The sequence below is a fragment of the Pusillimonas sp. MFBS29 genome, assembly GCF_020687695.1.
Lineage (GTDB): Bacteria > Pseudomonadota > Gammaproteobacteria > Burkholderiales > Burkholderiaceae_B > Pusillimonas_C.
In genome coordinates this window covers 114,690-170,020 of record NZ_JAJEWL010000004.1, presented here as the reverse complement: position 1 = coordinate 170,020, position 55,331 = coordinate 114,690, and the positions used below count along the sequence as shown (strand labels likewise).

Below are 55,331 nucleotides of genomic sequence, written 5' to 3'. Positions count from 1 at the left end.
CCATGCAGGCGGCCACGACCAGCAGAATGGCCTGCACGACGGACAGGTCGCGACTGGCAACCGAGGTCACCAGCAGACGTCCTTCGCCTGGCCATGAAAATACGGTCTCGACTACCACGGCGCCGGCGATCAGGCCGCCCACCATCATGCCTATCAGGGTGACGGTGGGGATGGCGGCGTTGGGCAGGGCATGGCGGAATACCACCTGGCGCCAGCTCAATCCCTTGGCCAGCGCCGTTCTTATGTAGGGCTGACCCATTACCTCGACCATGGCCGAGCGGGTAAAGCGGGCCAGCACGGCAGCGCCACCCAGCGACAATGTCAGGATGGGCAGCAGCGCGTGCTGGATGCTGCCGTAGCCGCCGGTGGGCAGCCAGCCCAGACTCACGGAAAACATCATTACCAGCAGCAGCGCCAGCACAAAACTCGGGCAGGTATGGCCCGCAATCGAACAGCCCATCAGAAAGCGGTCTATGCGTGAATTGTGATGCAAGGCTGCGTAGACACCGGCGGGCACGCCTATGAGCAATTGCAGGATCAAGGCGGGAATCGTAATCGCCAGCGTGGCGGGAACGCGTTCCAGCACCGTTTGCATGGCGGGTGTGCCGTCTTTCATGGAGACGCCGAAATTGCCCTGGAGCAGATTGACGAAGTAGCCCACGTACTGCTGCCACAGCGGCGCGTCCAGGCCCCAAGCCTTGCGAAACGCTTCTATGGCTTCGGGGGGCGCGTCGGGAGACATGATGATGAGCGCGGGGTCGCCCGACAGGCGTAGGATCACGAAGGCGAAACTCAGTACCAGGAAAAGGGTAACGAGCAGCCTGAAGATGCGTTCAGACAAATAGTGCAGCATGATGGTTCAGGAATCAGGAAGTAATGTGCAGACAGGCCACTTTGCGGCCGCCCGCCACGGTCTGCAGGACCGGGATCATCTCGCGGCAGCTGGCGCTGGCCTGCGGACAGCGTGGGTGGAAGGCACAGCCCGACGGCATGTTGATGGGATTGGGCGGATCGCCTTCCAGCAGGATGCGTTGGTGGTGCTTATCGCGCGACAGGGTCGGAATGGCGGATACCAGGGCCCGGGTATAAGGGTGCGCCGGATTGGCAAACAGGTCTTGCGGCTTGCCTTGCTCGACGATGCGGCCCAGATACATGACGGCGACCTCATCGCAGATCTGGCGCACGACCTTCAGGTCGTGACTGATGAAGAGCATGCCCAGTTTGTGCTCCTGCTGCAGGTCCTGCAGCAGATTGATCACCTGTGCCTGTATGGATACGTCCAGGGCTGAAATGGGTTCGTCGCAGACCAGCAGCCGTGGACTCAGTATCAGCGCTCGCGCAAGCACCACACGCTGGCGCTGGCCGCCAGACAATTCATGCGGATAACGGTTCCAGAGCGACTGGGTCAGTCCCACTTCGCTCAGCATGTCCTGGGCGCGCAGTCGGCGTTCGGCCGCCTTGCTCACGGAAAAGATATCCAGTGGCTCTATCACCTGAGTCAGGACTGGCAGGCGCTTGTCGAGCACGCTCAAGGGATCCTGATACACCATTTGCATATGTCGGCGCATCTCGCGCCAGCGCGCGTTACGCCGTCCCGACACCAGTTCGCCATCAAAACGTACCTGGCCTGAAGTGGCCGTGGTCAAACCCAGGCTCAGCTTGGCTGTGGTGGATTTTCCGCAGCCCGATTCGCCGACCAGCCCCAGCGTTTTGCCGGCATGGACGGAGAAGGACACATCGCTGACGGCTTTCAGCGTAAGAGGGCGTCCGAGTAGGCTGCGCTGTGGGCGTACCCGGTAATGGCGCGCCAGTGCGCGCACGTCCAGCAGTGGTCGGGTCATGAGTATGGCTTCCAGCAAGCGGTAAAGTGATGGCCCTGCGCGGCCATCAGTACGGGCTGTTCATGCTGGCAGCGAGTCATGCGATGGCTGCAGCGCGGCGCGAAACTGCAGCCTGCCGGCATCTCGGTGGGCGCGGGTACAGTGCCTGGTATTGCTTCCAGGCGCCTGATGGGGCCTTCCAGGTCGGGCAGTGCGCCTATCAGTCCCTGCGTGTAAGGATGCCGGGCATGTTTGAACAGTTCGGCGGCGTTCGCTTTTTCAACCACGCGTCCTGCATACATCACCATGACACGATCACAGACCTGGGCAATCACACCCAGATCGTGTGAGATCACCACCAGGCCCATGCCGGTATCCCGCTGCAGCTCCTGCAGCAAGTCCAGGATCTGCGCCTGTATGGTGACGTCCAGGGCGGTCGTCGGTTCGTCGGCAACCAGCAGTTCGGGCTGGCCGGCCAGGGCCATGGCTATCATGACACGCTGGTTCATGCCGCCGGACAGCTCATGGGGCCACGAGCGCATGCGCTGGGCCGCACTCGGGATATGCACTCTGTCCAGCAGCCGTATGGCCTCGGCGCGCGCTGCATCGCCTTTCAGGCCGCGATGCAGCGTTACGGATTCCATCAGTTGCTTGCCCACGGTCTTGACCGGGTTCAGGCTGGATGACGGATCCTGGAAGATCATGGCGATGCGCCGGCCGCGTATGGCTGTCATGGCCTTCTGCGGCAAATTGGCGATGTTGCGACCATCCAGCGATATCTCGCCCTCTATCAGGGCACGCGAACCCAGCAGCTGCATGACCGCCATCCACGTTACGCTTTTACCGCAACCGGACTCGCCCACCACACCCAATGTCTCGCCGCGTGCCAGCTCCAGATCGACGCCATGCAGCACAGGCACCAGATGGGTGCCGGTGTCGAAGGAAACCTTCAAATCGCGTATGCGCAACAGAGGGGTTCCGTTGGACGGTTCGGCCGACGGCCGCGCCTGTGCGGGCTGTACCGCCGGCCCCGTGGGTTGCCGCCATGCGCCCTGGGCCATGAATGGCGTCAGAACCGCTGCCGTCACGCCGTCACCAGGGATGTGTTGCCCTTGCGGAAATCCATGTAGAAGGTCGGTGACCATTCCCACTTGATGTCCTTGCGCTTGGCATAGAAGGCCGCTGTCTGGTGTATGACCATGAAGGCGGGATCTTCATACTCGGCGATCTGCAGCATGCGCGCAAAGGTGCGCTTGCGTTCGGCAGGGTCGGTAGAGTTTTCCAGCACCGCCGACAGGCGGTTGAACTCTTCATTGCTCCATTCGCCTTTCTGTTGCTGCTGACCGTTGGGCCCATGCTGCTGCACCAGCGAGCTGACCGGGTCGTTGAAGCCGGCCGAGTTCGACCAGTCGCGGATGCCGCGCTGGGTGGACGGGTCATAGACCTGCGACCAGTTCTCGACCATCTGGATCTCCACATTCACACCCACGGCGCGCCACATCTCGACCATGATCTGCGCTTTCTGGACCTGGCCCGTGTAGTAGTTGTTCAGGACGCGGTAGGGAATGGTTTCGCCCTTGTAGCCGGCCTCCTTGAGCAGTTGCCGGGCTTTCTCGGGGTCGTAGGCCGGCGCATTGTGCTCGGTGACCAGCATGGGGCCGTAGAACTCGAACTGCAAGCCCTTGGGTACCACGGTGCGGCCATCCCACATCATGTCCACGATCATCTTGCGGTCGATGGCATGCGACATTGCCAGACGCACGCGCGGATCCTTGAGGACGGGATGTGCCTTGTCGAAGCATGTGATCTGGTGGTTGATGATGGGGCCGCCCACGAACTCCAGCTTGCCCGACTCTTCGACTGTCTTGATCTGATCGGTCGGGATGTCGGTGGCGAAATCGTACTCGCCTGCCAGCATGCCGTTGATGCGTGATGCAAGTTCCGGAATGTCGAAGAAATGAACTTCATCCAGTTCTGCCGGGCCGCCCCAATACTGCTCGTGCCGCTCAAGTATCAGGTACTGATCCTTCTTGTACTCCTTGATCTTGTACGGGCCGGTGCCTACGGGGGCGGCGGCCCAAACCTGCCAGTCATTCGCCTCTTCGTAGTGGCGCTTGCTGATGACATCGCAGCCCATGCGGGTCAGGCGTCCCTCCAGCGTGGGATCGGGAATGGCATTCACGAACTGCACGGTGTACTTGTCGACAACCTTGACCTCTTCGAGCGAGGGCCACAGACGTCGGCCCACAGCAGCCACTTCCGGAGGGCATTGTGTGCCGCGTGCCTTGCCGGCGTCCTTGCTGTCGGTGCGTATGGTCTTGGCGCCGTCGCCGCGATTGGGCTGAGTGTCGCCGAACATGACTTGAGGGCCAAAGCTGAAGGCCACATCCTCGGCTGTCATCTCATCACCGTTGTGGAAAATCACGCCCTTGCGCAGCTTCACTTCCAGCACGCGGTCGCTGATCCGTTTCCACGATTCGGCAAGGCCTGGCTGCAGGCTCAGGTCGCCCAGTACGTCGGTGGCAATGACGGGTTCCAGGAACGATGGCAGGATGCGGCGGCCAACGTTGCTTTGCTCGCGCAGGGTGGACAAGGTGCCATTGTTGCTGAGCGCGGAAGCGGCGATGCGCACGATGCGCTTGCCGTCGGCATTCTTGCCGGGCTGGGCCCAGACGGGTGCAATCATTGTGGACAACAGGCTGGCCGAGAAGCCCAGCATCTCGCGGCGACTAAGTTTCATGATGATATCTTTCCTGCGTTGCGCCGCAAGCGCGTCGTTACGGCGGTTGAAAGCAGGAAAGTGTAGGGAGCCTGAATGTCGTCAGGATGACATTCAAGTGAACGCTGTATGACAGCGCGAGCGGTGTTTCGCGGGTGGTATAGTCTTTGATAGTTTGCCGGCAGTAATGGCCTGGCGCTTGTCATAACTGCCGCCGCAGGAAACCCCATGACCAACGTAATATTCGCCTCTACCCACGACACGACGCCCCACGAGTGGATAGAGCCCCTGCAGCGCGAGCTGCCCGATGTACACATCAGTAATTGGGCAGACAATGCGCCGTCGGTCGATGCACGGTTTGCCGTTGTCTGGAAACCACCCCAGGAATTGTTCCAGCGCGAAACCAGGCTTGAAGCGGTCTTCAATCTGGGGGCGGGTGTCGATGCATTGTTCAAACTGCCCGGCCTGCCTGCCGATCTGCCCATTTATCGCCTGGAAGACGCCGGCATGAGCGTGCAAATGGCCGAATATGTCGTGCACGCCCTGTTGCGCGCATCACGTGACTTCGAGCAATATCAGGTGCAGCAAAGGCAGGGTGTTTGGCAGCCTTTGCCCGATATCGAGCGTGAGCAGTGGCCGGTAGGCATCATGGGCACAGGCCTGATGGGAACGCAGATGGCGCAGACGCTGGCGGCGCTGGAATACCCGGTCGCAACCTGGTCCCGACGCGGCAAACCTATGCCCGGCGTACAGGCTTATGCCTCTGCCGATGAATTACCGGCGTTTCTTGCACGTACCCGCGTGCTGGTGAATACCTTGCCTTTAACTCCGTCAACCCAAGGCATGCTGTGTCGAAATACATTTCAGCAGCTGCTGCCCGATGCCTACGTCATCAATGTCGCACGCGGCGAGCATCTGATTGAGCAGGATTTGCTCGACATGCTGGCGTCCGGTCACATCAAGGGTGCGACGCTGGATGTCTTCACCCAGGAGCCCCTGCCTTCAGGTCATCCATTCTGGAGTCATCCGGCCATTACCATTACCCCTCATGTGGCGGCAGCCTCGCTACGTGGCGCAAGCATCAGGCAAGTGGCGGCAAAAATACGCAGCCTGTTGAATGGCGTGATGCCAACGGGTCTGGTGAATCGTGAGCAGGGATATTAAGGTCGCTGCTTATGGCGTGCCGGCGTCAGCTTCAGACACCACCAAAGCCGGCAGTCATCTGCTGGCTGCCGTCGTCGAACATGACGCTGCGCTCGGGCCAGCGCAAGGCCGCGAGCCTGAAGTTTGTTGCCAGGGCCTGGCTGCTTTTGCGCTCCAGCCACTTGCCCCCGGCTGAGAAATCCACGCAAAAAACATTTTGGTGCTTGCCGTGCCAATGCAGAGGCGGTATGCCGTCGAACAGGTCGGGGCCATGTTTGCCGATGTCATCGGCAGCGGCCAGACCGAGCTGGCGCCAGTAGTGGCCGATAATCACCGGGATGCGGCTGTTGTAGTCGTCCCACCAGGGCACGCGTTCGGTAAAGCGCCATTTGCCGCCATTAAAGAATGGATCCGGGGTGACGCGTTCCACACCGGAAGTGAGCACCCTGACAGGGTTGCCCATTTGTTTGCCAACGTCGTACCTGGCCACCGCATGCATCAACGGGGGCTTTCGGGCGGGGTTGTCCAGCCCGCCCTTCCATGATTCGCGTTCGGCCACGATAAGCCCGGCCTGTCCGCTGTCTCTGGCCTGTTGCTTGATGGCATGTTCCCAGCGGTCGAACGACTGGCAAATGGTGCCGGGCAGCGGGCTTGATGTCCGCAAGATTTCTATGGCCGGGTCATGCCAGGCGGCGTGCACCACACGCAGGTCGGCCCGTTCCAGCACCAGTGGCAGCGAAGCGACCAGGCTCTTGATGTCCTGGCGCTCTGCTTCGGTGGGTGACTTGAATGGCGCGTATTTTTCGTGATCGCGTAAAGCACGCTCTTGAAAGAACCATCCGGAGCCGTCCTTGGGGTCTTTGCGCAGCAGATTCAGTTCGTGGTTGCCCATGACGGCCATGGCGCCGCCGGCATGCATCAGCTGGCGGGCCAGCATCATGACGGCAGGGCTGTCGGGGCCACGATCGCAGAAGTCGCCGACGAATACCAGCGTGCGCCCATCAGGGTGTCGGCCGTGATCGTCGTATCCGAGGTGGTGCAGCAGCTCGCATAAGGCTTCGTATTCTCCGTGGATGTCGCCTACGATATCCAGCGGACCGTCGGGCAAGGCCTGAATCAGGCGCATGGCGTGGGTCTCCAGTTTCCAGTTCGCCAGTTATTATGCCTGCATCCCTGCCCTGCGTTGCTTTTTGTGCCTATGCTGCTTCGGTATAGAATGCGACCCCCTCGAAAACATAGGTGCCTGCCAGCTCGACTTTCACGTTCTCCATTTCAGCGGCATTGGCCGTGTAGAAGTGGCTGTTGGTGGAAGAATTGTAGAAACGATAGACCTCGGTGGTTGCCTCGGTTTTGGCTGCATGGGCCTGGAAGGCGATGCCTTCGTAGGTCAGCTGGTTCGTCTCAATGATGTTCATGGCTTCGTCATTGCTGGTTGTGTAGAAATGCGTGCCGGTCACGTCGTTGTGAAAACCGTGTACCGCAACGCTTTCGGCATTGGGCATGACATCACGCATGAAGCCGATGCCCTCGTAGATCAGGCCTTCAAGGGCATTGATGTTGCTGGCTTCGTCGTTGTTGGCGGTAAAGAAATGCGTGCCATTGTTCGTGTTGAAGTAGCGGTGTATGCCTGGTGTCAGGTCGTTCAGGTTGCCGCCGAAGTTCTCGAAACCGGCCACTTCAATATTGATCAGCGTGTCAGTGCCGTCGGCGCCGGTGGTGTCGTGCACGGTGTATGTGCGCCCGTCCAGGTCATAGACCAGCGTATAGTTGGCGAATACGCCGGAGAAATAGGCGCTGTCGTGTCCGGCTCCGCCGTCAAGAATGTTGTTGGCCTGATTGCCGTAAAGCGTGTCGTTGCCTGCGCCCGTCGTGAGGTTCTCGATGAGGACGCCACGGGCAATTGCCAGGTTGTTCGTCATGCCGTTGGCCGACGAATAGTGCCCGGGACGCAGGTCGATGTCGCTGTCGGTGCCCCAACCGCTCAGGTTCAGGGTGTCGATGCCGCCGGCGTCGTAGAAGGTAAGAATCGGGTACACGTTCTGGGTGAAATCGTACACGACCGCCGTGTCGCCTTCCACCGTCGAGCCAAACCCGTACACGGTGTTGTCGGCGCGTGTGTTGGCGGCGCCGTATATGGCCTGGATGACCATGATGTCGTTCAGCATGGGTGTTTGAGACCCATGGATCACGCCATCCGGCGAGAACCAGTCGCCCCACATTACATCACCTTTGCCGCGCTGGTCTTCAGGCCCGTAGTAAGACATGATCGATAGCACCCCGCTGTCCTGGTAGGACGAAGGGCCATCATCATCGTCGCCGTTGTAGTCACCCATATGATCCAGCCCCAGCGCATGGCCGATTTCGTGAATGTAGGTGGTGAAGCCGCGATTGCCCAGTACAGGATGCTGCAGTTCGTTGTACATGTACGAGAACCATATGCTGCCCATGGGTGGGTAATAGGCATGCGCGTAGCCTGGTTCCTCGACCATGTAGGTATTGCCGAACTCCATGTTGGATGCGCCAATCGAGCCGGGCACGATATTGGGTGCAATCAGGTCATTCCAGGTGGCCAGGGCCAGCTTGGCGTATTCGCGTTGCTCCGCAGTCAAGGGGGTGAAGTTCACGCCCTCGCCTTGCTCGAAGTGTATTTGCTCACGACTATCTGGAAATGTGTAGGTAATGGTGGGGCCGGACCATTTTTCCCCACTGTTCAATTGATTGAAAACTTGTTCGTCCGTCCAGTGTGGCGTGGTCATGGGGGTTATTCCTTTTAGGCTGTGAGTAAGACCGAGACATGGGCGCCTCAGCAGCGTAGCGCATGCTAATGGTCATCCAGCATTGTGCTCGTATTATTGGAATAGTGACGTAGAGTGTCAAGGCATTACTGATGTCTACCTTTTGGGGTAATCGCAAGACTATCTTGTGATCCTTAATTCATGCTGATGCGCTCGTGCATGTTTAATCAGGCCTGTTCGGCCGACGAGGCCTGTGGTGATGTGTTAGGACATACCCTTAGACAATACTATGTTGCAGGTATCGTTCCCACTGTGCCCTATAGAGGCGTTGCCGTACGTCTCTTTTCATCATGTCAAAAATGTATGGCTAGCGCTCTTTTTCTCATTTGACGGTATTGAACGCGACCTACCACAATCGACTTACCCCAACATGTCAGTATGTTTCACGCGCTGCTTCGGCGGCTAAGGAGAAATCTATGCATTTTCGTACCAAACTCGCTGTAGCCGTTGTTGCTGCCTTGTGCTCCAGCACTGTTGTCTGGGCTGACCAGACGCTGTATGTAGCTGCCAATGGCGGCAGTACCGAAAAAGTGATGAAAGAAAAGTTGTTTCCCGTGTTTGAAAAAGAGCATCCTGGCGTGAAGGTGGTGCAGGTGACAGGTACGTCAACGCAAAGCCTGGCCAAGTTGCAGGCTCAGCGTAATAACCCCGAAATTGGCGTAGCCATTCTGGACGATGGTCCGATGTGGCAGGCGATGCAGTTGGGCTTCTGCAGCGATGTGAATTCCGATACCTATAAAAATTTGTATTCCATGGCCAATATCGGCGGCAAGGCCATGGGAGTAGGCTTGGTCGCGACTGGTTTGGCATACAACACTGAAGCTTTCAAGAAAATGGGGCTGCCCGCGCCAGACTCGTGGGAAGATCTGCTTAACCCCAAGCTCAAGCAAAAGGTCGTTATCCCATCCATCACCAATACTTATGGCTTGCATGCCCTTGTGGTTTTCGCTCGTTTGCGTGGCGGTGGTGAAAAAAATATAGAGCCTGGCTTCAAGGCCATGATCGAAGAGGCGCAGCCCAACGTATTGTCCTGGGAACCCGCTCCCGGGAAGCTGGCCGAACTGTTCCAGAATGGTAGTGTGTTGCTGGCTGCTCATGGCAGTGGACGCGTGCAGGCACTGAAAAATACTGGCTTTCCCGTAGAGATGGTGTATCCGAAGGAAGGGGCGGTTTCCTTGCAGATTGCCGCCTGTGCTATTGAAAAGAGCCCAGAGCCGGAATTGGCCCAGGCGTTCCTGGAGTTCCTGTCACGTCCTGAGACACAGACCATATTGGCTCAGAGCGAAGGCTGGGGCCCCACCAATAAAACGGTAGAGCTGTCACCTGAGCTTGCCAAGCAAGTGCCTTATGGTGCTGATGCCGTTGAGAATATGCTGGTGGTGGATTGGACAACCGTCAATCCCAAGCGCAATGAATGGACCACGCGCTGGAATCGCACTGTAGAACGTTAATAGATACACCAAAGGAAGAACTTGCCATGACTTATCTCGCTCTCGAGGGGCTCGCAAAGCGCTACGGAGAACTGACCGTGGTTGAAGACATCAGTCTGAATATTGAGCGTGGCGAGTTCATTTCCCTGTTGGGGCCCTCGGGTTGTGGCAAGACCACCACCCTACAAATGGTGGCTGGTTTTGCTGAGCCGACTCGGGGTCGGCTGCGATTGGAGGGCCGCGATATTACAGATGTCGCACCAGAAAAGCGCGGAATGGGTATCGTGTTTCAAAGCTATGCCTTGTTTCCGCACATGACGGTGGCTGGTAATGTGGGATTTGGCCTGGAAATGCAAGGGATGGGACGCAGCGCAAGAGCTGACCGAATCGCTGAAACCCTTGATCTGGTCCGCCTGTCCGGTTTGGGCGATCGTTATCCAAAACAACTTTCGGGCGGCCAGCGCCAGCGCGTGGCAATTGCCAGGGCACTGGCGATCAGGCCCAACGTATTGTTGTTGGATGAGCCCATGTCGAACCTGGACGCCAAGCTGCGCGAGGAAATGCACGTGGAGCTGCGTGCTATACAGAAGCAGTTGGGCATCACGACAATACTGGTCACGCATGACCAGATTGAGGCCATGACCATGAGTGATCGTATTGCCGTCATGCATGGGGGGCGCATTGTTCAGGTGTCCTCGCCTTTCGATGCCTATGAACGGCCAATGTCGCCGTTTGCCTCGAGCTTCCTGGGTAAAACAAATTGCATCGCCGCCCAGATTACCGCACGCCATGCCAGTTGTTGTCAGGTGCAACTGGCAGGGCTTGACGTGCGTATACCGCATGAAGAGCATCAATATCCGGATGACATCAACGTATACATCCGACCCGAGAAAATACGATTGGTATCTGCAGCCGAAAGCCGTGTAAGCGGTGTGGTGCGTAGCCGTATGTTCCTGGGAAGTCATTGGTCAGTAGAGGTTGACGGACCCTTGGGCAGACTGCGTGTGAATGTGCCCAACGTGGGTGATACGCCGGCCCGGGAAGGCGACACTATTTACCTGTCTTGGCAAGACGAAGACATGCGCATGTTGGCCGGAGGGACTGAAGCGTGAGCAATTCAGCTGTCATGACATCCCATGTTCAGAGCTCCTGGCGTCGGTGGCTGGGCAATCCCATGCCATGGCTGCTGTCCAGCCCCGCCTTGCTCTTGTTTATTGGCCTGCTCTTAGTGCCTTTGGCCCTGACTGGCTTGCTTTCCTTCGCAGTGTATGACGGTAGCCTGGGTACGGGCGAAGGCTACACTATTGCCAATTACCTTGATGTGATCCGTGACGAGTATTACCACGAGATATTCCTGCGTACGGGTGGTATGTCGTTGGCGGTGACTTTGCTCTGTGTGTTGCTGGGCGTACCGGAAGCCTTGATTCTTTCACGCATGCGCAGTCCCTGGCGTGCCATCTTCCTGGTGGTCATTCTTGGTCCCTTGCTGATTTCAGTGGTCGTGCGTACCTTGGGTTGGGCCATACTGATCGGTAACGAAGGCCTGATCAACATGACGCTGACGAATCTGGGTCTTATTGATAGTCCGATCAAGATGCTCTACACCATGACTGGTGTCACCATTGCGCTGACTCACGTCCTGATCCCGTTCATGATCATTTCTGTTTGGGCGTCCATCCAAAAGCTGGACCAGTCCGTCGAAAATGCAGGCCTGTCTTTGGGAGCGTCACCCTTCACAGTGTTGCGCCGTGTCATCTTGCCGCAGCTTATGCCGGGTGTGCTGTCAGGGGGCATTATTGTGTTTGCATTATCCGCCTCTGCCTTTGCCACTCCATCGATTCTGGGTGGGCGCCGTCTTAAGGTTGTGGCCACTGCCGCCTACGATGAATTCACTGCTACATTGAACTGGCCGTTGGGCGCTGCCATTGCCGTATTGCTCTTGATCGCTATGCTTGCTGTCATTCTGGGCAGCAACTACATGCTTGAGCGGCGCTACCGCCAGGTCTTCGAGAACTAGGAAAGCCTTATGCTCAAGAACAACTGGCTCAGCCTAACGTATCATTCTTTATTCATCTTGTTTATCAGCGCGCCCTTGCTGGTGGTGATAGCTGTGTCCTTTACCTCATTGGGCTATATCTCCTTGCCCACTGATGGCTTATCACTGCGTTGGTTCTACGCTATTTTGGATGAGCGACAGTTTATCGACGCCTTTTTGATGTCGGCATGGTTGGCACTGGTCAGTGCCACCGTAGCCATAGCGCTGGCGATCCCCGCTGCCTTGGCGCTGGCCAACTATCGCTTCCCGGGCCGTGGTGCGCTCTCGGCATTTTTCCTGTCGCCGCTCATGATCCCTCACGTGGTCCTGGGGATTGCCTTTTTGCGTTTCTTCAATCAGGCGGGTTTCAGTGGTTCATTCGGTTGGCTGTCCATGACTCACGTCATCGTGGTGTTCCCCTATGCCTTGCGGCTGACGCTGGCATCGGTCACGGGGTTAAGCCGTGATACGGAACTGGCCGCACGCTCTCTGGGCGCGCGACCGCATACGGTGTTTTTGCGCATTGTTTTGCCGCTGATCTTGCCGGGCGTGGCAGGCGGATGGATGTTGGCGTTTATACAAAGCTTCGATGAAGTCACTATGACGGTCTTCGTGGCAACGCCGGGTACTACCACTTTGCCAGTGGCGATGTACAGCTACATTTCCCAGAGTATTGATCCGCTGGTGGCATCACTATCCACCGTACTGATTGTGGCAACCATGCTGACGATGTTCATACTTGATCGCATCGTGGGTTTAGATCGTGTCCTTGTCGGGAAAAACTAAAGATGTCTTACGATAGCGATGTAATTGTGCTGGGAGCAGGCTTGGTGGGCAGTGCCATTGCGTACGGTTTGCTGCGCCAGGGCCTTACGGTAACGGTTATCGATGAAGGCGACATTGCATTTCGAGCATCACGTGGAAACTTTGGCCTGGTCTGGGTGCAAGGTAAAGGCTGGGGCTATAGCCAGTATGCGCACTGGACCATGAGTTCGGCCGAACTCTGGCCAGAGCTGGCGGCCGACCTCCGGGATGAAACGGGTGTTGACGTTGAGCTGCGGCAAGATGGTGGATTCCACTTCTGTCTGAACGAGCAGGAGCTTTCAGAAAGGGCGGACAGGCTGGCCTGGCTACAGCACGAGATAGGACCTAGCTACCAGTTTGAAATGCTGGACCAGGCTGCGCTCAAGGAGAAGCTGCCGGGAGTCGGCGCCCAAGTGACCGGTGCCAGCTATACACCCATGGACGGTCATGTCAATCCGCTCAAGCTTTTTCATGCCTTGCATCAGGCGTGCAATGACCGCGGTGCACGACGACACGTCAATTCGCATATTGATCAAGTGCACTATGCCGATGGACGCTACACCGTACGTAGTTCGCAAGGAGTCTGTACAGCCTCGCGCCTGATCCTGGCAGCGGGACTTGGCAACAAGGATCTTGCCCGTGAAGTGGGTTTGCATGCTCCGATAGTGCCCAACCAGGGACAAGTATTGATCGGTGAGCGTGTGGCACCCTTTCTGACTCATCCCACGATCTTTGTGCGTCAGACAGGCGAAGGATCCATCCAGATCGGCGACTCGATGGAAGAGTGTGGCCTGGACGATACTACCCGTACCGATGTACTGGCCGGGATCGCTCGCCGTGCCATCGTGTGTTTTCCTCAGCTAGCCGATCTGAACGTTGTACGCACTTGGGCTGCGCTAAGAATTATGTCTCCCGACGGTTTTCCCATTTATCAAGAGTCGCCCACCCATCCAGGCGCCTTTCTTGCAACTTGTCACAGCGGTGTCACGCTGGCGGCGGCGCATGCCTTCCGGCTCGCTCCATGGATCGCCGGCCAACCTATGCCCGAAGGGCTGGATGCTTTTTCAGGTGATCGCTTTCTGGACCCAAAACGCGAGTTTCATCATGGCCACTAATGCCTTTACAGTGCTTCCCGGCGTCACGGACGCCTCCACCATCACCATACTTTTCAACGGCCAGCCTCGTCAGGTTGCGGCAGGAGTCAGCGTGGCCGCAGCGCTGCTGGGATCAGGCATGCTTCGGATGCGGGCATCACCTGTCAGCGGTACTTCTCGCGCGCCCTACTGCATGATGGGTGTCTGCTTCGAGTGTTTGGTCGAAATCGATGGCGTGCCCAATCGACAAGGCTGCCTGGTTCCCGTGCAGGACGGTATGGAGATACGTTCGCAAGAAGGGCGGACACAATTGGAGTCACGCAATCATGCATAAGGAAGTCGATATCGTCGTGATCGGTGCAGGCCCATCCGGCATGGCCGCTGCCACACTGGCGGCACAGCAAGGTGCCAGCGTGGCCTTGCTGGACGAGCAGGATGGCGCAGGTGGCCAGATTTGGCGCAGTATTACCGTTGCGTCTGATGCCAGGCTGCATACGTTGGGGCCGGATTATGCTGCCGGTGTCGAGCATGCACGTGCATTTTCCGAGTCAGATGCCCAGCACCTGCGACGCACCACTGCTTGGCAGGTTACGCACGATGGCGTAGTCAACTATATACAAGATGGCACTTCCGCTTCAGTTCGCGGCAAGCGGGTCATACTGTGCAGTGGTGCCATGGAGCGTCCCTTTCCTATTCCAGGCTGGACCCTTCCGGGCGTAATGACCGCCGGTGCTGCGCAGATATTGCTGAAAAGCGCTGATACTGTGCCTACTGAGCCGGCTGTGCTGGCAGGCTGCGGGCCTTTGTTGTATTTGCTGGCTTGGCAGTATGTACGGGCTGGGGTGCCGATAGCGGCCATCATCGACACTACTCGTGCCGATGATTACAGGCGCGCGCTGCCATACCTTGCGCAGGCGTTGGGTGCATGGCCGTATATGAAGAAAGGTGTGGCGCTGTTGCGCGTACTGCGCCAGAAGCGGATTCCCTTCTTCAAGGGGGCGACGGAGCTGCGCGTGGATGGTGATGAGCGCGTTCGTGCAATCAGCTTCACCAGCGGTGGCAAAGTGCGACGCATTGAAACCGGCCTGGTACTGTTGCATCAAGGTGTGGTGCCCAATACTCAATTCACTTGGTCGCTGCGAGTGGAGCATACCTGGGATACCGCTCAGCTTTGTTGGCGCCCTAACGCCGATGAGCTGGGGCGCTTGGAAGGTGCTGAGCGTGTGTTGATCGCTGGAGATGGCCGAGGTATTGGCGGTGCTGGCGCCGCCACGATTCAGGGTCGGTTGGCTGCGCTGGCTGCTTTGCTGGATTTGGGTTTGATGACTGGCGCAAAAGCCTCGCCCCTCATCAGCGCGGCGCGTAGCGAGCTGCAGCCACACATGCGCATACGCCCATTCCTTGATGCTTTATATCGCCCTAAGGACGCCAATCGCATCCCAGCCGATGACGTTATCGTGTGCCGCTGCGAAGAAGTCACGGCGGGTGCCATACGTGGATTTGTCGAGATGGGTTGCACAGGGCCCAACCAGACTAAGTCTTTCGGACGCTGTGGCATGGGTCCCTGTCAAGGCCGGTTGTGCGGTTTGACAGTGACCGAAATCATTGCAGCGGCACGCCATACTACGCCTGATGAAGTCGGTTATTACCGTATTCGTCCGCCTATTAAACCTATTACCTTGGCTGAGCTGTCGACAGCGCACGATGGCCCGGCTTCTTAACCCCTTGATGGAGAGTTGTATGACCAACATTACCCGCCTTGAAACCAACGAGCGCATGAGCCGAGTGGTTATTCACAACGGCACTGTGCTGATTGGTGGTTTGACCGCCAGCGATGCCACGCAAGATATAACGGGGCAGACCCGGCAAGTACTTGAGAAAATAGAAAGCTATCTGGCTAAGGCAGGCACCGATAACACGAAGATGTTATCCGCTCAAATTTGGCTTAAAGACATAGAACGCGATTTTGCCGGTATGAACGCAGTCTGGGACAAGTGGCTACCTGAAGGTGTTGCCCCTGTGCGTGCCACAGGTGAGTCCAAACTGGCGCGGGGCGACCTGTTGGTGGAAATCATCGTCACGGCGGCCGTCTGATACGTCATACAATGGCAGTATGAATCCTAAAAACATCGAGGCCTTCCGGGCGGTCATGCTGTCCGGCTCGATGACCATTGCGGCTCGTGATATTCATACTACGCAGCCCAATGTCAGTCGAATGATTGCGCATCTCGAGCACGAGCTCCAGATGTCGCTATTCGAGCGTGTCGGGAACAAACTTCATCCCACCGACGAAGCCATTGCGTTCTTCAAAGAGGTCGAACGCTACTATCTGGGTCTGAAAACCCTTAGGGAAACGGCCCATAACATCAAACGTTTTGGTTCAGGCAGGCTGCGCATTGCTACTGCGCCAGCATTGGGTATGGGTTTTATCTCCGGCGTGGTGCGACGGTTTTCCGATGCTAGCCCTGGTGTCACCGTGTCTGTGCGCACGAACAATTCAGCCACTATCGAGCAGCTCATTTCCTCCCAGCTATGTGACTTGGCCTTTGCTGTTTACGCGGGTGGCGGCAACTCAAATGATGTCAAAACAGAAAAACTGGTTGATGCACGCGGCGTATGTGTATTGCCGCCAGGCCATCGCCTGGAGAGCCACGCCATGATTGAAGCACGCGACTTGGAAGGTGAGGCCTTTGTGTCACTGTCGCATCACGATGGCTTGCGCGAGCGTATAGATGCACTATTTGAGCACGAGAACATCATGCGTACCATGCTGGTAGAAACCGAGTTTCTGTCAACAGTATGTTGCATGGTGAAGGATGGCTTAGGCGTCAGCATTGTTAATCCGCTGGTGGCAAAAGATTATATTGCGGGCGGCTTGACTATCAAGCCGTTCTCGCCGCGCGTTGATTTTCCGGTGTACATGCTCAGCCCCAGACACCGGCCTGATAGCGTACTGGCCTCTCGGTTTGCCGACATAGTACGCACAACTCTTACTCAAGACTTGCTGGCGTTCGCAGCTAATTCCCAGGCGTAAAGCGACTCAACGACAGCCCACTGATATCCACCTGGCTTGCGCCATCCAGTATCAGCTCGGATACCGCGCGCCCGGAAGCGGGTCCTAGCTGGAATCCACTCGACGAAAATCCACAGGCGTAGATCAATTTGGATGCGGTCAGGCTCGGCCCGATGACAGGCATATGATCGGGCGTAAAGCCTTCCACGCCTGACCATGCTCGATTGATGGAAATCTGCTCAAGAAATGGGAATAAATCTGACACAATGCGGGCGCTATTGGCCAGCCCAGAGAAATCCAGCTCTGCATGCGCCTCGTCAATATCAATCCCGCAATTTAATTCGCCGCCAATGACTACGGTTCCGTTATCAAACTGTTTGAAAGAAAGGCCTCGCCCGGTGGCGCCGACCACCGGATCAATAAAATGCGGTAATCTTTGCGTGACCATCAGCATCAGGCCGCCCGGTGTGACTGGTACGGATTCTCCGAGTTGAGCCGCGATCTTGCCTGACCACGCGCCAGCTGAAATGACCAGGTATTCGCTTTCAAAGGTGCCTTGGCTGCTTGTTATCTGCCAACTGGAACCGCTCTGGTTCACCCGAGTGACGGGGCAGTTTTCCAGAACTAAGGCGCCGTTTGCTTGCGCTGCGCGCCGAAATGCCGTCACGCTGCGATATGGCAGGGCAAAGCCGTCGGACTTCACCCAAATTCCAGCGGTAACGTGCGACGCGATCGAAGGCACGATCTCATGTACCGCGTCCTTATCGATCAGTACCTCATGGTGAAATCCGTGGGATTGTAGCAACGCGACGCGCTCTTGCAGTATCTTGATTTCGTCATCGGTTTCCGAAACCTTGATTTGCCCTTGCGCCACAAAGCCACCGCTATCACCGGTAAGCGCATCCATTTGATGCCATAGCTCGCTGGATGCCAACGTCAAGGGGATTTCCGCTACTGGCCTGCCCAGTGTTCGCACACCGCCAGCATTCACGCCCGAGGCATGGCGTCCGCAGTAATCCGATTCCAGCACTGCCACGCGCATTCCCCTACGCGCGAGAAAAAATGCACTTGCACAGCCGTGGATACCACCGCCTACAATCACCACGTCAAAAGATTTCTTATCCACCGCAATGCCCGGTTTTGGTCTTGTTAAGGGTCTGGTTTTTCCAGACCAACACCTAGGTACTTTACCGGCAGCATTCCTTTCAGGCCAATACTTAGTTTTTTGATTGCATACTAAAATGATATGGCTTGAGTCGTTTGGATCGATGGCTCGTGCGGGCTGGGCGCTTCCTAAGCGGCGCTGCCTTCGGCCACGTCCAGGCCCTCACGCGACAGAAAATCGAGTTCGGGCATCAACGACAGCAAGTGGCGTGTGTAGTCGTGCTGGGGAGACGAGAACAGCGCTTCGGTGTCGGCCACTTCAAGCAGTTCGCCGTGGCGCATGACGCCAACCCGGTCGCACATTTGCCGGATCACGGGCAGGTCATGGCTGATGAACAGCATGGTCAGGCCCAGGCTTTCCTGAAGGTCTTTCAGCAAATTCAGGATTTGCGCCTGAATCGAGACGTCCAGGGCTGAAGTGGGTTCATCGCAGATCAGAAAGCGCGGGCGTGTGGCCAGTGCGCGCGCAATGCAAATACGCTGGCGCTGCCCGCCCGAAAATTCGTGCGGAAATCTGGACAAGGCCTGCTCACCCAAACCCACGTAGTCAAGCAGGCCGCCCACGATGCGGCGGGTGGCGGCCTCGGTGGCTGCCAGCTTGTGAAAACGGATGGGTTCGGCCACGATGTCCAGAATGCGCATGCGCGGATTCAATGACGAGAACGGATCCTGGAACACCATCTGGATCTGGCGACGGAAAGCATTGATGGCTTTTTGGTCGTTCAATGCGGTGATGACGCTGCCGTTGAAACTCACGGAGCCGCTGCGGGTCTGGTACAGACCGGCGATCAGGCGGGCCACGGTCGACTTGCCCGAGCCCGACTCGCCCACCAGGCCAAAGACTTCGCCCTTGTTGATAGAAAAATTCACATCCTTGACCGCGTCCAGCGTGATCCGGTGGCGCTTCAGAAAAGCATCCTTCAAAACAAACCGCATGCCCAGGTCTTGCACCTGGATCAGCGGACTGTCTGATTGCTCGCCAAAATCCTGCTGCGCACCTATCCATTCCATGGCGGTGGCCAGGTTGCTGGATTCGTTACGGATATGCGTGTTGTCGGCTTCGATGTAGCTGACCATGGGGAAGCGGCTGAGCTTGATGTCTGAACGCGGCACAGCCGAAATCAGGCTCTTGGTATAGGGGTGTTCAGGACGGCCAAGGATCTGGCGGGTGGCGCCTTCTTCAACCAGCTTGCCCCGATACAGCACGGCAACCCGGTCGGTGATTTCTGCAATCACACCCATGTCATGGGTGATGATGATCATGCCGACCTGCTTCTCTTTGCAAAGCTTTCTTAGCAGGTCAAGAATTTGCGCCTGGATGGAAACGTCGAGCGCGGTTGTAGGTTCATCGGCAATGATGACTTCCGGTTCGCAGCATAGCGCCAGGGCAATGACCACGCGCTGGCGCATGCCGCCCGAGAACTGATGCGGATAAAGCTTGAGGCGCACGGCGGCCTGTTCTATGCCGACGCTTTCAAGCAGGGCAATGGCGCGCTCACGTGCTTCATTAGCGTTGATGTCCAGGTGTACCTGCATGGTTTCGACCAGCTGGCTTTCTATGGTTTGCAGCGGGTCGAGCGAGGTTAGCGGATCCTGGAAGATCATGCCGATACGGCGTCCGCGCACCTTGCGAAAGGCCGGGGCGGGCAAGGTGTCGATGCGCTCCCCGTTCAGCAGTACTGTGCCGGCGGTCATTTTTCCGGGCGGCTCAAGCAGGCCAATGACGGCGTTGCCTATCGTGGATTTGCCTGCCCCCGATTCACCGACCACCCCCAGTATGTCGCCCTTCTCGAGAGAAAGACTGACATCCTGGATGGCCACCACGTTGCCGCGCCGGCTGTTGAATTCGATATGCAGTTGTTGAATGTCGAGTAGTGCCATGACAGACTCAGCGTAACTTGGGGTTGAGTGCGTCGCGCAGCCAGTCACCCAGCAGATTGACGGACAGCGCCAGCAGCACCAGGGCAACACCCGGGAAGATGGATATCCACCAGTCGCCCGAGAACAGGTAGCTGTTGCCGATACGGATCAGCGTACCCAGGGATGGCGTGGTTGGCGGAATGCCAACGCCCAGGAACGACAGCGTGGCTTCGGTGATGATGGCGATGGCCAGGTGTATGGTGGCAATGACCAGTACCGGGCCAAGCACATTGGGCAATACATGGCGCCGCAGAATCATGAAGGGCCGCATGCCGATCAGGCGCGCCGCCTGTACATATTCCTTGTTGCGCTCGACCATGGTGGCGCCGCGTACCGTGCGTGCGTACTGAACCCAGCCCGAGATGCCAATGGCGAAGATCAGTACATATAGCGAGAGTTCATCGTGGGAATCACGCGGCAGCAGCCCCCGGGCGATGCCGTCGATCAGCAGCGCAATCAGGATGGCCGGAAACGACAGCTGCACATCGGCAATGCGCATGATGATGCTGTCGACGCGCCCGCCGACATAGCCGCTGATCAGGCCCAGCGATACACCGATCACGAGCGAGAACAGCACCGACGCGAATCCCACCAGCAGCGAGATGCGCGAACCATAGAAGATGGCCGAGAGCATATCCCGACCCTGGTCGTCGGTGCCCAGAAGAAAGCGTGCGTCGCCATTTTCGTTCCATACCGGCGGAATGTTGGCATCGAGCAGGTCAAGCGTGGCCAGGTTGAACGGATCGTGCGGCGCGATAAGCGGTGCAAACAGTGCACAGATAAAAATTGTCAGGGCGACCACCGCAGAAATGATTGCGGTGGGCGAACGGCGAAAACTGTAAAAGATATCGCTTTGATAGGCGCGGGACAGGGCGCTTTGAGTCATCTTCAAGGCCTTCTAGTTTCTTTGTACGCGCAAGCGTGGATCAACCGCAAAATACAGCAGATCGACAATGAGGTTGATCACCACGAAAAAGAAGGCGATCAGCAACAGGTAGGCGGCCATGACCGGGATATCGACCACGCCGATGGACTGGATGAACAGCAAGCCCATGCCCGGCCACTGGAACACCGTTTCCGTAATAATCGAGAACGCAATGATGGAGCCCAGTTGCAGCCCGGTAATGGTAATGACCGGCACCAGCGTATTTTTCAGGGCGTGGCGGAAGTTGATCATGCGTTCGGGCAGTCCGCGAGCACGGGCAAACTTAATGAAATCGGTCTGCAGTACTTCAAGCATCTCGGCACGTACCAGTCGCATGATCAGTGTCATCTGGAACAGGGCCAGCGTGAACGCCGGCATGATCAGCGATTGCCAGCCGCTGACAGTAAGCAAGCCTGTGGTCCACCAGCCCAGATCAACGACTTCGCCGCGGCCGAAACTGGGCAGCCAGCGCAGCATGACCCCGAAGACCAGGATCATCAGGATACCGATCAGGAAGGTGGGTAATGAAATGCCGATCAGCGACAGGGTCATGAAGCTGCGCGACAGCACACCATTGCGCCTGAGGGCGGTATAGATGCCCATGGGAATACCCAGGCACAGCGCAATCAGGGCTGATACGAAAGACAGTTCCAGCGTGGCCGGCAGGCGGCTTTCGATCAGCTCGCTGACCGGGCGTCGCTGGCGATAGGACATGCCGAAATCGCCTTGTGCAGCGTTGCTGATGAAGCGTGCATATTGCACCAGGAACGGATCATCCAGGCCAAGCTGCTTGCGCAGCTCGGCCCTTTGTTCCATGGTGGTGTCCTGCCCCACCATGTTGTTGATGGGGTCTCCGACGTAGCGGAACATGCCAAATGCAATGAACCCGACGGCCAGCATAACGAAGACGGACTGCAGGATCCGTCGGGTGATAAAGCCCAGCATAAGCGTTTACGGCATCACTACATTACGGATATCAAGCACGTCGTCGCCGCGCTGAGCAAGCTCGATGCCCTTGCGCACGCCCCACGACATGGGCTGCTGGTGCAGAGGCAGATAGCCGTAGTCGTTGTGCAGCATGGTAAAGGCCTGCTTGATCATTGCGTTGCGCTTTTCCTGATCGGTTTCGGTATCGATCTTGGCCGTCAGTGCGTCGATTTCCTTGTTGCAGTATCCGCCCAGGTTGAACTGCCCTGCGGCAGTCTTGGGGTTGCGGCAGGAAACCAGATTGGTCAGCGAGTTGGCAGCGTCGATCGAGCTGGGAGTCCAGCCCAGCAAGTACATGCTGGTATTGTTGCCGGCTTGCAGCAGAACCTTGGCGAAGTACTTCGACTTGGTTTGTGCCAGCAGATCGATCTTGATGCCTATGCGTGCCAGCATGCTGGCCACTGCCTGGCAGATTTTCTCGTCGTTGACGTAGCGATCGTTCGGGCAGTCAAGCTGAACGCTGAAACCGTCGGGGTAACCGGCTTCGACCATCAGCTCCTTTGCCTTTTTCAGATCAGTCTTGTAGGGTGCGCCAAACGACTCGTCGTAGCCATTGATCTTGTCGCCGATCAGGGTGCCCAACGGTTTTGCCGCGCCGCGCATGATCTTCTGGTTGATCACATTGGTGTCGACCGTCAGGTCGATGGCCTGGCGTACACGCTTGTCCTTGAAGGGGTTCTTGCCCTTTATATCGGAAAACAGCAGTTCATCACGGTGCTGGTCCATGCCGATGAAAACCGAACGTGCCTCGGGTTCGTTCATGACCTTCACGTTGGGCTCGCTTTCCAGGCGTGGCCAGTCTTGCACGGGCACTGGAATAACGATGTCCATTTCGCCGGAAATCAAGGCGGCTACGCGCGTGGATTCCTGAGAGATGGGCTGGAACACAACTTCGGTGACATTGGTGGGCATGTCTTTGTTCCAATAACCGTCGTAGCGCTTGAGTGTGGTCTTGACGTCGGGCTGGCGATCGACAATGGTGAAGGGCCCCGTGCCGTTTTCATGCAGGTTGGCGTAATTGCTTTCCCCGCCCTTGACGTTGGTCGCCTCGGTGGTGTTGTGCTTTTCGGCCCAGTCCTTGCTCATGATGTACAGAAAGGTCCAGTCGCGAGGGAAGATGGGGTTGGGCGTGGGCGTGATCACTTCTATGGTGTGATCGTCAATCTTTTTGATTTCCGCCGCTTTGGCACCGTAGGCCTTCATGTCGGAGCCTGGTGTCTGGCTGCGCTTCCAGGAAAAGATCACGTCTTCGGCGGTAAACGGGCTACCGTCATGGAAGGTGACACCCTTGCGCAAATGGAAGATCCATTTGGTGGGTTCAGGATTTTCCCAGCTCTCTGCCAGCATGGGCACCAGTTTCAGGTCTTTGTCGTAAGCGGTAAGTGTTTCGTAGAACCAGCTTTGAAAACCCAGCGTGAAAGTTTCATTCAGCGCCATGGGGTCCAGCGACGCCATGTCGCCCTGATAGGCCCAGCGCAAGGTTTTGGCTTCGGCCGCTGACTGGCCCAGGCCCAGGCTAAGGGCCAGCGTGGCGGCAATCGCCGTATGTTTGAACAGCTTGGATAATTTCATGTTGTCTCCTGCCTATATTTAATGTTGGCGGTTTAAATGTGGTTGATGCCGGGGCTGGCGCGTGTGCGATACCCCTTTATGGTCTGGCAGCCCGCTTACGAACTGGCCAGTTGATCCGTTAATTTATCCAGAAATTCTTCGCACGCGGCAACCTGGGAAATATCAATGTATTCATTGGGCTGATGAGCCTGGTCGATAGAGCCCGGCCCGCACAGCACGACAGAGAAGCCACGTTCCTGGAATTGCCCGGCTTCGGCAGCATAAGGAACCACCCCTGTGCCCTGGTGGCCGCACAGGTCGAACACCAGTTCCTGGGCGGCACCCCCCTGATCCTGCAGGGGCGGGGCATCGGCCAGGATCTCGGTGCGGATGGAAGCGCCGGGAGCAATGGCCTGCATGGCCGGCAGCAGTGTGTCGACATACGCCTGGAACCGATCCAGGTAGCTGCGCCAGTTGTCGCCCGGCAGCATGCGGATGTCCCAGGTAAAAGTGCATTCGCGCGAAATAATGTTCAGTGCCGTACCGCCATGCACCACACCCACGTGCAATGTGGTGTATGGGGGAACGAACCGGCATTCGGGATCGGCGTTGGCCTTGTTCTCGGCCATCATGTCGTCGATGAAGGTGATCAGGCGGGCGGCGGTCATGACGGCGCTGACGCCGCGATGTACCTGGCTCGAGTGGGCCTCGTACCCGGTTACTGTGGTGCGCAGCGCGGCAATACCCTTGTGCGCCACGATGGGCCGCATGCTGGTGGGCTCGCCCACGATCACCGCGCTGGGTTTGGCGATATCGGTGACCAGCCTGTCTATCATGGATGGCGCACCGAAGCAGCCGATTTCCTCGTCGTAGCTGAGCGCAAAATGGATGGGCCGCTTCAGGCCTTTCTTCAGCATGTCGGGCACCATGGCCAGCGCTATTGCCGAAAAGGCCTTCATGTCGCAAGTGCCGCGACCGTACAGGCGACCATCTTTTTGCACGATGGTGAACGGATCGGTATCCCACGGCTGGCCATCAACGGGCACTACGTCGGTGTGACCCGAGAGCACGACACCACCTTCCACATTGGGGCCGACGGTCGCAAACAAATTGGCTTTGGTCTGTTCTTCGTTGATAACCAGGTGGCTTTCCACCCCATGCCCGGCCAGGTAGTCGCGTACGTAATGAATCAGTTCCAGGTTGGAGTTGCGCGATACGGTATCGAAACCGATGAGTTGGGTGATCATGTCAAGCGATTGGGGCTTCACTACCGTATTCTCCGTAGATACATGGGATATTCCCGGTGCATTCCGGGGCAGCGCCCCGGGTTTCGAGCGGCCAGTGTAGTGATGTTTTTTCCCGTTGTGCAGGTGGGTTATCCCCATGATTTTGCGACTGCGGTTACAAATCAGTCGGCGTCTGTTCCAGCACACGCTTCAGGATGCCTGCCGAATAGTGCCGGGCGACGCGGCCCAGGAAGCGGCTGAAATCAACACCGGCGGTGTCGTCGGCACGATCCGAGATGGTGCGCAGCACCCCAAAAGGCACACCGTACTCATGGCAGACCTGGGCAACGGCGGCACCTTCCATTTCAACGCACAAGGCATCGGGCAACGACGACTGCAAGGCCTGCACGGTGGCAGCGTCATTGATGAAACGGTCACCGCTGACAATCAGGCCGGTGTGTACGGTTGGCGCGCCCAGGCTGAAAGTCTGACTGGTATCAGGGTCAATGTCCGACAGAAAGTCGGTGGCCAGATAATCCCGGGCGCATTGGGCCATTAATGCCGACAGGCCGGCATGGGTGTCGAACCGGCTGCGCCCCAGCAGCGGTATTTCATGCCGGGGAAACAAGGGGCTGGCATCCATGTCGTGCTGCAGAAGGGCATTGGCAACGACTACGTCGCCCACGCGCGGGCCGTCGGCCACCGCGCCGGCCAGCCCGGTAAAGACCAGGGCGTTGGCCTGGAATTCACGAATCAGCGTGACGGCCGTGGCGGCCGCAGCCACTTTGCCTATTCGCGCCAGCACCACGACGCACTCGCGTACGCCTACCTGGCCCACGTAGTAATCCCGCAAGCCGATGCGATGGACATGCGCGTTAGGCCCCATGGCCTCCAGCAAGGCGGCGATCTCGTCATGCAGCGCCGCCATAATTCCTATACGGTTCATGGTTTTTGTTCTATTGCGTATTTATGAATGGCTGGATTTAACCACAGGTGACAGCTGGAGCAGAGGATGGGTGCTGCCTATCCGACGTCCCGTACTTCGCCTTCTATAAATTGCGGCACAACCGTGCTGCAATCCAGCTAGCTTACGTAGTCCAGACTTGCCGCCATGCCGCGATCAAGCATCAGTCGACCCAGCCGTGCAGCACGGATAACCTCGGAGGGCGGGCGGTCATTCCATACCATCTCTGCTGCCAGCGCGGCGTCACTGCATATAAATGAATGGTTTGATGCTTCTTGCAGGCATCGGATCAAGTACCCGGCACCGTAAAAATCTTCCAGGCTGAAGCGCCCAAGCGATCCCGAGCAGATAAGGACGATATCTTCGGATTCGGTGTGCTTGATCACATGGTCGGCGACGGCGCGTCCGTTTCTCAGGCTGGCTGCATAGATTTGAGAAAAGTACGCCGCCCGGCGCAGGGCGACCGTTCCGTTGCTGGTGGCATACACCACATCGCGCCCCTGTACGTTGGCTCCCGAGAGCGCCAGTGGGTCGTAGCTCAGGCATCCCGGAAAAGGATCAGCATTTTTTTCACCGGCAATCACCCATTGCCCCTCAGGCAGGCGCGTACTGATCTGCTGAGCCTCGGTGAAGTCCAGTGCCGGCAGTATGCGCCGGGCGCCGGCTCGCGCATGAGCGACCTTCTGCCGCAGCTGAAATTGATCAATGCCTATGGTGCTACGGAAACCTCGTCGCCGGTCACGATCATGCCGGCCTGGGCCAGTCGTGAGCGGCCAGCCTCAATCGGGTTGCTGGTTCAGTGCGGTGAAGCGCTGATCATGGATGAGGCGGGCGTTGAGTTGCCCACCGGTGAAATTGGTGAACTCTGGATCCGGGGGCCCATGGTGGTGCCCCGCTACTGGAACGACCCTGCCCAGACCGAGGCCAACTTTAAAAGTGGGTACTGGAAAACAGGCGATGTTGTCAGTATGGATGCAGATGGCTATCTGTACATCCATGATCGCAAAAAGGATATGATCAATCGTGGTGGCTACAAGATCTTCAGTGCCGAGGTTGAGAATGCTGCCTTGTCGATCAAAGGCATCATGGAAGCGGCCGCTGTGGCCGTGCCTGACGATGTCATGGGCGAGCGCGTCTGTCTTTGCCTGCGCACCGAGCCCGAAGAAGACAACGAGCAGTACATCAGGGGTGAACTTGCCCGCCTGCTTGCAGATTATAAACAGCCGGAATTCTATATCATTAGCACTGAACCTCTGCCACGCAATGCCAATGGAAAAATCACGAAAGCACCGCTGGTTGAGGCAGCACGGCAATTTGTAGGACATCGGCAGTGACCCCTAAAGACGCTTCTGCAGACATTCAGCTTCCCGCCAGCCCCGACGAGCCGCGTCAGCGGCGCAGTCAGGTTACGCGTGCAAAGATCATTGAGGCGGCTGAGCGCCTGTTTGCCCATCGCTCATTCACCTCGGTCTCAATGCGCGAGATCACTAGAGAGGCCAATGTCGCCCTTGCCGCAGCCCACTATCATTTTGGCAACAAAGAAGACCTCTTCAAGGCGGTTTTCCTGCAGCGCGCACGAGAGCTCAACAAGGAGCGCTTCGAGCTTTTGCACCATGCTAAATTGGCGGCAAAGGGACAGGTAGTGCCCTTGCGGGCGGTGCTGGACGCTCTGCTGCGCCCGGGTGTGCGCTGGTCTTTTGATGCGGGTGGGCGTGGCCTGTTTGTACAGTTTCTGGAACGCGGGCACTTGGATCCGGATTCACCGATCTACGATGTGCTGCACCATGATACGTCGCACCTGAAGCGGTTCATACCTTATTTGCAAGCGGTCTTGCCCGAGCTCACCCTGGAGGAAATTTACTGGCGACTACATTTCTCATTGGGTGCGTTGCATTACACCATCACCAGCCTGAGCCGGCTGAATTCTCTGTCTGAAGGCATTTGCCACACCGAGAGCTTTGCGGAAACCCTGGATCGCATGATCCACTACGTCGAAGCTGGTTTTCGCATGCCGCCCTGAGGCGTGCAGTTCAATTATGGGGAAGAGCCAAAGAGCCCCAAAAAGCAAAACGCCAACCCTTGTGGATTGGCGTAAGTGCTTGAATTAACTGGTGCCGGTTAGAAGAGTCGAACTCCTGACCTTCGCATTACAAGTTCCAGCCGGTTACCTCTCCTGGAATTTCATCCGCTATCCAAACTGATGATAAGTCATTGTTTTACAGTGATTTTTTATCAAATCGCCTCTATCCTTGGGATTCAAGAGGGCTCATCCAATACCCCCTCTCATTTCACCCCCTCCTTTACCCCAAGGAAACCTTACATGGCTAGCACACGACTGACGGCCATAGCCGTCGAAAAACTGAACCCTCCAGCCTCTGGGCGCAAAGATATCTACGATGCCGAAGTGCCTGGCTTGGTTCTGCGTCTATCGTCTTCAGGGACTAAAAGCTGGAGCTTCTCCTATCGTGCCAATAGCAAAACTCGTCGCCTGACCCTGGGCTCTTTCCCTGGCGTTTCGTTAAAACTGGCACGAGATCGAGCCAGGGATGCTCGTGCCGCTGTCCAGCGTGGCGAAGACCCCGTAGAAGACAAAAAGGAAGCAGAGAGGGAAAAGCAGTTAAATGGCTTTGCCGCTTGCGCTCGTGACTACGTCAATAAATACGCCAAATCCCATCAACGCACTTGGAAAGAAACCGAGCGTGTAATGGAAAAGATCGTCATCCCCGTATGGCGAGATAGGCCAGTCAAAGAAATCCGTCGACGGGATGTTGTGGAATTGCTGGACGATATTGCCGTTAAGACCCCACACCAAGCTAACCGCGTACGGGCCTATCTGTCGAAAATGTTCAAATGGCTAATCGAAAGGGAAGTCTTGGAAACCAGCCCTGTCGTTGGTGTTGCGCCTCGGATTAAACCTTATGCACGTAGTCGTGTTTTATCTGAGGCAGAATTGGTAGCCCTGTGGAAGGCGACTGGTCGGATGGGTGGTCCTTTTGGAGCATGTGTCCGCTATTTGATGACCACAGGTGTACGGCGCGATGAGGCGGCTTGCTTGCGTTGGGATGAGCTAGATGGTGCATGGGCTGCTATGCCTGCAACGCGTATGAAAGGTGGCCGGGATTTCCGAGCACCACTTCCCACAACAGCCTTGGCAATCATCAAAGAAATGCCTCGTTTTTTGACCTGCCCCTATGTCTTCACCACCAACGGTCGCAGCCCAATTTCCGGTTGGAGTAAAGCGAAGCAAAAGCTAGATGCCTATATGAGCGAAGAACTAAAGGAGCCTGTAGCAAACTGGCGCTTGCATGATCTGCGTCGTACGCTTGCAAGTGGACTGGCGAGCTTAGGTACACGGTCAGAAGTTATCAAGCGAGTTCTTGGGCACGCTGCCAACTCAAGTGATGTGACCACAGTGCATTACAACTGGCACTCTTATGATGCCGAAGCCATGGCAGCTGTGCAAGCCTGGGCGGATTACCTGGCCAAGCTTCGCAATCCCGCTGGTGTGTATGCCGCAGCCAATGAAAACGGCAGCCTCGAAATAGAGGCTGCCTAGACCTACTTACCGCTTCCGTCTAATCGGGATTCTCCATGCCTTGTAGCCATACTCATGTGCATCAAGATACCGATCGCTATTTTTAACTCTCCGGTAACGGCAATAGATATAACCGTCAGCGACGTATGAGTCATTTTTGGGCGTAGCGAAACCCATTTTGGTAGTTGGCATAGGCCACCTCCAAGTCGATAGTCCAGAGGGGAGCACCCTGAACAATTGCCATGGAAGGGGGAATCCACTACACTTCTAAGTGCCAACGAAGTTGCGGAGTGGGCATCCCATTCCCCCAGAGCGCCCGCTTACGCGGGCGTTTTTGGTTTTGAGGCTACATATTTAGCTCCTCAAATTCGTTGTCTTCATCAACCGTTCCTATGATTCCAAGCTGAGCCTGGAGCTTCTTTTTGTCTGCCTCATAGAATGGATCAGGTACTTCTATCCAGGCCATTCTTCCCCCCGCCAATCTAATCGGATATCGAACTCCATCACTTGAAATAGGCTGTGCGTGGGTAGCAGACGAACGTGACTGCTCTATTGTGCTTGACTCGGGCTGAGATCGGGAAGGGTCTACCTGTACAGGTATGTCTGTCTGCTGATCTTGCTCTTCAAGATCTTCCTGCTGGGTGTTATTTCCCTCAGTAAAAGTCGCCCCAGTCATTTCCGAAACATAATCTAGCGATGATCGAAACACTTCAATTGCTTGTTGAGCAGCGGGCTCATTAAAGCCATGCTCAGCTACCAACTCAAAGATCAGAGCTTGATCAGACGGTAGGCTGTCTTGATATTTATTGAGGAGCTTGGAATACAACAATGGTGTTTTAAGCCACTGCTGAAGACAGGCGGCTTTGTCGCTATCGTTTGGCGTAAGCTTATAACGCTGGACATCTGGACTTACTTGCAACTTTCCACCAGGGGCCTTTTGCAGCATGCCAAAGGCTCTCAAAATAGCAAGAGCCCGACGTGCTGCGCCATTATTTGCTCCTTTGTAGCCTAGCCCTTGGGCAATTATTTCTAGTGGAACAGGATGGAGCCTTTCTTTGTCCAGCAAAGCAAGGCTGTTCTCTAATGCCCACTGAATGGGGTATTGAGGGTAATTGGGACTACGGTGGGCTCTCCTCGTTGTTTGCTCAGTCATAGCATTACTCCCAGTAACATTAACCATGACAGCACTATACGTGAAGAAAGGCTATTGCGCAATACCTAACTAGAAATTTAGACTAAAAAATAACTTATCGTATTTTTTTAACTTTTCAGTAGAGTATTTTCCTGTATTTGATTGCATAAAAGCCATTCAATCAATGGCAAACAACAACCAAAAAAAATCATAATTCAATGATATTTATAATTAAATTGTTTTATTGACTACGGCTAGGCAGTTCGTATAGGTAATTTGAATTTTTATTGTAACTAAGCAAGTCCTTGGAAAGTCTATCGCTTGTTGTCTTGCTATTTTTCAGGAAAATGGAGTCTTGAAATCCGCACCCATAGACACATATTGCAATAGATGCGGAGACGTGACTTAATCAATAGCTTCATCAAATTGAGGCGTTGACTGGTTTCGCGCATTGGCGGCCATGCCTGCGTTGTCCTGCTCACACTGCCGGGCAAGAGCGGCCAACGCTTCGCCAGCCAAGCCATCAGCAACCTCAGCGCCGTAGCTCTTTTCAACCACACGGCGTAGCTTTGCATCTCGCAAGCTTGCGTTATTTTCAAGCGTTTGCTGAACCTGCTGATTCACTGCTGCACTGACCTGACGGCTGATACCATCGGCAATATCTTTGGCGTCTTGGGAGACTACAGGTTTCATCCCTCGGCGAGTAGATGTGGTTAATTGCTTGCTCATGTCATAGCTCCTTTAAGGTTGTTAGTCGACGTCTTGCGTGTTTGCCATATGCCCACCGCTCCACGGGGCACGGTCAAAGCCGTTATCCCGTTTCGGTTGCGGTGTGTCTAGGCGCTTGGATACCAGTCGTGTAAATGGAGAGGCGCTATCAGGAGGCAAGCCGAATTTCTTAATCAGGCTTTCGACTCGCGCATATGCAGTGGTGCGTTCCACAGCAATCGTGTCCAGTACTGCTTGATGCTGGCGCAGCTGCTCTCGCAACTCAACAATGGCGTGGGCGGCATTACGGTACTTTTCAACATGCCCAGCCATGGCGCTTTTCAGTTCCGCTACCTCTACTAACGCTTCTGCGCGTTCGGCATCCGGCAGAGAAGCCTCCAGCGCCTGGGCCTCTACCCGAAGGCGGCGGCTCTGACGCTCAGCCTCTAGCTGCGCCTCTTCCAGCGCATCCACATCGCCACCATCCTGCATCACGGTTTTCAATTCAGCATCAAAGTCCCGAGCATCGTGTGCTGCTTGTGCAGCCGCGATTTCGGATAAACGAGTTCGTATTTGTTGAGGGGTTAAGTTGTTCATAAATACTCCAGTTGATAGGCGCGTAAGAGCAATGCAGCTAATGAAGCGCGTTTAATGGGTGATGACGGAAAGGACTTCTTCTAAGGCTTGGGTGGATAGCTTGCTTGGGTCCAGCATGGGAACCATGACAACGCCACCAGAAGCACCGGCTTTCTGCAAGGCATCAAGCTGTCGCTGCCGCATTTCAGTAAGCAATTGAGTTGCCGCCACTCTGGCAGCACCTTCAACTAGGCCGATTACTTCTTTGCCCTCTTCAGGTGAAATTTCTCCAGAAAGCACGCTTCGTAGCAGTGCCTCCACACTGGTTTCATCTGTTTGCTTATTAAGTGCAGGAAGAGGTCGGCCTTTACGGACCGGAATGATGCGGTCAAGACAAAGCTTCAAGGCTGTGGTGTCGCCCTTAAGTGTGTCAAGCGCATTTGAAATTTGAGCCACTTCGCGCAGGATAGCGCAAAGTAAATCTGAACCAGTGATTATTTGTCTATGGACGGGAAGTGCCCGGCCTTACGTTGCTGCTTAAGTCGATAGCTGTCTCCTTTTATTTGTACGATGTGTGAGTGATGCAGGATGCGATCGAGCATGGCCGCTGTCAGGGTAGTGTTGCCCCCGAAGGTTTGATCCCACTGCGTAAATGGCAAGTTGCTGGTCAATATCATGGAGCCTCCTTTCTCATAGCGCTTGGCGACAATCTGGAAGAAATGACTGGCCTGGTCGCCGCTCAAAGGCAGGTATCCAATTTCATCGACAATGAGCAGGCGTGGCCCCAACACGTTATGGCGCAACACGGCGTTATAGCGTTCTTGTCGCATGGCCGCTTCCAGCTGCAGCATGAGATCGGCTGCGGTGACGAACTTGGTTTTTATGCCGGCCTGGGTTGCAGCGTATCCCAAGGCGATGGCGACATGGGTTTTACCAACACCAGAAGGTCCCAGTAGCACGGCGTTCTCGCCTCGATCAATAAACCGTAAGCTTGCCAGCTCATCGAGCTGTTTTTTAGGGGCGCCCACGGCGAAGCTGTAGTCATATTGATCCAGCGTCTTAATGGCTGGGAATCCGGCCATGCGAACCAACGTTTGACGAGAGCGCACCTGACGGGTGTCGCGTTCATGGGCCAGTACCTGTTCTAGATAATCCAGGAAGCTCCAGTCCTTGCTAATTCCTTCGGCGGCTAGTGCGCGGTAGTTCTGCATTAGCCCTTCAAGCTTGAGCGTCAGGCAATGCGCATCGATACGTTCATGCTGCAGATTCACGCTTGTACCTCGGTCAATAGTTGCTGGTAGACCGATAACGGGTGCTGTAGCGATGCATCCATGACTGGCAATGGCCGTTCTGTCAGCAGTGACACAAGTCGCGGTGCACGGGCGAATGCAGGTAACGGCTGCAGGGCGCAGCGCTCTTGCTCTTCGAATAAAACGGCGGGCGCCTTGTTGGTGACCGGATGGATGCGCTGGTTGGCGACGTCGCGCAACCATTTGCCCACTTCGGCATTGGCAGTCTCTACGTCCAGCATCATGCCAGATTGCTTTAGCCAGCTGGACAGCGGAACATAGAAGTTCCCCCGCAGATAACGATGGAAGCGTTCTATCTTGCCCTTGGTGCGCGCCCGATAAGGCTGACACAGACGTGGCATGAAGCCGTAATACTTGGCTAGATCCAACATTCCGGAATGCCAACGGTGATGGCCTTGGCCATAGGCGTCTCGATCAATGACGATCGTCTTGGCGTTATCGTAAAGAATCTCCTTGGGTACGCCGCCCAGGCTCTCAAACAGGGCATGGTGGCAGGCAACAAGTGTGCACGCCTTCTCATTGCTGGCAAATCGCACCCAACGCCAACGGCTGTAGCCCAGTGTGGCTGTGAAAGCATAAAGGGGATGGCGGCCACGTCGAAAGACCACGAAATCGCACTGCATCTGGTGACCCGGTGCGGTCTCGAAGCGCACAACCGGGTCGGGTGCGGGCCTTGGGCGATGAGCTTGCATGAAGGCCTGCACACTACGCAGTTGACCCTGATAGCCTTGCGCCTTGAGCTCTCGCAACAGCGCCGGTGCAGCGATCTGATCCGGCTCGGCCGCTTGCATGCGTTGAACAATATATGCATGAAACGGCTCCAGCTTCGTCGGTCGCGCCTCACGCGCCTTGTAACGCGGTACGTCGGGCGAGGTGAGGTAGCGGGTTACGGTGTTGCGGGAAATGCCTAGGCGGCGCGCGATCTCGCGCAGGGATAAACCTTGGGCCTTGAGTACATGGATGGACATCCACTGATCCTTCTGAAGCATCGTCAGCCTTCGCGCACAAAAGGCTATCCGTCTCTGCATGTGATGATCGTTCATCACTCCGGCAAAGATGTGGATAGAGGGATGCGTGGGTCATCGGCCTTACAAGGGGCAGCCGACACCGTTATCCAATGTCGTAAAGATGGCGACCGACACCGTGCCGTAGTCGAGAAGCAGAAAGACGGGCAAGACAATATCCCGCTGCCCTTTGTCCTGGAGCCTGTCAGCCTTGGCGAAGACGATGACGGAGAGCCCATTGCTACCTGTGTGGTTGCTTATGACCATGATGGCAAAGCTCGCCCTCTTACTGGCTACCTAGCTAGCACCGTCAAGATACTGAGATATCTAAAGAACTCAGAATTAGCATCCGGCGGCAATCTTGTCACTGAAATCCCTTTGATTGCTTATCACAACCACTGGTATCAGGAACGCCCCGAAGACAAGAAAGATACGGTGCGCAAAACCGCCCGTCGCCAACTTGAAGGCCTGCGCGAGAAAAAACTAATTGAATGGAATGGCGGTGAAAGCCCCATTCGCCTACTGCCTGCCTTTGATGGCATCACGACTGAATAAGGAATGCTCTCATGACCACAATTCAATTACCCGGCTTAGCTGGTGAAATCGCCCAATACCTTGACGAACAATCGCCCATCTCTTCCCCAAGAATGGCAATGGGTGGAAGCACCGCGCTTCTAGGGGCTATCGTAAGTACAGGATGGGAATTGCCACACATTACCCCCTATCCTGTACCGTCCATCCTGAAGGTCTTACCTGATATAGACATCGAGGACATCCCAACTACCCAACATCTGGGGCTAAGTGTCATGCTAGTTGCAAAACCAGGGCATGGTAAGGGATGCATCATCGAGGGAGTGGAGCTTTTACTAGATCGCCTACCGCCCACAGTTAGGCAACGGCTGCGAACAATCCAGCACATGAATCATTTGGCGTTAGCTGGCATGGAGCCAGGGGCAGAAAGCGAATTAAAGAGAAAAGGCTGTATTGGCCCTGCTACCTACGAAAAGCTGTCGGACGGCTCATGCTTCTTGCTGACTGAATCGACACCAGAAACCTTTCAGCATCAATTGCCGCACTGGTATGGCGATAGTGAGCTGTACGGCGGACTTCTAGTTATTCAGCATCTTGGTCCTAAGGTTAGAAAAAGCATTAGCCCACAGCTATTGCCGCCTACTGGGTTACTTGAGCGTTTGAATCAACTGATTAAAGCGCCAGGTGAGCATAAGAAGCGCATAGAGGTGACAGCGGATGCAGTGAATTGTTATCGCCAGTTCTGGCGTTATGACATGGATGCTTACTGCGATCATGGGCCGATTGGTCTGGAGGGAGCTTGGGCGCGTCAATCGCTACAGATAGCCGCCATCCTCGCTGTGGGCATCAATCCTCTACATCCTGTGGTCACCACTGACCTATTTCGATTCTCTGGCAGCATTGCCAGCGATGGAATACGGAAGGCCCGTGAAGGATTGGTTTCGGTGGCAGGGGTAGATGCCTAAAAGCAGGGAAAAGGCTTTGTACCCCCATCTTCACCCCCAGGAAAAGCAAAAGGGCCACGGACAAGCCGTGACCCCTTTATATTCCTGGTGCCGGTTAGAAGAGTCGAACTCCTGACCTTCGCATTACAAGTGCGCTGCTCTACCAACTGAGCTAAACCGGCAAGACCGCTATTCTACAAGAAAATTCAATCGTGTGCTGGCATAACGCCTGGCAGCCCTTATGTTCTGGCCTGCCACTGGCATGCGGCCAAAACCGAGGCCCTGTCGGTCTTCTGCTGTGCAATCAGCAGGCCCAGGCGCAGGCGCAGCTTGCGGGCGGACAAACCACTGACGCCGATTGCGCCGGCACACTCCAGGTCGTGCAGCGAACCCGTGAATTCATACGTCTGATATACCGGGCCATGCAGGGTAGACGAACAGACGGCGACCAAAATACCCTGGTCGCACGCGTTCCGGATTGCAGGCATCCAGTCGGGTGGCACATGGCCGCGCCCAACGCCTTCCAGCACCAGGCCTCGCGCACCTGCGGCTACGGCAACGTCTACCAGCGCAGGCCTTGCACCCAGGTACGCGGGCAGTATGTCTACGGGGGGAAGCTCGGCTGCGGGCAGCAAGGGCATTTGCTGTGGTGTCTGGTAGACGGTGACCTCGCCGTTGTCGATCAGTCCCAAAAAGCCATAGCCGGGTGCATCGAAGCCGTTGAGCTGGAATGCGCTGACCTTGCGCACGAAGTTGGCGCTGTACAGGGTTTCGTTGAACACAAGAAGTACGCCCAGGCCGTGAACCTTGGAGCTGGCGGCAACAAGAATGGCATTGCGCAGGTTCACGTAGGCGTCGGTACCCATGGCGTGCGGCACGCGCTGCGAACCGGTCAGCACGACGGGGCAATCGCACGTGTTCAGGGTGCTTTCCAGGAAGTAGGCGGTGTCTTCCATGGTGTCGGTGCCGTGTGTGATGACGATGCCGCTGACATCGCCCTGTGCCATCAGTTGCCGGCAGGTGTCGTGCAGCACCATCAGGTCTTGCGCAGTGATGGCGTTGCTGGGTTTCTGGAACACCGAGCTGACTTCGACCTGTATGTCGGATTTCATCTCGATTTTCTCGACCAGCGCTTCACCCGCGAGCGCACCCGAAATGTTGCGGCCATCGGCGGCAGGCGTACTGGCGATGGTGCCGCCGGTGGACAGGACAACAACTTTCTTGCTCATGGTCAGGCTTCGATCAGTTCAATACGTTCGTTCAAAACACGGCGGCAGTCCATTTCAAATTCCATGTCCACCACGGGTGGACGTACGAAGTGCCAGGTGAGGCCAAAGCGCATGGCACCGCGTTTTGCGAATTCTTCCGCCAGGAAGGGGTGCGGGTTGTGCACAATATACAACTGTGCGGCGGTGCTGTCGCGCCAGGTGTAGCCCAGCACGGCCTGGCGTCTTTCCATTTCGGCCAATACCCAGCGGGCTTTCTCGTGCATGCCTTCGGGCGAGATGTCCTGATAGCGAACAAGATGGTCTTTGTAATTGCCTTTGCCTTCGGGAACTTCGCTGCTGCCGGCAATCACATAGGTGTTTTCTTCTGTGTCGCAGGGCACGGTGTAGCTGAAGGCGTAGAAGCAGGGTTCGGCGGGCGGATCGATTTCCGGACAGACGTTGCTGCGTGCAATGGGGTTGTGCACGCCGTCGTATATTCCCCAATCTTTCAGCGTTTGAACGTAGTCGGTGTTGAAGGTAGAGAACCCGGTTTCGCTCAGGGGGGCGGGCGAACGCAGTTCGCAAGCGCAGAACGCGGTCAGCGGGCGGCCTTCCGCCCGCAGTATGTTTTCAATGCGCTTGAAGCCTTCTTTAACGGGAACGGGCCTGGAGAACACCACGCGGCGGATGGTATAGCCCGGCTGGGCGGCCACCCCACCGGAATATTGCAGCACGCCGCTGGGTACGAAACGGTAGCCGCCGGCATCAAAAACAATTGCTTCAACCATGACAGTATCCTTAATACAAGAAATTGGGTATGGCCAAACTGAACCAGGGAATGTAGGTGATCAGGATCAGCGCGATCAACATCAGCACGATGGTCGGCAGGGCGGCCTTGAAGACCTCGCCCAGCGTCATGCCCGATACCCCCATGGCAACGAACAGGTTCAGGCCTACCGGGGGGGTAAGCATGCCCACCGACAGGTTCACCAGGGTAATGACACCAAAGTGTACGGCGTCGACCCCGACCTGGGCGGCAATGGGTTGCATCAGCGGAGCGAGCACGATGATGGCCGATGCGCTGTCAAGGAACATGCCGGCTACCAGCATGATCACGTTGAACAGTGCCAGGATGGCGACCGGCGACTCAAAGCCGGACAGCACCTGTGTGGCCAGGGCCGTCGGGGCGCCGGTGCTTGCCAGGATCCACGAGAACGCGGATGCGCCTGCGGTAATCAGCAACAGAATGCCGGACAGCAGACCGCTGCCGCGCAATACTTCGCCCAGTGCCTTGATCGATATGCTGCGATACACCACGGCACCGACGAACCAGCCGTACAGGCAGGCGGCAGCAGCGGACTCGGTGGGAGTGAACATGCCAGAGTAAATACCGCCAAGCAAAATGACGGGCAGACCCATGCCCCAGGCAGAACGCTTGAGTGCCACCCAGATCTCTGTGGCCGTGGGGAAGGGTTCGCGTGGATAACGCTTCTTGAGGGCGTACAGGCAGCAGTATGTGATCAGCAGTGAGCCGATCAACAAGGCGGGCAGAATGCCGGCCGCAAACAGGCGCCCTACGGACGAGCCCGTGACGGAGCCGTAAATGATCAGGGCGATGCTGGGAGGCACGATAGGGCCAAGTGTGCCGGCGGTTGTAATCAGACCGATGGCAAAGTACTTGTTATAGCCTGCTGCAACCAGTGCCGGGAACATGATGCTGCCGATGGCGATCACGGTCGCGGGGCTGGACCCGGAGATGGAGCCGAAGAACAGGCACGACAATACCGTGGCAGCGGCCAGACCGCCTGGAATCCAGCCTATCAGGGCGCGTGCCAGCCCGATCAGACGCTCGGACAGACCGCCTATGCGCATCAGTTCGGCGGCCAGAATAAAGAACGGGATGGACATCAGGGAGAAGTTGTTCATCCCCGAGAACATACGCATGGGCACGACCAATGGGTCGATGGCCCCGAAAAAATACAGCGCCAGTGTGACGGCGAGCGCCAGTGAGGCAAAGATGGGCAGACCGAATAAGAGCAGCCCGAAAAATATTGGAACTAGTGCGGCAACCATGTTTCTTCCTCGTTCAGCTTGCACTGACGTCCATTTTCAAGGGTACAAAGGGCTTTTTCTGTATCAGGTGCTGGATGACCCAGGCATAGCGCAGAAACATGAAGGCGCCGGAAATGGGAATCATGGCGTAGATATAGGCAACGGGTATCCGCATGGCGGGTGAAAGCTGCCCCATGTTATTGGTATTGATGAACAGACGTGTGCCGTAATACACAAGGGTCAGGGCGAAGATGGCCCCGAGTATCGCGGCCACGTACTTAAGCACGACAACCATGCGAGGCCCCACCATGAGCGGCAGTACCTCGACGCAGATGTGCGCGCTGTAGCGCACACCCATGCTGCCGGCCAGAAAACTCATGCTGATCAACGCGTACAGAATGGTCTCTTCGGACCAGTAAAGCGAGTTGTTGAACACATATCTCGCGGCCACCTGGATAATGGAAACAAAGGTGGCGACCAGCATCAGAACGATCATTGCGAAACTTTCGATGCGATCCAGTAATTTGTTGATGGCAGTTAACATGGCCGGCTTCTCCTGTGCTTCTTAGCCCTGTGCAGCCTGGATGGCGCGTTCCATCAGCTCGGGCGTAACGCTTTTCTCGAACTGTTTGCGCAGGTTCTTGGATTTTTCCTTGAAGGCTTGCTTGCCTTCAGGGGACAGCTCAATGATTTCGATCTGATCCTTGATGTTGGCCAGAATCTTTGCTTCGTCTTCATTGGTCAGCTGACGGGCATAATCACGGCCGGTATCGAAGGCGTCCTTCACTACCTTTTGCAGGTCTTCCGGCAAGGATTCCCATGCAGCCTTGTTCATGACGGCACCATAGGTGTGATAGATGTGATTGGTCATCGTCATGTATTTCTGCACTTCGTAGAACTTCATGGAATCGATGTTTGCCAGGGGGTTTTCCTGACCTTCAACCACGCCTTGCTGCAGGCCGTTATAGACCTCGGTGTAAGCCATGGCGGTAGGGTTCGCGCCATATTCGCGATAGGCGGCCAGAATGGTCGGTGCCTGCAGCGTACGCATCTTGATGCCCTTCAGGTCATCGGGGCCGTTGATGGGGCGGATGTTGTTGGTCATTTGACGGAAGCCGGCGCCCCAGTAGTTAACGCCGTACAGGTTGTTGGCCGACAGCGTGTCGAGCACTTCGCGACCGACTTCACCGTCCAGCAGGCGTTTCATGGCCGCTTCATCTTCCATCAGATAGGGCAGGTCAAAAACGAACATCTTGGGCTGGAAGTTCGCCAGGTTGCCGGTGGGCGGAATGGCAATCTGCACCAGGTTCATTTGCGTTTGTTCGATGATCTCGACGTCACCGCCAAGCTGGGCTGCGGGACGCACATTGATCTTGATGCGGCCGTCGGAATTCTTTTCGACCTCTTCCTTGAACTTCACGGCGGCGCGTGCGTTAGGCGTGTTTTCGGTCAATACGTGAGCGAAGGTGAACTCGAACTCGGCCGCATAAGCGGTAGAGGCCGACATGATGGCGGCCATGCTCAGCAAGCCAAGTTTTTTCAAAGAAAGTTTGGACATAAATGCTCCTGCCAGATTGGTTGATCGGTAAATTACCGTAGGTTGGGGGGCGTACCCAGTATGTCTTGGGCTTGGCCCAGTTCCTGCTCGATTCGGCCAGCAATGGCCAGCAGGTGTGCTTCCTGCCGGGGGCCTGCCATAAGTTGCAGGCCTACCGGCATGTTCTGATCATCTTTGCCCACCGGCATGGTGATGGCGGACAAGGTCATGAGGTTGGCAATGCTGGTGTTGCGCAACACCATCATGTTGGCGTGACGATAAGCCGCCGGGTCGCTCAAATCGCTCACGGCCGGTGGCGAAATGGCTACCGTCGGCGTCAGCAGCACATCGACTTCATCGAAGATCTTTGCTGCGTTTGCAGAGGCCTGCTTCAGTACCCTGATGCGGCGCAGATACTCCGTTGCAGTCATGGATTCAGCCGCCTCGACGCGCATGCGCACGATGGGGTCCAGCTGGCTGATCTGCTCGGGATGGCAGGAGGCCAGGAACTCGGAAACCTCGGGGGCGCCCAGGCCGCCGGCCTGGAAGATTTCGTAGACGGTGTCGCAGCCATGCATGGCCATCCTGACCACTTCGGCGCCAGCTGCCTCAAGGCGCTGAACGGCCGACTGCACGCAGGCAACGATGGAGGCGTCGCAACCCTCCCAGAAGAAGTTTTCCGGTATGCCGATGCGCACGCCTTTCAGGCTGTGCAGGGCTTGGCAGGATGCTGTCTGGCCGGTCAACAAGGGATCCATGGCTTCGAAAGCGAAGGCCAGATCGGCAATGCTGCGTGCCAGCAAGCCGGGGCTGTCCAGCGACGATGACAGCGGCACGATGCCTTCATTGGACCAGCGGCCATAAGTGGTTTTGAGCGCCGTGGTTCCGGTCAGCGATGCAGGAATGCGTACCGAGCCGGCGGTATCGGTGCCCAGGGCCAGCAAAGCCGATCCCTGAATGAGAGAAACGCCTGCGCCCGAGCTGGAGCCGCCCGGAATGCGGTGCTGGCTGGCATCCCAGGGGTTGTAGGGCGTGCCCCAGTGGGGGTTGATGCCTATGCCGCCGAAGGCAAATTCCACCGTATGGCTCTTGCCGGTGATCACGCCCAGCTGTGACTGCACGCTGCGCACTACGGGGCCGGGTTTGTCCCAGCCAGGCAAAGCTTGCGTGCTGCCTGCAAAAGTCGGCAGGCCGGGCACGGCATAAAGATCTTTTGCGGAAACCGGTATGCCCATAAGCGGGCCAAGATCGATGCCCGATTTCAAAAGTGTGTCGGCTGCTTTGGCCTGTTCAAGCGCGATATCCCCGGCCCAGGTTTTATAGGCGTGCAAATGGCTTTCGCTGCTTGCGTAAGCTGCAATGCAGGCTTGCGCCAGTTCGGTTGCAGTAAGGCTTCCCGCACGAAGCTGCCCGTAGATATGGCGTAAAGGCGGTAGTGACACGGCTTGATCTCCCCTATCTTGTATTTGTATTTGCCGGAGTCTACGTTGCTACGTCATACAATACAATTCAAATAAGTTAAAACAGAATTGACTTAAACATGAAAATGCTTGCAAATGCCTTGTCCACGGTTTCCCTCGATGGGTTGAAAATATTTTGTGTGGCGGCCGAGCACCTGAGTTTTTCCAGGGCTGCCCAGGCGCTCGGCATTTCGCCGGCCTACGTATCAAGGCGCATGCAGGCATTGGAAAGCGAGCTCGATACACGGCTCTTTCATCGCAATACCCGGCAAATCAGCCTGACCGAGCAAGGCGAACAAACCCTCGAGCTTGCGCTGCAGGTGCTGACCAGCGTGGATGTCCTGCACGACCAGATTGCGCGCATGAAGAATGAGCCGGGTGGGGTGTTGCGGGTATCGACCAGCTTTGGTTTCGGGCGCCGTGTGGTTGCCGAATGCCTGGCGGAATTTGCAAAGAAGCATCCGGCCATACAGGTCAGGCTGGATGTTTTCGATCACGTGGTGGATCTGGTGCGGCATCGCTACGACGTCGATGTACGCGTTGGCGATGTGATCGATTCCAACTACATCGCCCGCAAGCTGGCCGACAACTATCGTGTGCTTTGCGCCGCGCCGTCTTATTTGCAACGCTACGGCAGTCCCGACACGGTACGTGCCTTGCGCGACCACGACTGCCTGGTAATACGCGAGCGCGACCACCCGGTCGGGGTCTGGAAACTGACGTCAGACGCCATGACGGTCAGCATCAAGGTTGATGGCAAGCTGGTGACCAACAATGGTGAGATCGCAGTGGGTTGGGCCCTGGATGGACATGGCATTGTGCTGCGCTCGATCTGGGATGTGTTTCCGCATCTGCAGTCAGGCAGGCTGCAAAGAGTACTGCCCGCCTACAGACAGGATGCCAGCATCTGGGCGGTGTATCCCGAGCGCCTGGGGGCGACAGCCAAGGTATCGACCTGTGTCATGCACATGGAAGAATACTTCAGGGACTGGCAGGCGCCGCCGGGCCATATGCCCGGCTGAACCGATCTACTTGATGACGGTAAGCCTGGGCGGCTTCTTCGGGCTGTCGGACGTGTCGGGAGCCGCTGCGGCACCGCTGTCGGGTACTTCTTCCAGGGCGGGTTCGCTGGCTTCCGGTGCGTCGGTGCCGCCCGGGTAGGGCTGCGATGCAATGACGTCAAAGCCCATGCCCGCACCGGTTTCACGCGCATAGATGGCCGATACCGCTGCGACGGGCACGAATATCTGTTCGGTGACACCGCCGAAGCGGGTCTGGAATTCGATATATTCATTGCCCAGCGTCAGGCGGTTGGTGGCCATAGTGCCTATGTTCAGCGTGATCTGGCCATCGTGGATATGCGCCGCCGGCACGACGGTGTTGGCGTCGACGGTAACCACGATATGAGGCGTGTAGCCGTTGTCGGTGCACCATTCGTGCAGGGCGCGTATCAGATAAGGCTTGGTAGATGACTCTTGCATGTTGGCTGGCTTAACGGCGCATGACCTTTTCGGAAGGTGTCAGCGCTTCAATGTAGGCTGGACGGGAGAAAATGCGCTCGGCGTACTTCTGTATGGGCGCAGCATTCTTGGGTAGTTCGATACCGTAGTGATCCAGGCGCCACAACAGGGGTGCGACAGCTACGTCGAGCATGGAGAACTCTTCACCCAGCATGAATTTGTTCTTGAGCAGCAGCGGAGCCAGTTGGGCCAGGCGATCGCGTATGTTCTGACGTGCGATTTCCTGTGCTTTCGTGTCGGTGGAGCTGCGGTCTTCAAGGGCCGATACATGCACGAACAGTTCTTTTTCGAAGTTGTACAGGAACAGGCGGGTACGCGCGCGCATGACCGGATCGGCCGGCATCAGCTGCGGGTGCGGGAAGCGCTCGTCGATGTATTCGTTGATGATGTTGGATTCGTACAGAATCAGGTCGCGTTCGACCAGAATGGGTACTTGCCCATAGGGGTTCATGACCGCGATGTCTTCGGGTTTGTTGTACAGGTCGATATCACGGATTTCAAAATCCATGCCTTTTTCAAACAACACAAACCGGCAGCGTTGTGAGAACGGGCAGGTCGTTCCAGAATAGAGCACCATCATGTTGCGGATTCCAATCGTATAAATAAGAACAAGAGCGAGCATTGAAAAATGCCGCTCCGCAAAAAGCAGAGGCGTATAAAACTACGCCTCTGGGGCCGGCAGTGCGAACATGGTGTCGGGCGCTGCCGGAATGTAGTTCAGGTCAGTTTACTTGACATGCTTCCAGTATGCTGCATTCAGGCGCCATGCGACGACCAGGAACAGGGACAGGAAGAGCAGGATCCAGACACCCATCTTCTTGCGCTGCAATTGCATGGGTTCGGCCATCCAGCCCAGGAAGTTGCTGAGATCGGCGACCTGGCTGTCGAAGTTTGCCGAGACGGAAGCATCAGCAGGAGTAAATGTGGACTTGCTGACCGCATTGCCGCTGTAGTTTTCCAATACTTCGGTTTTGATTTCCGAGAAACCATGGCCGTCGTAGTTGGCGGTGATGCGTTCCCATTCCAGCGTGCCGTCTTCTTTCTCGGTTTCGTGGATGGTTACTTTTTCGAGGGTGCGGGGGCCTTCGAGTTGCCAGAGTACGTTGGGCATACCCACGCTGGGGAAGACCAGGTTGTTCCAGCCCGTGGCTTTGGACGAGTCGCGATAGAAGGTGCGCAAGAAGGTGTAGATGTAGTCAACACCCGATGGGCCCATGGTAGTGGACTTGGCGCGTGCGATGACGGACAGGTCGGGTGGCGCGGCGCCAAACCAGTTCTTGGCATCGGCGGGCGTCATGGCGATATGCATGAGGTCGCCGACCTTGTCGCTGGTGAACAGCAGGTTTTTCTTGATTTGCTCGTCGGTCAGGCCGATCTCGGTGAGCTTGTTATAGCGCATGGAGTTGGCGCTATGACAGCCCAGACAGTAGTTGACGAACAGTTTGGCGCCGTTTTGCAGCGCAGCCATGTCGTTTATGCGATCGGGCGCGGAGTCGAGCTTGTAGCCACCGCCGGCGGCGAACGAAACCGCGCAGGTCAGTGACAAAGCAATAGTGCCTAGCAGCTTTTTAATCATGATCATTCCGTAACGTATTGGTGGCCTTAATGAGCGTGAAACGTAACGCGGTCGGGGACTTTCTTGAAGGTACCCAGACGGCTCCAGACGGGCATCAGCAGGAAGAAGCCCAGATAGATCAGCGTTCCGATCTGGCTCATGAGGTTAAAGGTAGGCGTAGGCGCTTGTGTGCCCAGATAGCCCAACACCAGGAAGTTGACGATGAAAATGCCATACAGATACTTGTGCCAGGTAGGACGGTAGCGTATGGATTTGACCGGCGAGTGGTCGAGCCAAGGCAGGAAGAACAGGATCACGACTGCACCGCCCATGGCAACCACACCCCAGAACTTGGCGTCGATGGTGCGCAGGGTGATGGCAACAAGGATCAGCACGACCGGCACGGCAATGCGCCAGATGCCTTTCAGGTTGCCCTTGATGAACAGGACGATGGCTGCCAGGACAGCGGCACCGGCCAGTACCCAGGTGAAGTCGGCGGTGATGGCACGCAGCATGGAGTAGAACGGCGTGAAATACCAGACCGGAGCAATGTGCGGAGGTGTCTTCAGCGGATCGGCCGGGATGAAGTTGTTGTACTCGAGGAAGTACCCGCCCATTTCAGGAGCAAAGAAGATGATGGCGGCAAAGACGATCAGGAAGCCGGCCACGCCTACGATGTCGTGCACCGAGTAGTAGGGGTGGAAGGGAATGCCGTCGACCGGACGACCATAGCGGTCTTTGGGGCCTTCTTTGATTTCAACGCCGTCGGGGTTGTTCGAGCCCACTTCGTGCAGCGCAATGATGTGTGCAACGACCAGGCCGATAAGTACCAGAGGTATGGCAATGACGTGGAAGGCGAAGAAGCGGTTCAGCGTGGCGTCGGATACGACGTAGTCGCCGCGGATCCAGATGGCGAGCTCAGGGCCGATGAAAGGAATGGCCGAGAACAGGTTCACGATAACCTGGGCGCCCCAGTACGACATCTGGCCCCAGGGCAGCAGATAGCCCATGAAGGCTTCGCCCATCAGGCACAGGAAGATCGCAACACCGAAGATCCAGACCAGCTCGCGAGGCTTGCGGTACGAACCGTAGAACAGGCCGCGCAGCATGTGCAGGTAGACCACCACGAAGAACATGGAGGCGCCGGTGGAGTGCATGTAGCGGATCAGCCAGCCCCAGGGCACTTCGCGCATGATGTATTCGACGGAGTCGAATGCCAGCTTGCCATCGGGCTTGTAGTTCATGACCAGGAAGATGCCGGTGACGATCTGGATGACCAGGACCAGCATGGCCAGCGAGCCAAAGAAATACCAAAAATTAAAATTTTTGGGCGCATAGTATTCAGACATATGCTCTTTGAACATGGTAGTAAGCGGGAAGCGCCTATCTATCCATCCTAAGAGTCCTGTCGTTTCGACGGTTTTCTCGCCAGCCATGAAACGGCTCCTTTTGTTATCTTACGAGGCGTATTACGGGTTCAGTTCACGGACGTATAAGTGTCCGAATTGGCATCAAGCCTTGTTGTTCTCATCGACACCGATAGTGATGTGCGAGCCATCGGCCGAGTATGAGTACGGAGGCACTTCGAGGTTGTCGGGCGCGGGCTTGTTGCTGTAGACGCGTCCGGCCAGGTCGAAGTAAGACCCGTGGCAAGGACAAAAGAAACCGCCTTTCCAGTCGGAAGGCAGACCAGGTTGCGCACCGGTTGCAAAGACCGGCGAAGGCGAACAGCCCAGGTGGGTGCAGATGCCAACGCAGACAAAGAGCTCGGGCTTGCGTGAACGATATTCGTTTTTGGCGTACTCGGGGGTATAGCCCGGGCGGTCGGAGTTTGGATCAGCCAGCTCGCCGTCGAGGGTTTTCAGGCCGGCCAGCTGTGCGTCGGTGCGGTGCATGATCCATACGGGCTTGCCGCGCCATTCGACGGTAATCATTTCACCAAGACCGATATTAGAGACGTCGACTTCGACCGGGGCACCTGCTGCGCGTGCCTTTTCCGACGGCGCAAAGGAGCTGACGAAGGGGACCGCCGTGGCGGCACCCGCGGCGCCGCCCACGGCACAGGCGGTAGCTACCCAGAAACGGCGAGATGGATCTGGCGGCAGGTTGGGATCAACCGCGCCGGAATCATCAAGCGATGTCGTAATCTGACTCATTCTAGTATCCTTAATTCATGCCCGAGCGGGGCATACCAATTACTGTTTTTAGCTGTGTACTATCTTATCAACCGCGTATTATAGCGTTAGCCCGCTATCGGGTGTAACTGCAAAGGAACACGTTATGAGTAAAGCACGGGGTTTTTTACAAGAATTCCAGGAGTTCGCCGTTAAGGGCAACATGATAGATCTGGCTGTCGGTGTCATTATTGGCGCGGCATTCGGCAAGATTATCGACTCGCTGGTCAAAGACATCATCATGCCCATCATCTCGTTCATTCTGGGCGGGGAAGTCGATTTCACCAGCAAATTCCTGCTGTTGCGTGCGCCTGAAGGTTATACCGGCCCGCAAACCTACGAGGCGCTAACCGAGGCGGGCGCTGTGCTGCTGTCGTGGGGCAATTTTATAACCATACTCATCAATTTCATCTTGCTGGCCTTCGTGGTGTTCTGCCTGGTCAAGGCCGTGAATTCGGCTCGTGAACGTGTGTCCCGCCAAGAGCAAGTGGAAGAAGCCACTGCGCCGGCCCCAACCCCGGAAGACGTCGCACTGCTGCGCGAAATCCGCGACCTGCTGAAAAAATAAATAGGGGTAATCAAATCTGCCAGGCGGCTAGTTCCGCTGCCTGGCAGCCCCCGGCCTGGCCTCAGATCGGGTTGTCTATGTCTACAAAATCCACACGTATGCCGAACTCGCTGGCGATGGCCTGCCCCAGCGCCTGTACGCCATAGCGTTCGGTGGCGTGGTGGCCGGCGCCTATGAATGCCGTACCGGTTTCCTGCGCCAGATGGTAGGTGGGTTCCGAGGCTTCACCGGTCAGGTAGGCATCAACGCCCGCATCGACTGCTGCCTGCATATAACCCTGCGCACCGCCGGTGCACCAGGCGATACGACGGATATTCTGTTGCGAATTCCCCACAAGCAGTGGGGGCCTTTGTAAAGCATTGCAAATCTGCTTCCCCAGCGATTCCAGTGTGGTGCCCTCGGGACATTGGCCCAGCCAGATCAGATCGTCGGGCCCGCAAAGCCGGGGTGCGCCGTCGGCATCCCGCTCGGGCTGCAGGCCCAGGACCCTGGCCAGTTGCGCGTTATTGCCCAGCGTGGGGTGGGCATCCAGCGGCAGGTGGTAGGCGAACACATTCAGCCCGTGCGCCAGGGCCAATGCCAGGCGCCGGCGCTTGGTGCCGCGCACGACAGGATCCTCGTTTTTCCAGAACCAGCCGTGGTGTACCAGCACGGCATCGGCATTTCTTTCTATGGCGGTTTTCAGCAAGGCCTGTGTTGCGGTGACTCCGGTGATAATGTGGCTTATGCTGGATTTGCCTTCCACTTGCAGCCCGTTGGGGCAATAATCCTTGAAGCGCCTGGCCTGCAAGGTGTTGTCCAGCCAGTCAGACAGCTGTTGAGCGGGAACCTGATTCATTGATTGTCCTTTACTGATTAGCCTTATGCGTCGATTGTGGTTGCTATTTGCCCAAACGGTAACGATATGTCTGGGCGTCCTGTTCATTGTGGCGACCTTGCGCCCCGATTGGATACATGGGCCGTCGCGTGCACCGGAACCCGCGCAGCCTGCGCCCGTCGCGACATCGGCGCCGCAGATCTTGTCATACCACGACGCGGTCGAGCAGGCCACGCCGTCGGTGGTCAATATATACACCAGCAAGCACGTCAATGTACCGCTGATTCCGCTGCCTGCCGACCCGGAACTCGAACGCCTGTTTCGCGACACGCCCGGTTTCAGCCGTCGCAAGGCTACCACCAGTCTGGGTTCGGGGGTAATAGTGCGGCCCGACGGCTATATTCTTACCAACTATCATGTGGTCGAGGCAGCCGATGCCATACAGGTTGCCTTGAGCGACGGGCGTGCCGCCCGCGCCGGGCTGGTGGGTGCTGATCCTGAAAGCGATCTGGCCGTGCTCAAGATAGATCTGCCCGACCTGAAGGCCATTGCCTTCAATGGCGATCATCAGGTGCGCATAGGCGATGTGGTGCTTGCCATAGGTAACCCGTTTGGCGTTGGGCAAACCACCACCATGGGTATTGTTTCGGCGCTGGGGCGCAATCGCCTGGGCATCAATATCTACGAAAACTTCATCCAGACCGATGCGGCCGTCAATCCCGGCAATTCGGGTGGTGCGCTTATCGATACTTCGGGGCGCCTGATCGGCATTAACACGGCCATTTATTCTGAAACCGGCGGCTCGCTGGGCATAGGATTCGCCATACCGGCCGGCGCGGCGCAGATTATTCTGAACCAGATCGTCGAGCATGGTGCGGTGACGCGTGGCTGGCTGGGCGTGGAGCCCCAGGACATCACGCCCGATCTGGCCCGGGCCTTCAAGCTCAAGCAGGATGATGGCGTGATTGTTGCGGGTGTGTTGCGTGACGGGCCGGCCTTCAAGGCAGGCATCAGGGTGGGCGACATCATCGTGAAGATGAACGACCAGGCCGTGCTCGACTCGATAGACTTCCTGAATCAGATAGCGCCGCTGGCGCCCGGCCAGCGCGTTACGCTGACCCTGGTACGTGATGGCCGGTTGCGCAACGCAGAAGTGGATATTGGCAAGCGACCGCCCATAAGGCGGCCCTGAGTGCCGGACGCTTAGTCGTTGCGTGTGGTGATTTCGTCGGCGACGTCGTCTTCGTCAGACTTTTCGGCCTGCCTCTTTCTGAGCATGCTGGCCAGGATCAGGCCGACCTCGTACAGCACGCACAATGGCACGGCCAGCATGAACTGGCTGACGACATCGGGTGGTGTGACGACCGCCGCAATAATGAATGCACCCACGATCACGTAACCGCGCGCGGAGCGCAGTTTTTCTACGGTGACCATGCCGCTCATGACCAGCAGAATAACTGCAACGGGCACTTCAAAGGTGACGCCAAAGGCCACGAACATGGTCAGCACAAAGCTGACGTAGGCTTCGATATCGGGCGCAGGTGTGATGGATTCGGGCGCGAAGCCCGCGATGAAGTGAAACACCGTGCGGAACACGAAAAAATAACAGAAGGCCATGCCCAGCAGAAACAGCGCGGTGCTGGATGCGATCAGGGGCAGGGCCAGGCGCTGTTCGTGCTTGTAAAGGCCGGGAGCCACAAAAGCCCAGGCCTGATACAGCACCACAGGCAGGGCTATCACGAAGGCCGCCAGCATGGTGACCTTGACGGGCACCATGAACGGCGTGATCACGCCGGTGGCGATCATGCGCGTGCCTTCGGGCAAGGACGTCAGCATGGGCTGCGCCAGCACATCGTAGATGGCTGAAGGGCCGGGATAGATGAACAGGACAATGAATACGCCCATCACGGCCACGACGGCCTTGAGCAGACGGGTACGCAGTTCAACCAGGTGGGAAATGAAAGTGTCTTGCGACTGGGAAGCATCCTGTGTCACGTTGGCGTCCCTGTTTTCGTTTTGTTTGTATCGGTGAAGCCAGGCAGCGGCAGCGTGTCGGGATCGCCGGATGCGGGCTCGGAGGTTTCGGGTGCCGGTTCAGCCGCGGTATTGGCGGACTCGGTGGGCGGCTCGGTCAGCGGCTGGGGAATGAATTCTTCCGGCTTGCTGTCTGTGGCGCTGTCTTTGGCATTGAGGTCGGCTTTGGCGCTGTCTACCAGGTTCTCAACCGATGCCGAGGCTTCTTTCAGGGCCTTCTGGGCTTCGTCCAGAGGCGCCTTCAGGGAGCTGGTGGCGTCTTCCATGGATGACTTGACCGATTTGGCGGCGTCTTCCATCTGGCCTTTGAGGTTGCTCAGCTCGTTCAGATCCATTTCGCGCTGGATGTCTGATTTGACGTCGCCGACATAACGCTGCGCACGACCGACCAGATGCCCGATGGTACGAGCAACTTTAGGCAGGCGCTCGGGCCCGATGACGATCAGCGCAATCACGCCGATCAGCATAAGTTCAGTAAAGCTGACGTCAAACATGAGTTACCGGTTCGCTTAAAAGAAAGACAAGGGAAAAGGCGTTGACCGGATCAGACGTCGGATTTTTCCTTGGCCTGAACGTCGATGGTGTCTTCGCTTTGAGCGCGCTGCTGCGTGACCGCTTCAGGCGCCTTGTCGTCTTTGGCGTCGTTCATGCCTTTCTTGAACCCTTTTACTGCGCCGCCCAGGTCTTCACCCATATTGCGGATTTTCTTGGTGCCGAACACCAGTGCAACAATGACCAGAACGATCAACCAATGCCAGATACTGAAACTACCCATGATTTCTCCTACGCAGCCGGGGCTGCACGTTTGTCCCAGGGGCGTGGGCCCCCAATAATATGCAAATGCAGATGGTCAATTTCTTGCCCGCCTTCAATGCCTGTGTTTATGACCAATCTGTAACCGCCTTCGTGGCCCGGCGTGCAGCCGTTTTCGTCGGCCAGTTTTGCTGCCAGGGCCATCATTCTACCTAACCATTGCGCATCGTTGGCTTGTACCGCCTGCATGGAAACAATGTGATGTTTCGGTATAAGCAGCAAGTGTACGGGAGCCGCGGGATTTATGTCGTGAAACGCGAAAAATTCGTCGTCTTCGTAGACTTTTTTCGATGGAATCTGGCCTTGGGCAATTTTGCAGAACAGGCAATTCTCGCTCATGTGCTTTATTTTCCGTTGTTGGGGTTGGCGGTGGATGTGCGGGCGGCCTTTTCGGCAAGCCCCGACACTCCTTCGCGGCGTGCCAGCTCGGCCAGCACCTGTTCAGGGCGCAGGCCGTAATAAGCCAGCGCAACCAGGCTGTGGAACCACAAATCGGCCGTTTCGCTGACGATACGGTCGGGCGTGTTGTCTTTGGCCGCCATGACCAGCTCGGTGGCTTCTTCGCCGATTTTCTTCAGGAAGGAATCGGGTCCCTTGGCCAACAGCCTGGCGGCATAGGAGCTGTCGGGGTCGCCGCCGTTGGCAGGCAGGCGCGATTCCAGCGTGTCGGCCAGGCGGGCAAGCAAGGTAGAGGTATCGGTGGCGTTCATTTGTAGATCTGCTCGGGGTCTTTCAGGACGGGATCGACGGTGGTCCAGGTGGCGTCGCCGGGTGTGCCGTCAAGGCGCCGGTAAAAGCAGCTGGCCCGGCCCGTGTGGCACGCAATGCCGCCTTCTTGCCGGACCTTCAGCAATACCACGTCGCCGTCACAATCGAGGCGGATTTCATGCACGACCTGGATGTGTCCGGACTCTTCACCTTTGCGCCACAAGCGTTGACGCGAACGCGACCAGTAAACCGCCTGGCCGGTGGCCACGGTTTCTTCCAGTGATTCGGCGTTCATCCACGCGACCATCAGTATGGCGCCTGAGTCGACGTCTTGTGCAATGGCAGGAATCAGACCGTTATCGTCGAAGGTGATGGCATCGAGCCATGAAAGATCTTGCTTCATGCGGTCAATCGTACCTTAATACCTTGCGCAGCCATGAATTCCTTGGCTTGCTGCACCGTGTATTCGCCGTAATGGAAGATACTGGCGGCCAGCACGGCGCTGGCCCGGCCTGTGGTCACGCCGTCGGCCAGGTGCTGCAGATTACCCACGCCGCCCGATGCAATCACAGGCACCGGTACTGCGTCGGAAACCGCGCGTGTGAGTTCAAGATCAAAGCCTGACTTGGTGCCGTCGCGGTCCATGCTGGTGAGCAACAGCTCGCCTGCGCCGTACTCGGCCATTTTTTGGGCCCATGCAATGACGTCGATGCCGGTGGCCTTGCGTCCGCCGTGGGTGAAGATTTCCCAGCGGGGCGCCTCGTTGGCGGCCGACACGCGGCGCGCATCAATCGCCACGACGATGCATTGCGAGCCATGGTAGTCGGCGGCCGCACGTACCAGTTCCGGGTTGGCCACTGCCGCGCTGTTGATCGAGACCTTGTCGGCGCCGGCGTTGAGCAGGCGCTGGATGTCGGAGACCTGGCGCACGCCGCCGCCCACCGTAAGGGGGATAAAGACCTGGCTGGCAACGGATTCGATGATGGGCAGGATCAGGTCACGCTCATCGCTGGTGGCGGTGATGTCAAGGAAGGTGAGTTCGTCGGCGCCCTGCTCGTTGTACTTGCGTGCGATCTCGACGGGATCGCCTGCATCGACCAGGTCGACAAAGTTCACTCCCTTGACCACGCGTCCGGCAGTAACGTCAAGACAAGGGATGATGCGGCGTGTCAGTTCGCTGCCGGTGGTGTCTGGGGTATTTGTCATGGGGGGCTCAGTTCGTCGGCCAGTTCCTGCGCGGCGGCGAAGTCCAGCGTGCCTTCGTAGATGCTGCGCCCGAGTATGGCGCCTTCAATGCCTTCGTCTTCAACGGCGCACAGCGCTTCGATGTCTTTGAGGTCGGTGACGCCGCCCGAGGCGATGACGGGTATGTTCACATACTGGGCCAGCTTGACGGTGGCCTCGATGTTGACGCCCGACAGCATGCCGTCGCGGCCGATATCGGTATAGATGATGGCTTCGCAGCCGTAGTCTTCGAATTTGCGGGCCAGGTCGAGCACATCGTGGCGGGTAAGCTTGCTCCAGCCATCGGTGGCCACCTTGCCGTCGCGGGCGTCCAGGCCCACGATGATATTACCGGGAAACGCGCTGCAGGCATCGCGCAGGAAGCCTGGGTCTTTGACCGCGGCAGTGCCGATGATTACGTACGAAATGCCGGCATCGAGATAGCGCTCGATGGTGTCAAGGTCGCGTATGCCGCCACCGATCTGTACCGGGATTTCGTCGGCAACCGCTGCGATGATGGATTTGATTGCGGCTTCGTTCTTGGGTTTGCCGGCTACGGCGCCGTTCAGGTCGACCAGGTGCAGGCGGCGTGCGCCCTGGTCCAGCCATTGGGTGGCCATGGCGGCCGGATCTTCGGAAAAAACAGTCGCGTCGTCCAGATCGCCCTGGCGCAGACGCACGCAACGCCCGTCTTGGAGGTCGATGGCGGGTATGAGTAGCATGATGTTATGGATTCCAATCAACAAAGTTCCGATACAGACGCAAACCGTGGCCGGCGCTTTTCTCGGGATGGAACTGTACTGCGAAAATGTTAGCTGCTGCGACTGCACAGGTAAAGCGCAAGCCGTAATGGCTTACCCCAACAGTCAGATCGGGATCACCGGGTGCAGCGTAATAACTGTGCACAAAATAAAAATGGCTGTGGTCGGGAATGCCTTTCCACAAGGCGTGGCTCTTGACCTGCTGCACCGGACTCCAGCCCATGTGCGGCACCTTCAGCAACTCCGGTCCGTCGGCGGCGGCGCCGGGCTGCGCAAATTGCGGCCCGGCAAAGCGCCTGACCTGGCCGGGAAAGATATCCAGGCAATCCACATTGCCTTCTTCGCTGTTGCTGAACAGCATTTGCTCGCCCACGCATACGCCCAGCAAAGGTTTGCTGCGCGCGGCGCGCAGCACGGCGTCGCGCAGGCCCGAGGTATTGAGCGTGCGCATGCAGTCGGGCATGGCGCCCTGGCCGGGAAACACCACGCGTGAAGCCTGGTCTATCTCGTGGGCGGTATTGCATATTTTTATGTCGGCATCGGGCGCGGCCGCCTGCAGGGCACGGGCAACCGAATGGAAGTTGCCCATGCCGTAATCAACAATTGCAATAGTATTCACGGTGTAGCCGTTAATAGAGAAAAGCCAGGCGGTTTACAGCACACCTTTGGTTGATGGTACGACACCCTCGTTGCGGGGATCGTGTTCGACCGCCATGCGCAGGGCGCGGCCAAAGGCCTTGAATACGGTTTCGCACTGATGGTGCGAGTTTTCACCACGCAGGTTATCGATATGCAGGGTTACCAGGGCATGGTTGACGAAGCCCTGGAAGAACTCGCGCGCCAGGTCTACATCGAACTGGCCGATGTGCGAGCGCGTGAAGGGGATGTGGTAATACAGGCCCGGACGCCCGGAAAAGTCGATGACCACGCGCGACAGTGCCTCGTCGAGCGGCACATAGGAATGGCCGTAGCGGCGCAGGCCGGCCTTGCTGCCCACGGCGGCGGCAAAGGCCTGGCCCAGCGTGATGCCTACGTCTTCGACAGTGTGGTGATCGTCGATGTGTGTGTCGCCATCGCAATGGATGTCAAGGTCGATCAGGCCATGTCGTGCGATCTGGTCCAGCATGTGGTCGAGGAAAGGCACACCGGTATTGACGGTCTGTCGGCCGGTGCCGTCGAGGTTGATGGAAACGCGCACGCGCGTTTCGTTGGTGTTTCGGGTAATGTCGGCAGTACGCATGTTCAGGAATCGGTAGAGGTTGAGTGCAGGCGGTATTCGGCGCTGGCGGCGTGGGCCTGCAGCCCTTCGCCGTAGGCCAGGGTGGCCGCCACACGCCCCAGGACCTGGGCGCCTTTTTGCGAGACATGGATCAGACTGGAGCGCTTCTGGAAATCATACACGCCCAGCGGTGAAGAAAAGCGGGCAGTGCGTGAAGTGGGTAGTACATGGTTGGGACCGGCGCAGTAATCGCCCAGCGATTCGGAGCTGTAGCGGCCCAGGAAAATCGCGCCTGCGTGGCGGATCAGATTGGCCCACTGATCGGGATTCCCGGCAGAGATCTCGAGGTGC

61 protein-coding genes and 1 tRNA gene (2 of these 62 cut by a window edge) are annotated in these 55,331 nt (G+C 57.0%); 18 read left to right on the top strand and 44 right to left on the bottom strand.

From position 1 onward, the window contains the following. The 4 genes in view from LKR43_RS07840 to LKR43_RS07825 are tightly spaced (at most 13 nt apart) and all read right to left on the bottom strand, a layout consistent with a single transcriptional unit that may run on beyond the window. Nucleotides 1–853 carry the 5' portion of an ABC transporter permease gene (locus LKR43_RS07840; protein WP_227683488.1) on the bottom strand. It extends 83 nt beyond the left edge of the window, so 853 of the gene's 936 nt are visible here — the first part of the coding sequence; the start codon lies at nt 851–853; its stop codon lies off the left edge, out of view. A gap of 13 nt (nt 854–866) precedes the next feature. Continuing rightward, nucleotides 867–1,841 (bottom strand): ABC transporter ATP-binding protein, encoded by a 975-nt coding sequence (locus LKR43_RS07835; RefSeq protein WP_227683487.1) that lies wholly within the window; start codon nt 1,839–1,841, stop codon nt 867–869. Then, nucleotides 1,838–2,908 carry an ABC transporter ATP-binding protein gene (locus LKR43_RS07830; RefSeq protein WP_227683486.1) on the bottom strand — a complete coding sequence of 357 codons (1,071 nt, stop codon included), beginning with the start codon at nt 2,906–2,908 and terminating at the stop codon, nt 1,838–1,840. The genes LKR43_RS07835 and LKR43_RS07830 overlap by 4 nt, the downstream gene beginning before the upstream one ends. Then, on the bottom strand, nt 2,905–4,560 hold the full coding sequence (locus tag LKR43_RS07825; protein ID WP_227683485.1) for an ABC transporter substrate-binding protein: 1,656 nt from the start codon (nt 4,558–4,560) through the stop codon (nt 2,905–2,907). The genes LKR43_RS07830 and LKR43_RS07825 overlap by 4 nt, the downstream gene beginning before the upstream one ends. Nucleotides 4,561–4,767: 207 nt before the next feature. Here LKR43_RS07825 and LKR43_RS07820 point away from each other — a divergent pair, with 207 nt between their 5' ends. After that, complete coding sequence (locus LKR43_RS07820; RefSeq protein WP_227683484.1) at nt 4,768–5,703, top strand: glyoxylate/hydroxypyruvate reductase A; 936 nt, start codon at nt 4,768–4,770, stop codon at nt 5,701–5,703. 31 nt (nt 5,704–5,734) lie between these two features. On the opposite strand, the gene LKR43_RS07815 is transcribed toward LKR43_RS07820, so the two are convergent. After that, nucleotides 5,735–6,808, bottom strand: coding sequence for a metallophosphoesterase (locus LKR43_RS07815; RefSeq protein WP_227683483.1), 1,074 nt, complete (start codon nt 6,806–6,808; stop codon nt 5,735–5,737). A 70-nt stretch (nt 6,809–6,878) separates the two neighbouring features. After that, on the bottom strand, nt 6,879–8,438 hold the full coding sequence (locus LKR43_RS07810; protein WP_227683482.1) for a M10 family metallopeptidase C-terminal domain-containing protein: 1,560 nt from the start codon (nt 8,436–8,438) through the stop codon (nt 6,879–6,881). A 455-nt stretch (nt 8,439–8,893) separates the two neighbouring features. On the opposite strand from LKR43_RS07810, the gene LKR43_RS07805 reads away from it, so the two are divergent. The 9 genes from LKR43_RS07805 to LKR43_RS07765 all read left to right on the top strand — a co-directional run bounded on the left by LKR43_RS07805 (nt 8,894) and on the right by LKR43_RS07765 (nt 16,874). Further along, complete coding sequence (locus tag LKR43_RS07805; RefSeq protein ID WP_180030544.1) at nt 8,894–9,928, top strand: ABC transporter substrate-binding protein; 1,035 nt, start codon at nt 8,894–8,896, stop codon at nt 9,926–9,928. 26 nt (nt 9,929–9,954) lie between these two features. Further along, nucleotides 9,955–11,019 carry an ABC transporter ATP-binding protein gene (locus LKR43_RS07800; protein ID WP_180030545.1) on the top strand — a complete coding sequence of 355 codons (1,065 nt, stop codon included), beginning with the start codon at nt 9,955–9,957 and terminating at the stop codon, nt 11,017–11,019. 62 nt (nt 11,020–11,081) lie between these two features. Beyond that, on the top strand, nt 11,082–11,924 hold the full coding sequence (locus LKR43_RS07795) for an ABC transporter permease (protein ID WP_227683612.1): 843 nt from the start codon (nt 11,082–11,084) through the stop codon (nt 11,922–11,924). 9 nt (nt 11,925–11,933) lie between these two features. Continuing rightward, nucleotides 11,934–12,728 carry an ABC transporter permease gene (locus tag LKR43_RS07790; protein ID WP_180030546.1) on the top strand — a complete coding sequence of 265 codons (795 nt, stop codon included), beginning with the start codon at nt 11,934–11,936 and terminating at the stop codon, nt 12,726–12,728. Nucleotides 12,729–12,730: 2 nt separating this feature from the next. Next, nucleotides 12,731–13,861 (top strand): FAD-binding oxidoreductase, encoded by a 1,131-nt coding sequence (locus tag LKR43_RS07785; RefSeq protein ID WP_227683481.1) that lies wholly within the window; start codon nt 12,731–12,733, stop codon nt 13,859–13,861. Then, entirely contained in the window at nt 13,851–14,174 is a 324-nt protein-coding gene (locus tag LKR43_RS07780) for a (2Fe-2S)-binding protein (protein ID WP_180030548.1), read from the top strand. The genes LKR43_RS07785 and LKR43_RS07780 overlap by 11 nt, the downstream gene beginning before the upstream one ends. After that, nucleotides 14,167–15,561 (top strand): NAD(P)/FAD-dependent oxidoreductase, encoded by a 1,395-nt coding sequence (locus LKR43_RS07775; RefSeq protein WP_227683480.1) that lies wholly within the window; start codon nt 14,167–14,169, stop codon nt 15,559–15,561. Before LKR43_RS07780 ends, LKR43_RS07775 begins: the two co-directional genes overlap by 8 nt. Before the next feature lie 19 nt (nt 15,562–15,580). Further along, nucleotides 15,581–15,934 carry a RidA family protein gene (locus LKR43_RS07770; RefSeq protein WP_180030550.1) on the top strand — a complete coding sequence of 118 codons (354 nt, stop codon included), beginning with the start codon at nt 15,581–15,583 and terminating at the stop codon, nt 15,932–15,934. Between the two features lie 19 nt (nt 15,935–15,953). Beyond that, nucleotides 15,954–16,874, top strand: a complete 921-nt coding sequence (locus tag LKR43_RS07765; protein ID WP_227683479.1) for a LysR substrate-binding domain-containing protein — start codon at nt 15,954–15,956, stop codon at nt 16,872–16,874. Here LKR43_RS07765 and LKR43_RS07760 read toward each other — a convergent pair. The 8 genes from LKR43_RS07760 to LKR43_RS07725 all read right to left on the bottom strand — a co-directional run bounded on the left by LKR43_RS07760 (nt 16,858) and on the right by LKR43_RS07725 (nt 26,282). After that, nucleotides 16,858–17,979: an FAD-binding oxidoreductase gene (locus tag LKR43_RS07760; protein ID WP_227683478.1), complete on the bottom strand. Its 1,122-nt coding sequence runs from the start codon at nt 17,977–17,979 to the stop codon at nt 16,858–16,860. The genes LKR43_RS07765 and LKR43_RS07760 overlap by 17 nt on opposite strands. 167 nt (nt 17,980–18,146) lie before the next feature. Further along, nucleotides 18,147–19,898: an ABC transporter ATP-binding protein gene (locus LKR43_RS07755; protein ID WP_227683477.1), complete on the bottom strand. Its 1,752-nt coding sequence runs from the start codon at nt 19,896–19,898 to the stop codon at nt 18,147–18,149. A 7-nt stretch (nt 19,899–19,905) separates the two neighbouring features. Then, complete coding sequence (locus LKR43_RS07750) at nt 19,906–20,823, bottom strand: ABC transporter permease (RefSeq protein WP_227683476.1); 918 nt, start codon at nt 20,821–20,823, stop codon at nt 19,906–19,908. A gap of 12 nt (nt 20,824–20,835) precedes the next feature. After that, entirely contained in the window at nt 20,836–21,807 is a 972-nt protein-coding gene (locus tag LKR43_RS07745; RefSeq protein ID WP_227683475.1) for an ABC transporter permease, read from the bottom strand. Nucleotides 21,808–21,813: 6 nt separating this feature from the next. Continuing rightward, nucleotides 21,814–23,421, bottom strand: coding sequence for an ABC transporter substrate-binding protein (locus LKR43_RS07740; protein ID WP_227683474.1), 1,608 nt, complete (start codon nt 23,419–23,421; stop codon nt 21,814–21,816). A 95-nt stretch (nt 23,422–23,516) separates the two neighbouring features. After that, on the bottom strand, nt 23,517–24,668 hold the full coding sequence (gene argE, locus LKR43_RS07735) for an acetylornithine deacetylase (RefSeq protein ID WP_227683473.1): 1,152 nt from the start codon (nt 24,666–24,668) through the stop codon (nt 23,517–23,519). A gap of 133 nt (nt 24,669–24,801) precedes the next feature. Then, a complete protein-coding gene (locus LKR43_RS07730; protein WP_227683472.1) occupies nt 24,802–25,572 on the bottom strand; it encodes a 5'-methylthioadenosine/adenosylhomocysteine nucleosidase in 771 nt (256 codons plus the stop codon). Between the two features lie 137 nt (nt 25,573–25,709). Continuing rightward, nucleotides 25,710–26,282 carry a 2-phosphosulfolactate phosphatase gene (locus tag LKR43_RS07725; RefSeq protein WP_255676007.1) on the bottom strand — a complete coding sequence of 191 codons (573 nt, stop codon included), beginning with the start codon at nt 26,280–26,282 and terminating at the stop codon, nt 25,710–25,712. On the opposite strand from LKR43_RS07725, the gene LKR43_RS07720 reads away from it, so the two are divergent. The 3 genes from LKR43_RS07720 to LKR43_RS07710 all read left to right on the top strand — a co-directional run bounded on the left by LKR43_RS07720 (nt 26,178) and on the right by LKR43_RS07710 (nt 29,146). Then, a complete protein-coding gene (locus LKR43_RS07720) occupies nt 26,178–26,924 on the top strand; it encodes a class I adenylate-forming enzyme family protein (RefSeq protein ID WP_370632082.1) in 747 nt (248 codons plus the stop codon). The genes LKR43_RS07725 and LKR43_RS07720 overlap by 105 nt on opposite strands. Then, a complete protein-coding gene (locus LKR43_RS16300; protein ID WP_227683470.1) occupies nt 26,921–27,610 on the top strand; it encodes a TetR/AcrR family transcriptional regulator in 690 nt (229 codons plus the stop codon). Before LKR43_RS07720 ends, LKR43_RS16300 begins: the two co-directional genes overlap by 4 nt. Nucleotides 27,611–27,910: 300 nt before the next feature. Beyond that, the gene (locus LKR43_RS07710; protein WP_227683469.1) at nt 27,911–29,146 is read left to right on the top strand and encodes a site-specific integrase; all 1,236 of its coding nucleotides are present in this window, start codon (nt 27,911–27,913) and stop codon (nt 29,144–29,146) included. Nucleotides 29,147–29,471: 325 nt separating this feature from the next. On the opposite strand, the gene LKR43_RS07705 is transcribed toward LKR43_RS07710, so the two are convergent. The 6 genes from LKR43_RS07705 to istA all read right to left on the bottom strand — a co-directional run bounded on the left by LKR43_RS07705 (nt 29,472) and on the right by istA (nt 33,840). Then, nucleotides 29,472–30,278 carry a hypothetical protein gene (locus LKR43_RS07705; RefSeq protein ID WP_227683468.1) on the bottom strand — a complete coding sequence of 269 codons (807 nt, stop codon included), beginning with the start codon at nt 30,276–30,278 and terminating at the stop codon, nt 29,472–29,474. A 384-nt stretch (nt 30,279–30,662) separates the two neighbouring features. After that, a complete protein-coding gene (locus LKR43_RS07700) occupies nt 30,663–30,986 on the bottom strand; it encodes a hypothetical protein (protein ID WP_227683467.1) in 324 nt (107 codons plus the stop codon). Between the two features lie 21 nt (nt 30,987–31,007). Then, nucleotides 31,008–31,562, bottom strand: a complete 555-nt coding sequence (locus LKR43_RS07695) for a hypothetical protein (RefSeq protein WP_227683466.1) — start codon at nt 31,560–31,562, stop codon at nt 31,008–31,010. Between the two features lie 51 nt (nt 31,563–31,613). Beyond that, nucleotides 31,614–31,997, bottom strand: a complete 384-nt coding sequence (locus LKR43_RS07690) for a hypothetical protein (RefSeq protein ID WP_227683465.1) — start codon at nt 31,995–31,997, stop codon at nt 31,614–31,616. 38 nt (nt 31,998–32,035) lie between these two features. Further along, the gene (gene istB / locus LKR43_RS07685; RefSeq protein ID WP_227683464.1) at nt 32,036–32,812 is read right to left on the bottom strand and encodes an IS21-like element helper ATPase IstB; all 777 of its coding nucleotides are present in this window, start codon (nt 32,810–32,812) and stop codon (nt 32,036–32,038) included. Continuing rightward, entirely contained in the window at nt 32,809–33,840 is a 1,032-nt protein-coding gene (gene istA, locus LKR43_RS07680) for an IS21 family transposase (RefSeq protein WP_227683463.1), read from the bottom strand. The genes istB and istA overlap by 4 nt, the downstream gene beginning before the upstream one ends. Between istA and LKR43_RS07675 the strand changes: the two genes are divergently transcribed. Then, nucleotides 33,808–34,410 carry a helicase RepA family protein gene (locus LKR43_RS07675; RefSeq protein ID WP_227683462.1) on the top strand — a complete coding sequence of 201 codons (603 nt, stop codon included), beginning with the start codon at nt 33,808–33,810 and terminating at the stop codon, nt 34,408–34,410. The two genes, istA and LKR43_RS07675, sit on opposite strands and share 33 nt — an antisense overlap. Nucleotides 34,411–34,421: 11 nt before the next feature. Then, nucleotides 34,422–35,351 carry a hypothetical protein gene (locus LKR43_RS07670; protein WP_227683461.1) on the top strand — a complete coding sequence of 310 codons (930 nt, stop codon included), beginning with the start codon at nt 34,422–34,424 and terminating at the stop codon, nt 35,349–35,351. An 85-nt stretch (nt 35,352–35,436) separates the two neighbouring features. Here LKR43_RS07670 and LKR43_RS07665 read toward each other — a convergent pair. From LKR43_RS07665 to LKR43_RS07635, 7 genes are all read right to left on the bottom strand, one after another. After that, a tRNA-Thr gene (locus tag LKR43_RS07665) sits at nt 35,437–35,512 on the bottom strand. A gap of 57 nt (nt 35,513–35,569) precedes the next feature. After that, nucleotides 35,570–36,559: an asparaginase gene (locus LKR43_RS07660; protein WP_227683460.1), complete on the bottom strand. Its 990-nt coding sequence runs from the start codon at nt 36,557–36,559 to the stop codon at nt 35,570–35,572. A 2-nt stretch (nt 36,560–36,561) separates the two neighbouring features. Beyond that, nucleotides 36,562–37,326, bottom strand: coding sequence for a hypothetical protein (locus LKR43_RS07655; RefSeq protein WP_227683459.1), 765 nt, complete (start codon nt 37,324–37,326; stop codon nt 36,562–36,564). A 10-nt stretch (nt 37,327–37,336) separates the two neighbouring features. Next, nucleotides 37,337–38,611 (bottom strand): TRAP transporter large permease, encoded by a 1,275-nt coding sequence (locus LKR43_RS07650; protein WP_227683458.1) that lies wholly within the window; start codon nt 38,609–38,611, stop codon nt 37,337–37,339. Nucleotides 38,612–38,624: 13 nt separating this feature from the next. Continuing rightward, nucleotides 38,625–39,134 (bottom strand): TRAP transporter small permease, encoded by a 510-nt coding sequence (locus tag LKR43_RS07645; protein WP_227683457.1) that lies wholly within the window; start codon nt 39,132–39,134, stop codon nt 38,625–38,627. A 21-nt stretch (nt 39,135–39,155) separates the two neighbouring features. Continuing rightward, the gene (locus tag LKR43_RS07640) at nt 39,156–40,148 is read right to left on the bottom strand and encodes a TRAP transporter substrate-binding protein (protein ID WP_227683456.1); all 993 of its coding nucleotides are present in this window, start codon (nt 40,146–40,148) and stop codon (nt 39,156–39,158) included. 32 nt (nt 40,149–40,180) lie between these two features. Beyond that, nucleotides 40,181–41,569: an amidase gene (locus tag LKR43_RS07635; RefSeq protein ID WP_227683455.1), complete on the bottom strand. Its 1,389-nt coding sequence runs from the start codon at nt 41,567–41,569 to the stop codon at nt 40,181–40,183. A gap of 98 nt (nt 41,570–41,667) precedes the next feature. Between LKR43_RS07635 and LKR43_RS07630 the strand changes: the two genes are divergently transcribed. After that, nucleotides 41,668–42,609 (top strand): LysR substrate-binding domain-containing protein, encoded by a 942-nt coding sequence (locus LKR43_RS07630; RefSeq protein WP_227683454.1) that lies wholly within the window; start codon nt 41,668–41,670, stop codon nt 42,607–42,609. Nucleotides 42,610–42,615: 6 nt separating this feature from the next. On the opposite strand, the gene LKR43_RS07625 is transcribed toward LKR43_RS07630, so the two are convergent. From LKR43_RS07625 to petA, 5 genes are all read right to left on the bottom strand, one after another. Continuing rightward, a complete protein-coding gene (locus tag LKR43_RS07625; protein ID WP_227683453.1) occupies nt 42,616–43,068 on the bottom strand; it encodes a ClpXP protease specificity-enhancing factor in 453 nt (150 codons plus the stop codon). A gap of 10 nt (nt 43,069–43,078) precedes the next feature. Beyond that, nucleotides 43,079–43,687 carry a glutathione S-transferase N-terminal domain-containing protein gene (locus tag LKR43_RS07620; protein WP_227683452.1) on the bottom strand — a complete coding sequence of 203 codons (609 nt, stop codon included), beginning with the start codon at nt 43,685–43,687 and terminating at the stop codon, nt 43,079–43,081. Nucleotides 43,688–43,834: 147 nt separating this feature from the next. Continuing rightward, nucleotides 43,835–44,689 carry a cytochrome c1 gene (locus LKR43_RS07615; protein ID WP_227683451.1) on the bottom strand — a complete coding sequence of 285 codons (855 nt, stop codon included), beginning with the start codon at nt 44,687–44,689 and terminating at the stop codon, nt 43,835–43,837. Between the two features lie 20 nt (nt 44,690–44,709). Then, on the bottom strand, nt 44,710–46,098 hold the full coding sequence (locus LKR43_RS07610) for a cytochrome bc complex cytochrome b subunit (protein ID WP_227683450.1): 1,389 nt from the start codon (nt 46,096–46,098) through the stop codon (nt 44,710–44,712). A 75-nt stretch (nt 46,099–46,173) separates the two neighbouring features. Then, nucleotides 46,174–46,818: a ubiquinol-cytochrome c reductase iron-sulfur subunit gene (petA, locus tag LKR43_RS07605; RefSeq protein ID WP_227683449.1), complete on the bottom strand. Its 645-nt coding sequence runs from the start codon at nt 46,816–46,818 to the stop codon at nt 46,174–46,176. A gap of 124 nt (nt 46,819–46,942) precedes the next feature. On the opposite strand from petA, the gene mscL reads away from it, so the two are divergent. Continuing rightward, complete coding sequence (gene mscL, locus LKR43_RS07600) at nt 46,943–47,404, top strand: large conductance mechanosensitive channel protein MscL (RefSeq protein WP_227683448.1); 462 nt, start codon at nt 46,943–46,945, stop codon at nt 47,402–47,404. Between the two features lie 61 nt (nt 47,405–47,465). Here mscL and LKR43_RS07595 read toward each other — a convergent pair whose 3' ends face one another. After that, nucleotides 47,466–48,242 (bottom strand): Nif3-like dinuclear metal center hexameric protein, encoded by a 777-nt coding sequence (locus LKR43_RS07595; RefSeq protein ID WP_227683447.1) that lies wholly within the window; start codon nt 48,240–48,242, stop codon nt 47,466–47,468. 25 nt (nt 48,243–48,267) lie between these two features. On the opposite strand from LKR43_RS07595, the gene LKR43_RS07590 reads away from it, so the two are divergent. Continuing rightward, on the top strand, nt 48,268–49,413 hold the full coding sequence (locus LKR43_RS07590) for a trypsin-like peptidase domain-containing protein (RefSeq protein WP_227683446.1): 1,146 nt from the start codon (nt 48,268–48,270) through the stop codon (nt 49,411–49,413). Between the two features lie 11 nt (nt 49,414–49,424). Here the strand turns inward: LKR43_RS07590 and tatC are convergent, their stop codons facing one another. The 11 genes in view from tatC to hisD are tightly spaced (at most 50 nt apart) and all read right to left on the bottom strand, a layout consistent with a single transcriptional unit that may run on beyond the window. After that, nucleotides 49,425–50,216 (bottom strand): twin-arginine translocase subunit TatC, encoded by a 792-nt coding sequence (tatC, locus tag LKR43_RS07585; protein WP_227683445.1) that lies wholly within the window; start codon nt 50,214–50,216, stop codon nt 49,425–49,427. Next, on the bottom strand, nt 50,213–50,749 hold the full coding sequence (gene tatB / locus LKR43_RS07580; protein WP_227683444.1) for a Sec-independent protein translocase protein TatB: 537 nt from the start codon (nt 50,747–50,749) through the stop codon (nt 50,213–50,215). The genes tatC and tatB overlap by 4 nt, the downstream gene beginning before the upstream one ends. Before the next feature lie 50 nt (nt 50,750–50,799). Further along, the gene (gene tatA / locus LKR43_RS07575) at nt 50,800–51,030 is read right to left on the bottom strand and encodes a Sec-independent protein translocase subunit TatA (RefSeq protein WP_227683443.1); all 231 of its coding nucleotides are present in this window, start codon (nt 51,028–51,030) and stop codon (nt 50,800–50,802) included. Between the two features lie 8 nt (nt 51,031–51,038). Then, nucleotides 51,039–51,407: a histidine triad nucleotide-binding protein gene (locus LKR43_RS07570; RefSeq protein ID WP_227683442.1), complete on the bottom strand. Its 369-nt coding sequence runs from the start codon at nt 51,405–51,407 to the stop codon at nt 51,039–51,041. 5 nt (nt 51,408–51,412) lie between these two features. Then, entirely contained in the window at nt 51,413–51,778 is a 366-nt protein-coding gene (locus LKR43_RS07565) for a phosphoribosyl-ATP diphosphatase (protein WP_227683441.1), read from the bottom strand. Then, entirely contained in the window at nt 51,775–52,179 is a 405-nt protein-coding gene (gene hisI, locus LKR43_RS07560) for a phosphoribosyl-AMP cyclohydrolase (RefSeq protein WP_227683440.1), read from the bottom strand. Before hisI ends, LKR43_RS07565 begins: the two co-directional genes overlap by 4 nt. Then, on the bottom strand, nt 52,176–52,982 hold the full coding sequence (gene hisF, locus LKR43_RS07555; RefSeq protein WP_227683439.1) for an imidazole glycerol phosphate synthase subunit HisF: 807 nt from the start codon (nt 52,980–52,982) through the stop codon (nt 52,176–52,178). The genes hisI and hisF overlap by 4 nt, the downstream gene beginning before the upstream one ends. Continuing rightward, on the bottom strand, nt 52,979–53,722 hold the full coding sequence (gene hisA, locus LKR43_RS07550) for a 1-(5-phosphoribosyl)-5-[(5-phosphoribosylamino)methylideneamino]imidazole-4-carboxamide isomerase (RefSeq protein WP_227683438.1): 744 nt from the start codon (nt 53,720–53,722) through the stop codon (nt 52,979–52,981). Before hisA ends, hisF begins: the two co-directional genes overlap by 4 nt. Before the next feature lie 4 nt (nt 53,723–53,726). After that, a complete protein-coding gene (gene hisH, locus LKR43_RS07545) occupies nt 53,727–54,380 on the bottom strand; it encodes an imidazole glycerol phosphate synthase subunit HisH (RefSeq protein WP_227683437.1) in 654 nt (217 codons plus the stop codon). A 33-nt stretch (nt 54,381–54,413) separates the two neighbouring features. After that, nucleotides 54,414–55,001 (bottom strand): imidazoleglycerol-phosphate dehydratase HisB, encoded by a 588-nt coding sequence (hisB, locus tag LKR43_RS07540; protein WP_227683436.1) that lies wholly within the window; start codon nt 54,999–55,001, stop codon nt 54,414–54,416. A 2-nt stretch (nt 55,002–55,003) separates the two neighbouring features. Then, on the bottom strand, nt 55,004–55,331 hold the 3' portion of the coding sequence (gene hisD / locus LKR43_RS07535) for a histidinol dehydrogenase (protein ID WP_227683435.1). The gene runs 989 nt beyond the window's last position; only the last 328 of its 1,317 coding nucleotides appear in the window; the start codon falls outside the window, past its right edge — the gene reads right to left on this strand; the stop codon is at nt 55,004–55,006.

Excerpts from the sequence above, each read along its gene's own strand:
- LKR43_RS07835 (WP_227683487.1), bottom strand. The coding sequence starts at position 1,841 with ATGACCCGACCACTGCTGGACGTGCGCGCACTGGCGCGCCATTACCGG.
- LKR43_RS07825 (WP_227683485.1), bottom strand. The coding sequence starts at position 4,560 with ATGAAACTTAGTCGCCGCGAGATGCTGGGCTTCTCGGCCAGCCTGTTG.
- LKR43_RS07820 (WP_227683484.1), top strand. The coding sequence starts at position 4,768 with ATGACCAACGTAATATTCGCCTCTACCCACGACACGACGCCCCACGAG.
- LKR43_RS07815 (WP_227683483.1), bottom strand. The coding sequence starts at position 6,808 with ATGCGCCTGATTCAGGCCTTGCCCGACGGTCCGCTGGATATCGTAGGC.
- LKR43_RS07810 (WP_227683482.1), bottom strand. The coding sequence starts at position 8,438 with ATGACCACGCCACACTGGACGGACGAACAAGTTTTCAATCAATTGAAC.
- LKR43_RS07805 (WP_180030544.1), top strand. The coding sequence starts at position 8,894 with ATGCATTTTCGTACCAAACTCGCTGTAGCCGTTGTTGCTGCCTTGTGC.
- LKR43_RS07800 (WP_180030545.1), top strand. The coding sequence starts at position 9,955 with ATGACTTATCTCGCTCTCGAGGGGCTCGCAAAGCGCTACGGAGAACTG.
- LKR43_RS07795 (WP_227683612.1), top strand. The coding sequence starts at position 11,082 with ATGCCATGGCTGCTGTCCAGCCCCGCCTTGCTCTTGTTTATTGGCCTG.
- LKR43_RS07790 (WP_180030546.1), top strand. The coding sequence starts at position 11,934 with ATGCTCAAGAACAACTGGCTCAGCCTAACGTATCATTCTTTATTCATC.
- LKR43_RS07785 (WP_227683481.1), top strand. The coding sequence starts at position 12,731 with ATGTCTTACGATAGCGATGTAATTGTGCTGGGAGCAGGCTTGGTGGGC.
- LKR43_RS07780 (WP_180030548.1), top strand. The coding sequence starts at position 13,851 with ATGGCCACTAATGCCTTTACAGTGCTTCCCGGCGTCACGGACGCCTCC.
- LKR43_RS07775 (WP_227683480.1), top strand. The coding sequence starts at position 14,167 with ATGCATAAGGAAGTCGATATCGTCGTGATCGGTGCAGGCCCATCCGGC.
- LKR43_RS07770 (WP_180030550.1), top strand. The coding sequence starts at position 15,581 with ATGACCAACATTACCCGCCTTGAAACCAACGAGCGCATGAGCCGAGTG.
- LKR43_RS07765 (WP_227683479.1), top strand. The coding sequence starts at position 15,954 with ATGAATCCTAAAAACATCGAGGCCTTCCGGGCGGTCATGCTGTCCGGC.
- LKR43_RS07755 (WP_227683477.1), bottom strand. The coding sequence starts at position 19,898 with ATGGCACTACTCGACATTCAACAACTGCATATCGAATTCAACAGCCGG.
- LKR43_RS07750 (WP_227683476.1), bottom strand. The coding sequence starts at position 20,823 with ATGACTCAAAGCGCCCTGTCCCGCGCCTATCAAAGCGATATCTTTTAC.
- LKR43_RS07745 (WP_227683475.1), bottom strand. The coding sequence starts at position 21,807 with ATGCTGGGCTTTATCACCCGACGGATCCTGCAGTCCGTCTTCGTTATG.
- LKR43_RS07740 (WP_227683474.1), bottom strand. The coding sequence starts at position 23,421 with ATGAAATTATCCAAGCTGTTCAAACATACGGCGATTGCCGCCACGCTG.
- LKR43_RS07730 (WP_227683472.1), bottom strand. The coding sequence starts at position 25,572 with ATGAACCGTATAGGAATTATGGCGGCGCTGCATGACGAGATCGCCGCC.
- LKR43_RS07710 (WP_227683469.1), top strand. The coding sequence starts at position 27,911 with ATGGCTAGCACACGACTGACGGCCATAGCCGTCGAAAAACTGAACCCT.
- LKR43_RS07705 (WP_227683468.1), bottom strand. The coding sequence starts at position 30,278 with ATGACTGAGCAAACAACGAGGAGAGCCCACCGTAGTCCCAATTACCCT.
- LKR43_RS07700 (WP_227683467.1), bottom strand. The coding sequence starts at position 30,986 with ATGAGCAAGCAATTAACCACATCTACTCGCCGAGGGATGAAACCTGTA.
- LKR43_RS07695 (WP_227683466.1), bottom strand. The coding sequence starts at position 31,562 with ATGAACAACTTAACCCCTCAACAAATACGAACTCGTTTATCCGAAATC.
- LKR43_RS07675 (WP_227683462.1), top strand. The coding sequence starts at position 33,808 with ATGGATGGACATCCACTGATCCTTCTGAAGCATCGTCAGCCTTCGCGC.
- istA (WP_227683463.1), bottom strand. The coding sequence starts at position 33,840 with ATGCTTCAGAAGGATCAGTGGATGTCCATCCATGTACTCAAGGCCCAA.
- LKR43_RS07670 (WP_227683461.1), top strand. The coding sequence starts at position 34,422 with ATGACCACAATTCAATTACCCGGCTTAGCTGGTGAAATCGCCCAATAC.
- LKR43_RS07660 (WP_227683460.1), bottom strand. The coding sequence starts at position 36,559 with ATGAGCAAGAAAGTTGTTGTCCTGTCCACCGGCGGCACCATCGCCAGT.
- LKR43_RS07655 (WP_227683459.1), bottom strand. The coding sequence starts at position 37,326 with ATGGTTGAAGCAATTGTTTTTGATGCCGGCGGCTACCGTTTCGTACCC.
- LKR43_RS07650 (WP_227683458.1), bottom strand. The coding sequence starts at position 38,611 with ATGGTTGCCGCACTAGTTCCAATATTTTTCGGGCTGCTCTTATTCGGT.
- LKR43_RS07645 (WP_227683457.1), bottom strand. The coding sequence starts at position 39,134 with ATGTTAACTGCCATCAACAAATTACTGGATCGCATCGAAAGTTTCGCA.
- LKR43_RS07640 (WP_227683456.1), bottom strand. The coding sequence starts at position 40,148 with ATGTCCAAACTTTCTTTGAAAAAACTTGGCTTGCTGAGCATGGCCGCC.
- LKR43_RS07630 (WP_227683454.1), top strand. The coding sequence starts at position 41,668 with ATGAAAATGCTTGCAAATGCCTTGTCCACGGTTTCCCTCGATGGGTTG.
- LKR43_RS07625 (WP_227683453.1), bottom strand. The coding sequence starts at position 43,068 with ATGCAAGAGTCATCTACCAAGCCTTATCTGATACGCGCCCTGCACGAA.
- LKR43_RS07620 (WP_227683452.1), bottom strand. The coding sequence starts at position 43,687 with ATGATGGTGCTCTATTCTGGAACGACCTGCCCGTTCTCACAACGCTGC.
- LKR43_RS07615 (WP_227683451.1), bottom strand. The coding sequence starts at position 44,689 with ATGATCATGATTAAAAAGCTGCTAGGCACTATTGCTTTGTCACTGACC.
- LKR43_RS07610 (WP_227683450.1), bottom strand. The coding sequence starts at position 46,098 with ATGGCTGGCGAGAAAACCGTCGAAACGACAGGACTCTTAGGATGGATA.
- petA (WP_227683449.1), bottom strand. The coding sequence starts at position 46,818 with ATGAGTCAGATTACGACATCGCTTGATGATTCCGGCGCGGTTGATCCC.
- mscL (WP_227683448.1), top strand. The coding sequence starts at position 46,943 with ATGAGTAAAGCACGGGGTTTTTTACAAGAATTCCAGGAGTTCGCCGTT.
- LKR43_RS07595 (WP_227683447.1), bottom strand. The coding sequence starts at position 48,242 with ATGAATCAGGTTCCCGCTCAACAGCTGTCTGACTGGCTGGACAACACC.
- LKR43_RS07590 (WP_227683446.1), top strand. The coding sequence starts at position 48,268 with ATGCGTCGATTGTGGTTGCTATTTGCCCAAACGGTAACGATATGTCTG.
- tatB (WP_227683444.1), bottom strand. The coding sequence starts at position 50,749 with ATGTTTGACGTCAGCTTTACTGAACTTATGCTGATCGGCGTGATTGCG.
- tatA (WP_227683443.1), bottom strand. The coding sequence starts at position 51,030 with ATGGGTAGTTTCAGTATCTGGCATTGGTTGATCGTTCTGGTCATTGTT.
- LKR43_RS07570 (WP_227683442.1), bottom strand. The coding sequence starts at position 51,407 with ATGAGCGAGAATTGCCTGTTCTGCAAAATTGCCCAAGGCCAGATTCCA.
- LKR43_RS07565 (WP_227683441.1), bottom strand. The coding sequence starts at position 51,778 with ATGAACGCCACCGATACCTCTACCTTGCTTGCCCGCCTGGCCGACACG.
- hisI (WP_227683440.1), bottom strand. The coding sequence starts at position 52,179 with ATGAAGCAAGATCTTTCATGGCTCGATGCCATCACCTTCGACGATAAC.
- hisF (WP_227683439.1), bottom strand. The coding sequence starts at position 52,982 with ATGACAAATACCCCAGACACCACCGGCAGCGAACTGACACGCCGCATC.
- hisA (WP_227683438.1), bottom strand. The coding sequence starts at position 53,722 with ATGCTACTCATACCCGCCATCGACCTCCAAGACGGGCGTTGCGTGCGT.
- hisB (WP_227683436.1), bottom strand. The coding sequence starts at position 55,001 with ATGCGTACTGCCGACATTACCCGAAACACCAACGAAACGCGCGTGCGC.